A 55,933-nucleotide genomic window follows, 5' to 3' on the forward strand; every position below is an offset into this window, starting at 1 on the left:
CGAGTGTATTTACAGGCATAAGCCGGACACCTTTGAAGAGGCCAACCATGCGATTGCCGAGTTTATTCACTTTTATAACTATGAGCGTATCCAAATAAAAACGGGAGAGGCGCCGCTTGTGCGCCACCTCTCCTCATAATCTGCTTTGCCTACTCACGGGCCGCTTTTTTGTGCTGTCTGAATAACTTGGGGCTGTTCATTTGCCCAGGCGCTTTTCTCTAAGTCTGTTCTCCGGGGCGGCATCCGCCGCAGCCCCCGCAGCCCGGGTGGCTTTCGTCCCAGAGCTTCCCCGCCGTCACCGCCCATTTCTCCGCCTTTTCCGTGCACTTGGCAGACAGGTCGTGGACGTCCTCCGGGTGCTCCAAATCGGTGGAGCGGGCCCCGGACTCATCCACCACCCTGCTCAGCGCACCGGGATTGTCCAGCAGCGGGCAGGGCCGCAGGTGGTTGCCGTTGAAGGGCTGGCCCCTGTGGTAGCCCATGAACAGCGGACGCTGATAGGCCTCCAGCAGGGTGTAATCCCTGATATTGGAGTCGGAGTAGTGAATGAAGGCGCAGGGCTCAATGTCGCCGCCGGCGTTGATGTGCAGATAGTGGCGGCCGCCGGCGATGCAGCCCTCCACGTACTCGCCGTCGTTCCAGAAGTCCAGGGTGAAGAGGGGTTTGGTCCTGCGCAGCTCCCGGACCCGGCGATACATGAACTCGCGCTGCTCGGCGGTGGCCATGAGCTCGGGCACCGCGTCCACGCCCACGGGCATATAGGTGAAGAACCAGCAGAACTTGGCGCCCCACGCGATCATCTGATCGTAGTAGGCCTCGCTGCCGATGATGTCCACATTCTTGCTGGTGTAGCAGCAGGAGATGCCGAAGGGCAGCTTCTTCCGCTTGAGAATCTCCATCGCCCTGACCACGGCGGCGAAGGTGCCCCGGCCCCGCCGGAAGTCGGTAGCCTCCTCAAAGCCCTCCACGCTGATGGCGGGGATGAAGTTCTTCACCCGAAGCATCTCCTCGGCAAAGGCCTCGTCAATGAGGGTGGCGTTGGTGAAGGCCAGAAATTCGCAGTCCGGGTGCATCTCACAGAGCTTGATGATGTCCTTTTTGCGCACCAGCGGCTCACCGCCGGAGTAGATGTACATATAGGTGCCCAGCTCCTTGCCCTGGCGGATAATGGAGTCCAGGGTCTCCGGGCTCATGTTCAGCTTGTCGCCGTACTCGGCCGCCCAGCAGCCGGTGCAGTGGAGGTTGCAGGCGCTGGTGGGGTCCATCAGAATGGCCCAGGGTACGTTGCAGCCGTGCTCCTCGGCGGTCTTAACCTGCCGGGGATAACCGATAATGCTGGCGTTGATGATAAAGTTTTCAAAGAAGGTTCTGCGCACGCCGTCGTCGATGTCGGTCCACAGGCTGCGGATGAGCTGGTACCAGTTGTTTTTGCTCTCGATGGCCTCGCGGAAGGCCTTCCGCTGTCCCGCAAACTCATCCCCGGCCACCTTGTCCACCAGCTCCATCAGCTTCGGGATATTGGTGTCCGGGTCCTTGTCCAGGTAGTCATAGGCCTTGTCCAGCCCGTACTTCTTCGCGCGTTCCATCAGTGTCATAGCGGATTCACTCCTTTTGCCGTACTGTCCTGCCGCCGTGGGGGTTATTATCTCTCTGATACCATATTAGCCCCGTGCGGGTAAAATTCCATAGACAAAAGCCGCGGGCTGTCTGAATTTCAGACAGCCCGCGGCTTTTGTCTATTCGTCAGGAATTTTGCAGAAGCTGGAGGAATTCCGTCTCGCTGAGTACCGGAATCCCCAGCTCCTCCGCCTTGCGCAGCTTGGATCCGGCGGCCTCGCCGGCCACCACATAGCTGGTTTTTTTGGACACTGAGCCGGACACCTTGCCGCCCTGGGCCTCAATCATGGCCCCGGCCTCGTCCCGGGTGAACTGCTCCAGCGACCCGGTGAGGACAAAGGTCTTCCCCGCCAGGGCGTCGCCCGCAGGGGTCTCCCGGCTCTCCATATTGACGCCCGCGTCCCTAAGGGACTGGATGAGATGGGCGCTCTGGGGGCTGTGGAGCCACTCCAGAAGGCTTTTGGCGGTGATGCCGCCGATATCGGGGACGGCGGTAAAATCCTCCTCCCCGGCCGCCAGGAGGGCGTCCATGGAGCCGAACCGGGCGGCGAGAATCTTTCCCGCCTTCTGTCCCACCTGGCGGATGCCGAAGGCGAAGAGCAGCCGGGAGAGATCGTTCTCCTTGGATTTCTCAATGGCGGAGAGCAGATTCTCCGCCGACTTCTTCCCCATCCGTTCCAGCCCGGCCACCGCCTGAGCGTCCAGACGGTAGAGGTCCGCCGGAGTCCTGACCATCCCGGCGTTCACCAGGGCCTCCACCACCGCCGGTCCCAGGCCCTCGATATCCATCGCGTCGCGAGAGGCAAAGTGGGCCAGATGCCGCAGAAGCTGGGCCGGACACTCCGCGCCGGTACAGCGGATGTGGGCCCCGTCCTCATCCCGGGCTACCGGTGCGCCGCAGACCGGACACTGTCCGGGCAGATGGTAGGGGCGGGTCCCCCCGGGCCGCTTCTCCATGACCACCGCAACAATCTCCGGGATGATTTCCCCAGCCTTCTGGACCAGCACCGTGTCGCCGATGCGGATATCCTTTTCGGAGATAAAATCCTGATTGTGCAGGGTGGCGTTGGTGACGGTAGTGCCTGCAAGGCGCACTGCCTTTACAATCGCCTTGGGCGTCAGTACGCCGGTGCGGCCCACCTGGACCACAATGTCCTCCACCACGCTCTCCTTCTGCTCCGGCGGATACTTGTAGGCCGCCGCCCAACGGGGAAATTTTGCGGTGCTGCCCAGGGTTTCGCGATCTGACAGGTTATTGAGCTTTACAACCGCGCCGTCAATATCGTAGCTGAATTTCTCGCGGGTATCGCCGATTTCGGCGATATAGCGGGCGGCCTCCTCCATCGTGGAGCAGAGGCTTCGCGGAATAACCTTGAAGTGCTGGCGCTCCAGATACTCCAGGGCCTCCGTATGGGTGGCAAAGGTCTTACCCTCCGCAAGCTGGATATTGAAGACGACGATATCCAGCTTGCGCGCCGCCGCGATTTTGGGGTCCAGCTGGCGCATGGAGCCCGCCGCCGCATTGCGGGGGTTGGCGAACAGGGCCTCGCCATTCAGCTCCCGCTCCTCATTGAGCTTCCCGAAGACCGCCTTGGGCATAAAGACCTCGCCCCGGACAATGAGATGGGGCAGTGCTTCGGGAAGCCGCAGGGGGATGGAGCGGATGGTCTTGAGATTCTCCGTCACGTCCTCCCCCACCCGGCCGTCGCCCCGGGTGGCGCCCCGGACGAAGACGCCGTCCCGGTACTCCAGCGCCACCGAGAGGCCGTCCACCTTGGGCTCCACGTCGAACTCGGCGGGGCCCTCCAGCGCGCCCGTCACCCGGGCGCCGAACTCCTCCAGCTCCTCAATGGAAAACACGTCCTGAAGGCTCTCCAGCGGGACCTGGTGGACCACCTCCTGAAAGCCCTCAGCCACCTTGCCGCCCACCCGCTGGGTGGGGGAATCGGAGGTCACCTGGTCCGGGTGGGCCGCCTCCAGCTCCTCAAGGCGGCGGAGCTTGTGGTCGAAGTCGTAGTCGGACAGGGTGGGGTTATCGAGTACGTAATAGTCATAATTGGCCTGATTCAGCTCACGCCGGAGCTGCTGTATCTCCAGTATTTCGTCCATCAGGGACCTCCAATTGCCTGCATTTAAACTTGGCAGCCGCCCGGGGCGCGAGGCGGCGGAGCAGAAGGTAGATCCAAAAGCCGCACAGCGCGCCGAAGGTGTTTAGTATAATGTCGTTGATGTCGCTGCTCCTGGGCAGAAAAAGCTGGAACACCTCCACGAAGGCGGAGGCGCAGAAGCCAATCAGCGCCGACTTCCACCAGCGGGGAGCGCTCCACAAAAGAGCAGGAAAGAAGCCCAGGGGGGCAAACATACAGAGATTGCCCAGGAGCATAAAAAAGGACCACGAACCCATCTGAAGCAGATCCTGTATAATTGTGATTTGCCAGAAAAAGCCGTGATTCAACCCAAATTGAAACGTGATGGGGTAGCCGTATAGCAATTGATACCAGAAGCCCGGCGGCGAGAGTGTCAGTGCCGCCAAGCCCATGGTAAAGACCACGAAAAGCAGGAGCGCTCCCTCCCGCAGGCTCCCGCTGATCAGACCGCGCCTTGTCAGACGCCGCTTGCGCCACGGGATCAGGCAGAAAAAGACGAGAGCGGCGGCAAGGACGCAGGGCAGCATCTGAAAGCCGTAATCCAGCGCAATTTCGACATACCACAGCAGAGTATCCATGGGTGTGGGCTCCTTTATCTCTATGATGCCCATATTTTATCATATTGCGCCGCTGGCTTTCTAAAAAAGAAATAACGTTTTTCCGCCCATCATCCTGCGGGCGTGAGCTGCAGATATGTCTGCGGCACCTCGCCTACCAGGACGGTCTCCGCCACACATACCTGGGTATTCACGGAGGTGTTTACCGTTCCGCCCGGAATCAGAAGGGTGATGTCCACCGTCACGTCCAGCATAACCCGGTGGTAGGTCTGATTGATGCCGGCGTCTGTGAAGACGTTGGAGAAGGCCGCCTCCGGCGTCCCCAGGGTAAGCACCCGCACGGGCAGGAGCGGCCCCTTGCCCGACAGGGACGAAAAGCCGGTCAGGTTGCCCAGAGGCACGCCCAGCTCGGGCGTGCCAAGGCTATCAACCTGCGAGACGATATCGTTCATAATATCGGTGCGCAGGCGGTTCATCTCTGTGGAGTTGCTGGTCAATGCGGTGATGCGCCCGGCGCTGTCCGTCTGGAGTGTGACCATATCGCTGTAGGCGATGGCCTCCTCCGCCAGGGTGTCGGTCACAGCCGTGTCCACAATACGGGTCACGGCGTTGCTGACCTGAGTCCTTGCCATCTCGGTCACCGTGGGGCGCACGCTGCCGTCAAAGGCCCGGATGAGCGCCAGAGCCAGCCCAATCCCCAGAACCGCCGACAGCATAAGCTGCACCGCGCCGCCGCTTAAGCCGCGGCCGTTGCGGGCCCGCCGCCCGGGTCCCCGCAGCCAAACGCGCCGCATCGGTCTCCGCGTCATCAGACTCACCCCCATCGGTGCAGTCTATGCGCGCTACGGCTCGTTTCACAACCAGGCCGCCCCAAGGAGTTTTTACGCAGCAGGAAAATTATTTAGAGTCCGTGTTTAAAAGGCACTGGATACACCACTAGAAATTCAGGAGCTCCTCCACCGCCAGCATCACCCCCGCCTTGCCCGACTCGTAGGTCAGGCCGCCCTGGAGATAGGCGGTGTACGGTTCCCGCATAGGGGCGTCGCAGGAGAGCTCAATGGACGCACCCTGAATGAAAGCCCCCGCCGCCATAATGACCTGGCAGTCGTAACCGGGCATGTCCCAGGGCTCCGGGGTGACATAGGAGTCCACCGGCGCGCCGAACTGGATGCCCCGGCAGAACTTTTTCAGCGGCTCGGGGCTTCCGAAGTGGAGCATCTGGATGATGTCGTGCCGCACCGCATCTGAGGCGGGCTCGGTTCGGTATCCCAGCAGCTCCATCATCCTCGCCGCGAAGACGGCGGTCTTCACCGCCTGGGCGGTGGTGTGAGGCGCAAGGAAAAGACCCTGGTAGAGGCTGCGGTTGTTTCCCAGAGTGGAGCCGCATTCCCGGCCGATCCCCGGCGCGGTGAGCCGCATGGCGGCCGCCTCCACCAGATCCCGCCGTCCGGCGATATAGCCGCCGGTGGGGGCCAGTCCGCCGCCGGGATTTTTTATGAGAGAGCCCACCACCAGATCCGCCCCCGCCTCTGTAGGCTCTCGGGTCTCCACGAACTCGCCGTAGCAGTTGTCCACCAGGATGGAGGCGTCCGGGTTGGCCGCGCGAATCAGGGCGCACATCGCCCCGATCTCGTCCACGGAGAGTGAGGAACGGGTGGAGTAGCCCTTGGACCGCTGGATCAGAACCGCCTTGACGCCGGGCTCCTTAACGGCAGCGGAGAGCCCTGCCAGATCCGGCTGATTGTCCGCCGTCAGTTCCACCTGGCGGTAGCCCACGCCGTACTCCTTGAGGGAGCCGGGGCCCTTGTCCACCACGCCGATGACGCCCAGCAGGGTATCGTAGGGCGCGCCCACGGCGGAGACCAGCACGTCGCCGGGCCGGAGCGCGCCGAAGAGGGCCGCCGTGATGGCGTGGGTGCCGTTGACAAAGCCGATGCGCACCAGCGCGTCCTCTGTGCCGAAAATCTCGGCAAAAATCTCGTCCAGCTTGTCCCGACCGATATCGTCATAACCGTAGCCGGTGGTCCCGGCAAAGTAGCTCTCAGCCACCCGGTGCTTCTGGAACGCGGCGAGCACCTTTTGGGTGTTCTCCTCGGCGATGGCGTCGATGCGGTCAAACTGGCTGCGGAGGCCCGCCTGGGCCTCCGCAGCCAGAGCGCGGACGCGCTCACTAATCTGTAAAGCCATTTAATCTTACACTCGCTTTTCTCTATGTTTCCGCATGGGAGGTCCTCTGCGCGGCCCCGCCAAGGAAGCCGGCGGGCCGTTATCCATCCTTACTCCAGCTCCGCCTCAGCAAAGGCGGCCACCAGCCCGGCGCAGGCCTCCACGTCCCGGGCGTCCACCATCTCCACGGGGGAGTGCATATAGCGGCAGGGGATGGATACGCCGCCGGTATAGACTCCGGAGCGGGTCAGATGGATGGAACCGGCGTCCGTACCGCCCTGGCGAATAACGTCCATCTGGTAAGGGATTTCCCTTGCCAGAGCAAGCTCCTCCAGCCGCTTCACCATCTGGGGGTGGCAGATGACCGAGCCGTCCATCACCTTGATGGAGGCGCCGCCGCCCGCCGTGCTGCTGCCCCGGTGCCGGGGATTCAGCTCGTCGTCGGACCAGGTCACATCCACGGCCACGCCGTAGTCCGGGTCAATGCCGTAGGCCGCCGTCTTGGCGCCCCGCAGGCCAAGCTCCTCCTGGACGGTGAAAACGAAGTAGAGGTCGTTGTCGCTCTTCCCCAGCATCTCAAGGGCCTTGAGGAGCACCACGCAGGCGATGCGGTCGTCCATATAGGGCGAGACCAGCCGGTCCCCGGCGGAAAAGGCCGGACCGTCGAAGACGGCGGTATCGCCGATCCGGACCAGTCCCTGGGCCTCCTCCCGGCTCTTGGCGCCGACGTCGATATAGAGGTCCTCCAGAGTCATGTCCTTGGGCTCCACGCCGCAGTCCAGGGACACCACACCCCGGACCCCGTTCTTGAAACGGACCGGGGTGTGAACACAGCTGTTGGGCCGCAGGCCGCCCACCTTGCCGAAGCGGAGAAAGCCCTTCTCATCGATATGGGTGACGATGAAGCCGATAGAGTCCATATGGGCGGCGAACATCACCTTGGGCCCGCTCCCCTTTTTGCGGACAATCAGGTTGCCCATCACATCCCGCTTAATCTTATCGGCGTAGGGCGCCGCCAGCTTTTCAATGGCGTCGGCCACGCTGCTCTCGTCTCCGGCGGGGCCGTGGCAGGCGTTGATGGTCTGTAAAGTCTTGAGCGTATCCATTATGCTTCCTCCTCAGCGGCGATTGCCCCGATAAAGAGCCGGGCAAGCCGCAGAATATCGTCGAAATCCTTCTTGCAGGCCACGCTGGACGGCGCGTGGAGATACCGCACAGCGGCGCTCATGACCACCGTCCGCACGCCCTCCTTTGTCCGCTGGAAGACGGACGCGTCGTTGCCGCCGGCAATATAGTGCTTGGTCTGCCAGGGAATATCGTGCTTCTCCGCCAGCTCCCGGGTCAGCTCGAAGAGCTTTCGGTCCGCCACGGAGCCGCCGTCCATAAAGGGCACCACCGGCCCCTTGCCCAGGGCGCAGACCTGCTTGTGCTCCGCCACCCCCGCCAGGTCGGCGGCGGTGGTGGTCTCCAGCACCAGGGCGATCTCCGGCGTCACGGAGAAGGCCGTGCCGAAGGCCCCACGGCAGCCCACCTCCTCCTGAACGGTGAAAGCGAAGGTGCAGTCCATGGGCAGGTCCTCTTTTAAAAGCTCCAGCATCACCGCGCAGCCAACCCGGTCGTCCAGGGCCTTGGCCTTGATGAAGCCGTCGCCGAACTCCGCCACATCGCCTGAGAACGCGGCAAACTCACCCAGGGAGACCTGCTTTTCGGCCTCCTCCCTGTCTCTGGCACCGATATCGATATAGAGGTCCTCCACTTTGGGGACCTTCTTCTCCTCGTCCTCGCTGACCAGGTGGTAAGCCTTGAGGCCGATGACGCCGGGAATTGCTTTCTTGCCGACAAAGACATTCTTGCCAATCAGCACCCGGCGGTCGATACCGCCCACGCAGAAGAATTTCAGGTATCCGTCGTCGGTGACGTTCTTGACGATGAGGCCCACCTCGTCCATGTGGGCGGCCAGAAGGAGCTTGTTCCCGGTGGAGCGCCTGCCCTTCTTGAAGACGATGAGACTCCCCATGGCGTCCACCCGCAGCGCGTCGGCGTAGGGCGCGGCCTTTTCTTTTAGATAGGCCCGGACCTCGTCTTCGAAGCTGGATACGCCGCTGAGGGCGCACAGCTCCTTGATGGTATCTATCAGCATATGGTTTCCGCCTCCTTCCCCAGGTTCTCCGTGAAGGCGGCCAGCAGCTTCGCCACCGACTCGATGTCCTCCAGGGTCAGCACCTCGATGGGGGTATGCATATATTTGAGGGGCAGGCTGACCACCGAGGTGGCCACTCCCTCCCGGCTGACCTGCATATGCCAGCCGTTGGTGCCCGTGTGGCCGGCCATGACCTCGCCCTGCCAGGGAATATCGTTCGACTCGGCCTTGGCAATCATGCGCCGGGTCATCCAGGTGGTCATATTGGGACCGATGCCGACGGCGGGGCCGCCGCCCAGCTCCAGTACCCGCCCCCTGGGATTGGGCACGTCGGGAGTCTTGCCATGGGTCACATCCACCGCCACGCAGTAGTCCGGGGCGATGGCGAAGGTGCCCGTCGTGGCGCCCGCGCCGGAGACCTCCTCACGGGTGCTGCCCATGATATAGAGGTCCACGTCCAGCTCCTTATCCCTCAGAAGCTCCGCGCAGCGCAGGAGGGTCACAAAGCAGGCCCGGTCGTCCATGGCCTTTCCGCAGACCTGACTCTCCCCCAGGGCGAAGCAGCTCCCGCGGTAGACAATGGGTGTGCCGATAGGCACGGCCTTCTCCGCCTGTTCCTGGGTCATGCCGATGTCGATGAAGAGGTCGGCCAGGGGCACCGCCTTGTCGGCGTCCCCCTTCTTCTGGATGTGTGGCGCCAGGCAGGAGACCACGCCGAAGAGGGGGGGATTGGTGAGAATGGTCAGCTCCCGGTCGGGCAGCATCCGGGGGTCGACCCCGCCAATGCTGCGGAAACGTAGAAAGCCGTCTTCAATCCCGATAACGATAAGGCCGATCTCGTCCAGATGGGCGTCCAGCAGCAGCTTTTTCGCGCCCGGCCTGCCGCAGCGGCGCACACCCACAAGGTTTCCCAGCCGGTCGATGGAGACCTCGTCCACCATGGGGCGCAGCAGATCCATCGCCGCTTGGGCCGCCGGGGCCTCAAAGCCGGAGGGCGCCGTCTGGGAGCAGAGGCGCTCCAGTGCGTTTCGAATGTCCAACATCATTTCACTTCCTTACACAGTGTTAAAGCTCGCGGACAATCTGCTTAAAGGCGTTGCCCCGCTCCATAAAGTTTTTGAACCTATCAAAGGAGGCGCAGGCGGGCGACATCAGCACCACGTCCCCGCTCTGGGCCACGGTATGGGCGGCCAGCACCGCCTGGGTGAAGTCGTCGAACCGCTGGATGGGGGGATTGGCGCCGTCGTAGCCGGGGGAGTGCTCCACCGCCTCGCAGATTTTTCCGGCGGTGTCACCGGTCAGGATAAGAAGCTTTACATGCTCGATTATTTCAGGGCCAAGCACGTCAAACGGAATATGCTTGTCGTACCCGCCGGCAATCAGGATCACCTTTTCCTTAAAGGAGCGTAGGCCCGCGATGGTGCGGGAGGGGCTGGAGGCGATGGAGTCGTTGTAGTACCGCACGCCGTCCAGCGTGCGCACCAGCTCGATGCGGTGCTCCACCCCGCCGAAGGTCCGGGCGAAAGCCCGGATGGTCTCGTCGGAGACCAGGCCGTCCACCGCGCCGATAGCGGCCATATAGTTTTCAACGTTGTGCTCGCCGGGCAGGAGGATGCCGGAGAGGGGCAGCACCTCCCTGCTCCCGTCCTCACCGGAGATCCAGATGGCGTTGTTTTTCACATAGACGCCCCGGTCAAGGGTTTGCCGCCGGCTGAACATCGTCACCCGGCCCCGGGACTCCCCGCCGAAGCTCCGGGTGATTTCGTTATCGTAGTTAAAGACCGCCCGGTCCTCAGTACACTGGTGTGTAAAGATATTTTCCTTTGCGGCAATGTACTCCTCCATCGACTTGTGCACGTCCAGATGGTTGGGGGCCAGATTGGTCACCACCGCGACATCGGGGCTGACGTCCATGGTCATGAGCTGGAAGGAGGAGAGCTCCAGCACGACCATGTCGTCGGGCTCCATATTGGGCGTCTCGGCCAGGAGGGGCTTGCCGATGTTGCCGCCCACATAGACGTTGTAGCCCGCCTTTTTCAAGAGCTCTGCGATGATGGTGGTGGTGGTGGTCTTCCCGTCGCTGCCGGTGACGCCGATGATCTCGCAGGGGCAGACCTGGAAGAAGACCTCCATCTCCGAGGTGACGAGGCTCCCCCGCTCCCGGGCCGCCTGGAGCTGGGGCACGTCGGGCCGCAGGCCGGGCGTTCGGAAGATGACGTCGTGATCCAGTCCCTCCAGATAGCCGCTCCCCAGCCGGGTCTCCGCGCCCAGGCTCTCCAGCTCCTCTATGAGCCCGCCGAAGGCCTCCCGCGGGTTTCTGTCGCAGGCGGTGACCGGGATGTCCGCGCGCAGCAGCATTTTAATCAGGGGCGCGTTGGACACGCCGATGCCGATGACGGCCACCCGCTTGCCCCGCAGCGCGTCCAGATATTCCTGTATTGTGGAATCCATTTGAATTCCCCCTTTGACAAATGTAACTGACATGAACTAATCTATTATATAACCAAGTGGGATAAATTTCAATCGATTTGACAATCTCCTTCAAATCGGTTACAATCATCTCTGCAAGTAAGCTGGACAGCCGCGGGGCGAGGCCGAAAGGCCCGTTCTGAGGAAAGTCCGGGCTCCGCAGGGCAAGGATAACGGGTAACACCCGCCGGGGGCGACCCTAGGAAAAGTGCAACAGAGATAAACCGCCTTGAACCCGCAAAGCCTTTACGGCGTTGTGGGGAGAGGAGGCACAGCGAAATGAGTGAGCTCTGCCGCTTGCGGCGGGGCGAGCGGTATGGAGCTTGTGCCGACGAGGTAAGGGTGGAAAGGCGGAGGTAAGAGCCCGCCCGATGACGTGGAAGCGCTCATCGCTGTAAACTCTATCCGGAGCAACGCCGTGGGAGGACGCATGACCGGCCCGGTCGTCCTCAGGAGGCGGCTTGAGCGTATCGGCAACGGTGCGTCGAGATAGATGGCTGTCTTAAAAGACAGAACCCGGCTTACAGGCTTGCTTGCAACCTTTAACCAAAAACTCCCGTCGCAAAAGCGACGGGAGTTTTGAATGTCTATTCGGTTTTTGTCCCGGGGGTGGCTTCGCCCTCCTGCTCCCTGCGTTTTCCGCTGCCGTCTATCCCCCTGGCTTTCAGCTTGGCGTTGACCAGCTCCCCGACGAGGGAGTAGATGACCGCAAAGGTGGGTACGCCCAGGAGCATTCCCGGGAAGCCGAAGAGCCCGCCGCCCACCACGATGGCCACCAGGACCCAGATGGCGGAGAGTCCGGTGCTGTCCCCGAGAATTTTGGGGCCCAGGATATTGCCGTCGAACTGCTGCAGGGCCACCACCAGAATACCGAAGCGCAGCGCTGCCCAGGGGTCCACGATCAGCAGAATCATGATACAGGGCACCGCGCCGATGATGGGACCGAAGAAGGGGATGATATTGGTCACTCCGATGACCACCGCCACCAGCATGGGGAATGGAATGCGGAAAATCAGATTGAGCACGAAGCAGAGCACACCGATAATCGCGCTGTCAATCAGCTTGCCGTTGATGAAGCCCACGAAGACCCCGTTGGCGTGCCGGCAGATGTCCAGAAAACGGTCGGCCTTCCTTGTAGGGACGAAGGCATAGATGATTTTCTTGATTTGGGGGACCAGCCGCCCCTTCCCCGCCAGCATATAGATGGACGAGATAAGGGCGGTGATGGCGGAGATAACCCCGCTGCCCAGGGCCACGCCGAAGTTGAAAATCTCCGGCAGCGCCTTGGAGGCCATTTCGGTGGCCTTTTTCAGCAGGTCCTGGTAGGTCACCATGAGGTCGTTGAGGCCCTCCCCCTCCAGGTGAAATTGATCGATGAGGTTCTGCGCCAGGTCATTCAGGTTGTTCATATAGGTGTTCATATTCCCCATCAGCGCCACGATGCTCTGGGCCACCTGGGGGATAATCAGATTAAGCAGAATGACCAGCACCACAAGGGCCAGGAGGTAGACCGTCAGCACCGAAAGCGCCCTGCGGCGCTTCAGCTTGCAGTAGACCTTGCGCTCAAAAAAGCTCATAGGGGTGTTCAGCAGGTAGGCGATGGCAAAGCCTGTGATAAAGGGGGCCAGCACGTTGAGAAAGGACGCCAATTTGACCTGGATGACGCCGAAATTGTTCAGCGCCACATAGAACAGTATCCCGATGAGGACCACCAGCAGATTGGATATGGACCGCGCATCCAGGACAAACCATTTCCGCTTCACCTGCTCCGGTTCTTTCTCCGTCAAGGCGTTCCCCCCTCTCCTAAATTCATTGCATTCATTCTAACATGCTTCTCTTGGGGAAGCAATCAGAAAAAAGGCGGCAGGCTCGCGCAAGTCTCGGCCCCTCGGCATGGGACCGTCGGCGGAGCCAGCAGGAGAGCCGTCCCTTCATATGGTAACGATTATCCCTGCAGCACGGCCTTGTGGAAGACCTTCTTCCCCTTTTTAATCATCACGCCGTCCCCGGAGAGCTCCTCCGCGGTGAAGCTGCGGGCGATGTCGGCCACCTTGACGCCGCCGGCCTCCACGCCGCCCTGCTGGACCAGCCGGCGGGCCTCGGCCTTGGACGGCGTCAGGCCGCACTTGACCATCAGGTCCAGGATGCCGATGGCGCCCTCGGTCAGGTCGCCGCCGGTCAGGGTGGTGGCGGGCACGTTGGCCAGGTCGCCGCCCTGTGCAAAGAGGGCCTTGGCCGCATCCTGGGCCTTCTGAGCCTCCTCCTCGCCGTGGATCATCTTCGTCAGCTCAAAGGCCAGAATTTCCTTGGCGGTGTTGAGCTGGCTCCCCTCCCACCTGTCCATCTCGTCGATCTGCTCCAGGGGCAGGAAGGTGAGCATCCGCAGGCACTTGAGCACGTCCTGGTCGCCCACGTTGCGCCAGTACTGGTAGAAGTCGTAGGGAGAGGTCTTTTCAGGGTCCAGCCATACCGCGCCGGAGGCGGTCTTGCCCATCTTCTTGCCCTCGGAGTTCATCAGCAGGGTGATGGTCATGGCGTAGGCGTCCTTGCCCAGCTTTTTGCGGATGAGGTCGGTGCCGAAGAGCATGTTGCTCCACTGGTCGTCACCGCCGAACTGCATGTTGCAGCCCACGGTCTGAAACATGTGGTAAAAGTCGTAGCTCTGCATGATCATGTAGTTGAACTCCAGGAAAGAGAGCCCCTTCTCCATGCGCTGCTTGTAGCACTCGGCGCGGAGCATATTGTTCACGCTGAAGCAGGCGCCCACCTCACGCAGCAGCTCCACGTAGTTCAGCTGCAGGAGCCAGTCGGCGTTGTTGAGCATCATGGCCTTGTCCGGCCCGAACTCAATGAACTTTTCCATCTGCTTTTTGAAGCAGTCGCAGTTGTGCTGGATGGTCTCGGGGGTCATCATGTTGCGCATATCGCTGCGGCCGGAGGGGTCGCCGATGTAGCCGGTGCCGCCGCCGATGAGGGCGATGGGGCGGTTGCCCGCCATCTGCAGCCGCTTCATCAGGCACAGGGCCATAAAGTGGCCCACATGGAGGGAGTCCGCGGTGGGGTCAAAACCGATGTAGAAGGTGGCCCTGCCGTTGTTGATGAGCTCCTTGATCTCCTCCTCGTCGGTCACCTGGGCAATCAGCCCCCGGGCCTGCAGCTCTTCATAAAGTGTCATTTTTCTGTCTCCTTTGTTGTTCAATTTATGTTCCGTCCAATGGAATTCATCCTTAAAATCGCGAAAGCAAGCTGGGCAGACCCAGCCCGTTTGACGGCTGTTGTCCTTTGTCAGGATATATCCGGAATGCAATGCATCCCTGTAATTGCTGATTTCAGAATTGCAGAAGATACAGTGCTCATGGGAACAGCGGTGAGCGTCCTCCACGTCGCAATCGTCACAGTACGCGGCGGCGCATTTCTGACATGGCCGGGCAAATACAGGGTTGGCTGGAATATATTTTTCGACATAAGCGTACTCCCACCCTGCAAATACGCTCTCCTGTCCCTGTCTTCTCCAATCCTCTTCCAAGTCCACACCCCCATGCATAAAAACGCCCCCTGTCCTTGCGGACAGAGGGCGTGAATACGCGGTACCACCTCTGGTTCGCCCGCCTCCTCGCGGAGAGGGCCTCATCGGGTGCCAACACACCCTGACGCTGTAACGGGCGTACCCGACACGGCCCTACTGTGCCCCGTCTCACAAGACCGCAGGCCAGCGATGGCTGGCACGGCAATCCGTGGCTTTGGCAGTTCAGGCGGCTGCTCCGAGGCGTATTCACAGAGCGGCGGCGTCCCCCTTCCACCAAAACGGGGGCTCTCTGTACGACTGCCAATCCCTGCTACTCTTCCTCATCATTGCGATGACGCTGTGCGATTGTGTTGTACTATACCACGGGTTTTTTCGAATGTCAAGGGCGGCTTTTCCCCTTTTTGTAGGTCTGAGCGCCGTCCAGCAGCTCCCCTGCGCTCTCCAGGGCGGCGATGGTGACGTGCTCGCCGGAGGTGAGCCGGGCTAACTCCTCCTTGCGGCGGTCCCGGCTCAGCCGCTCCACCGCGGTAAAGGTCCTGCCCTTACTCTCCCCTTTTTCCACGGAAAAATGCACGTCGGCCATGGCCGCGATCTGCGGCAGGTGGGTCACACAGAGGACCTGCTTGTGTCCCGCCACGTCGGCCATCTTCTCGGCCACCTTCTGCGCCGCCCGGCCCGAGACGCCGGTGTCCACCTCGTCAAAGACCAGGGTGGTCACGTCGTCGTTCTCCGCCAGGACATTCTTGAGGGCCAGCATAATGCGGGCCAGCTCGCCGCCGGAGGCGATTTTCTGGATGGGCTTCAGCGCTTCGCCCACGTTGGCCGACATGAGAAACTGCACGGCGTCCATGCCGGTCTCATCCAGGCCGTTTTTCCCGCCCACAGCGGCAAATTCCACCTGAAAGCGCACCTTCGGCATGTCCAGCTGGGCCAATTCCGACTGGATTCTCGTCTGTAGGGCCTCGGCGGCCTGATGGCGGGCGTCGGAGAGGGCTTTTGCCCTGGCCCCCGCATTTTTCAGCGCCTGGGCGTAATTTTTCTCCAACCTTGCAATGGTATCGCTGGAAAATTGGATTTCATCCAGCTCCTTGCGGCAGTTCTCCAGATATTCCAGCATTTCTTCCACGGAATTGCCGTATTTTTTCCGCAGGCGGTAAATCACATCCAGCCGGCTCTCCACCTCGTCCAGCTCGCCGGGCTCGAAGTCGAAGCTGCCGCGCAGGTCCCGCAGGGTCTCCGCCACGTCGTCAGCGGCGCAGCGCAGCTCCGCTATCCGCTCCAGCAGGGCCGCTGCCTGACCGCTCATCTCCCCGGCGGGGGTCAGGGCGTATTCCGCTGTGGCGATGAGGGCCGCCGCGCCCTCGCTGTCCTCGTCGCCCGAGAGGGCGTAGTGGGCGTTTTCCACCGCCTCAATGAGCTTTCCGGCGTTGCGCAGCAGGCTGCGCCGCTCAGAGAGCGCCTCCTCCTCCCCCGCCTTGAGCCCGGCGCGCTCCAACTCGCCGATTTGGAAGTTCAGGCTGTCAATCCGGCGGGATTTCTCCGCCTCATCCATCTCAAGGGCGGCAATCTCCCTCTGTATGGCGGCAAGCGAATCATAGGCGGCGCGGTAGTCCTCCCGGAGAGCCTCGGTGGCGCCGAAGGAGTCCAGGTAGGACAGATGGCAGCGCTCATCCAGCAGCTGCTGGCCGTCGTGCTGGCCGTGGATGTTCACGAGCTGGCTCCCCAGCGCCCTGAGCTGGGAGACTGTGAGCAGCCGCCCGGCCAGTCGGCAGACATTTTTACCGTCCGGCTGGATCTCCCGCTGGAGAATCAGGTTGCCGTCCTCGTCGGGCCCCATGCCGTTCTCCTCAAACCAGGGCAGGCTGGGCAGATGGGTGAAGACCGCCTCCACCCGGGCCGACTTTGCCCCCGTGCGGATAAGATCCCGGCTGGTGCGCTCGCCGATGATGGCCCCGATGGCGTCGATGACGATGGATTTACCCGCGCCGGTCTCACCGGTCAGGGCGTTGAAACCGCCGTCGAACTGGATGTCCGCCGATTCAATGACCGCGATATTTTCAATATGGAGCAGGGAAAGCATGCTTCTTCACCCCTTGTGCTGTGCTGAAACAGCGGAGGACAAGCCCCCGCCGCACAGTTATTTCAGCATCTTATGGATCTCGCTGCAGAACTCGGCGGCGGCCTCGCTGGTGCGCATAATCAGCATGGCCGTATCGTCACCGGCCAGACTGCCCACCATATCCGGTATCTCCATGCCGTCCAGGGCCGCGCAGGCGGCGGAGGCAAGGCCGGGCATTGTCTTGATGACCACGATGTTCTGGGCCAGGTCGAAGGAGGTGACGCCCTCCTTGAAGATGGTCCGCAGGCGGCCCGCGAAATTCAGAGAGGTCTTCCGCTCCGAGACCACATACTTGTAGGTGCCGAAGCCGGTGAGCTCCTTGATGAGGTGGAGCTCTTTGATATCCCGGGAAATGGTGGCCTGGGTGGAGGACACGCCGCGCTCCTTCAGGTGCTCCAGAAGCTGGTCCTGGGTCTCCACGTCCACTTCCTCGATGATGCGGAGGATCTCCTCCTGGCGCTTGCTTTTCATACCTTCACCCTTTCCCCAATTTCTGATTGAGCACCTCGTAGAAGCTGCGGCTGCTCAGCCGCACCAGGCGGGTCTGCGCCTGGGACTTTCGGATCTCAACCGTGTCCCCGGCGCAGAGCTTGACAGCCTTCCCGCCGTCTACGGAGAGGTACGCGGTCTTGCGGGCCAGCCGCCCCATCTTTGCGGCTACCACCCGGTTGCAGTCCAGCACCAGCGCCCTCGCGTGGAGGGAGTGGGCGCAGATGGGCGTAACGATAATATTCTCCGCCGTGGGCTCCACGATGGGGCCGCCGGCCGACATGGAGTAGGCCGTGGAGCCGGTGGGGGTGCAGACGATAATCCCGTCGCCGGAGAAGTCGGAGATCAGCTTGCGATCCCCATAGACCGAGAGATCGATGATCCGGGCGATGGCGCCCTTGGTGATGACGGCGTCGTTAAGGGCGAGGTCCTCATAGATGACCTTGCCGTCGTGAATCACCTTCACGTCCAGCATCATGCGCCGCTCCACCGTAAATTTCCTGGCCGCCAGCTTGGAGAGGAGCTGCAGCTCCCCCTGCTCCAGCTCGGCCATGAAGCCCACGCTGCCCATGTTGACGCCCAGAATGGGTACGCCGTGCTGGTTGGCGTCCTTGGCGGCGTGGAGAATGGTGCCGTCCCCGCCGAAGCAGATGAGCATATCCGCGCTGGAGAGCTCAGCCTGCATTTCGCAGAAGGTGAGATGCTTGGGAAGCTCCATGCGGCTGCCCTTCTCCAGAGGGAAGGGGAGACACATGGCGGTGTCCACCTGATTCTCACGCAGAATGCGGTCCGCCGCCTGGGCCGCCTTGAGGCCCTTGTCGCGGTAGGGGTTGGGGCTAAGTACGACTTTCATATCCTCACTCCCCCTCCAGCGTCTGATGGGACGCTTCGACCAGCGCCCCCAAATCCCCCGTCCAGCCGTTCCCGGCCCCGGCCCCGGTCTCTAAAAAACCGAGGTACTCAATGTTTCCCTCAGGGCCGCGAACGGGTGAAAAGGTTATATCCTTTACGGCGAAATCGGCATCTCCGGCGTTGATCAGGAACTGCTCCAGCACCTGCTGATGAACCGCGGGGTCCCGGACGACGCCCTTCTTGCCCACCTTCTCCTTCCCCGCCTCGAACTGTGGCTTGACAAGGCACGCCACATGGCCGCCCTCCCGCAGCAGGCCGCGGACCGCAGGCAGGATAAGACGCAGGGAGATGAAGGATACGTCGATGCTGGCGAAATCCAGCTCGTCCGGGATCTGCTCATGGGTCAGGTAGCGGGCGTTGGTCCGCTCCATACAGACGACGCGCTCGTCGCTGCGCAGGCTCCAGGCCAGCTGGCCGTACCCCACGTCCACGGCGTAGACCTTCTTTGCGCCGTTTTGCAGCATGCAGTCGGTAAAGCCGCCGGTAGAGGCTCCGATATCGCCGCAGACGGCGCCCTTTAAATCGATGGGAAAGACCTGCATGGCCTTCTCCAGCTTGAGGCCGCCCCGGCTCACATAGGCCAGCGTCTTGCCCCGGACCTCAATTTCGGCGGTCTCCTCAACGGGGGCGCCCGCCTTGTCCACCTTCCGGCCCGCCACGTAGACCTGGCCCGCCATAATGACGGCCTGGGCCCGCTGACGGCTCTCAATGAGGCAGCGTTCGCACAGGAGGATATCCAGTCTTTTTTTAGCCATGGGCGCAGACCTCCAACGCCTTCTGATAGAGGCTCCTGCCGTCCAGCCCGCAGAGCTTGTGGAGCTGGGCGACGGAGCCGTGGGTCACAAAGAAGCGGCCTAAATTGCACAGCGCCGCCCGCCCGGGGGCCGCGCCCCGCAGGGCGAGGGCAGAGAGAAGCCGCTGGCCCACGCAGTTGGCCTCTGCCGCCTCCTCGGCCACCAAGAGTCGGCCGGTGCGGGAGACGGACTTTGAAACAGCGTCTACATCAATAGGTGTAATGGTATTTAACTTCACAACTTCAGCAGAGACCCCGTCGTCGGCCAACAGCTCGGCACACTCTAGAATCTGGTTGATGAGCAGGCCGTATCCCACCAGCGTGACGTCCCTGCCCTGCCGGAGGACCGCCGAGCGCCCCCTGCCGGAGTCGCCCCGGTAGTTTCCCTCGCCGCCCCGGGGATAGCGCAGGGCCACGGGCCCCTTCACCTGATGGACGGCGTACTCCAGCATGGAGCGCAGCTCCGCAAAGCTGGAGGGACAGAGTACCGTCATACCGGGAACGGTGTCCAGCAGGGCGGCGTCGAATACGCCGTGGTGGGTTTCGCCGTCCTCCCCAACCAGACCCGCCCGGTCCACAGCCAGGACCAAATGGAGCTGCTGGAGGGCCACGTCGTGGATCAGCATATCGCAGGCCCGCTGGAGGAAGGAGGAGTAGACCGCAAAGACGGGGGTCATGCCCTGCTTCGCCATTCCCGCCGACATGGTGACGGCGTGGCCCTCGGCGATGCCCACGTCAAACGCCCGCGCCGGGAACCGCTGAAAAAAGGTCCCCAGGCCGGTGCCGTCCTGCATAGCCGCAGTCACGGCGCAGATTTTATCGTCCTTCGCTGCCAGCGCGCAGAGGGCGTCACCGAAGGCTTTGGAAAAACTGGGCCCGCTTGACTGGAGAGGCTCCCCCGTCTGGATGCAAAAGCGGCCCACGCCGTGGAACCGGTCTGGATTGCGTTCCGCAGGCGGATAGCCTTTTCCCTTTACAGTCCTTACATGGAGCAGAACTGGGGTCTCCATTTCCTTCGCGTACCTGAGCAGCCGGGTCAGGCCCCGCACATCATGGCCGTCCACCGGGCCCAGGTAGGTGAAGCCCATATCCTCAAAGAGACTGCAGGGCAGAAGCGTGTCCTTGACGGCCTTCTTGATTTTGTGAGTCACGCGGTACACCGCTTTGCCGCCGGGCACCACGCTCATCACCTTGCGGTAGCCCTTTTTAAAGCGCAGATACTGGGGCTTGAGCCGCTGACGGGCCAGGTGGTCCGCCACGCCGCCCACATTTTTGGTAATGGACATACCGTTGTCGTTGAGAATGACAATCAGCCGTTCTCCGCTGTTGCCCGCGTCGGAGAGTCCCTCATAGGCCAGGCCGCCGGTGAGAGCGCCGTCGCCGATGAGGGCGACCACATCGTAGTCCGCCCCCGTCAGGGTCCGCGCCCGGGCCATGCCCACCGCGACAGAGACGGAGTTGGAGGCGTGTCCGGCGACAAAGGCGTCGCAGGGACTCTCCACCGGCTTGGGAAAGCCCGCAATACCGCCGAAAGAGCGCAAATCCCGCATCTGATCGGCGCGGCCCGTGAGAATCTTATGGGTATAGCACTGGTGCCCCACGTCGAAAACCAGCCGGTCGCGCTCAAAGTCGAAAACCCGGTGGAGGGCCACGGTGATCTCCACTGCGCCCAGATTGGATGCCAGATGTCCGCCCGTACGGGAGACTGTATCGATCAGACCGGCGCGGAGCCTGGTGCAGAGGGCCTCAGCCTCGCTGTCGGTCACTTTTTTCAAATCAGGGATATCAGATTGCTGAATCATAAACACCTCCCAGGGGACGGCGCGCGTCTCCGGTGATAGAAGCCCTGCAGATACAGGGACCGGACTGCCCGGCGCGCTCCGCCGTACTGCGCAGACGCATTAAATCATACTGGTCCCAATCAGGCCGATTGCCACGCCCAAAAGGGCGCCCATAATAACCTGTAAAGGAGAATGACCCAACAGCTCCTTCAGCTCCTTGCCGAAGATGGCGGGCTTCATCTCCATCCAATGGTCCATCATGTAGTTGAGAATTTTAGCCTGCTCCCCCGCAGCCTTGCGGACGTTGGCCGCGTCGTACATCACCACAATGGCCAGCACCGCGGCAATGGCAAAAAGGGGCGAGGAGAAACCGTAGAGCATCCCCGTGGAGGCTGCGCAGGCGCAGACGAACGCGGAGTGGGAGCTGGGCATGCCGCCGCTGGCCATAATCCGCCGCCAGTCCATCTTTTTGTACCGCACCAGCTGGACGATTACCTTAATGATCTGGGCGATTGCCCAGGCGACGGCAGATAAAATCAGAATGAGATTTCCAAGGTGATAGTTGGGCAGGTTGTCATACATCCGCGCTCACTTCTCCCGCTGTACTAATTCGTCCGCCAGCCAGCATAAAAAGCCGGGATCGGCAAAGGTCTCCCGCAGGGCGTTCTTCGCCTCCTCCGTCTTCTCGCGCACCAGCGCCTCGCAGGCCTCCATTCCCTTGAGGCTCACAAAGGTGGTCTTCTCGCTCCGGGCGTCGGAGCCGATGGGCTTGCCGAGGGTGGCCTCGTCGCCCTGGATGTCCAGCATATCGTCCCGGATCTGGAACGCCAGTCCCAGGCGGCGGGCGTATCTGCGCACCGCGGCGCGCTCCTTCACGCTGCCCCCGGCGGCGATGCAGCCCAGCTCGGCGGCGGCGGAGATGAGCGCCCCGGTTTTGAGGCTCTGCAGCTCCTCCACCTCGGCCAGGGAGAGGGCGTGGCCCTCACCGGCCATATCCAGCACCTGGCCGCCCACCATACCACGGGAACCCGCGGCGGCACCCAGACAGGCCACGGCGCTCAGAAGGCGGCCGGCGTCCAGACCTCCGGCCCCGGCGATGGTCTCAAAGGCGGCGGTGAGCAGGGCGTCTCCCGCCAGCACCGCCGTTGCCTCGCCGTAGACCTTATGATTGGTGGGCCTGCCGCGGCGCAGATCGTCGTCGTCCATGCAGGGAAGGTCGTCGTGAATGAGGGAATAAGTGTGAACCATTTCCACTGCACAGGCCAGCGGCAGAGCAGACTCCACGTCGCCGCCGCACATCCGGCAGGACTCCAGCGCCAGGACGGGGCGAATCCTCTTGCCTCCGGCCAGGAGGCTGTAGAGCATCGCGTCGTACAGGTCGGCCCGGGGTTCCCGGTCCGCAAAGCAGGTCTTTAAGTAGTTCTCTACCAGCGCGCAGTCGGCGCTGAGCTGCTGTTCATACGTCATCACTCAGCCCTCGCCGTCCAGCGCCGAGGCCTCGGGTGTGCCGTCGGGAGCGGCCGTCAGCTTGAGCACCTTCTGCTCCGCCTTGTCCAGCATGGCGGAGCATTTCTTCATCAGGCCGGTGCCCTCCTCAAAGAGGGCCAGCGCGTCCTCCAGCGGAGCCTCGCCGCGCTCCAGAAGGGAGACGATCTCCTCCAGACGGGCCATGGACTGCTCAAAGGTCAATTTTTTTTCTGCCATTACGGTCTGTGCTCCTTTCGGGCGCGTTCACGGTCACATCAATGCTGCCGTCGGACACGCGCAGTTCCAGACGGTCGCCGGGGCTCACGGATTTCACGGACCGCACCACCGCGCCCGTGGAGTCCCTAGGGATGGCGTAGCCCCGGGCCAGGACCTTGAGGGGGCTCATGGCATCCAGGGCGGCGGCCAGACGTGCGAACTGCTGCCGCTCCCTCCCCAGGGTGCGCTCCAGCCGGTCGGCCAGCCGGGCGCGCTGGTAATCCAGCAGGACGCGCCGGTCCTGAATGACGTTCATCGGGTCCTGTAAAGCGCGGCTGCCTGACAAGCGTTCCAGCTTCCCCCGGGCCTCGTTCAGCCGCCGGGAGGCGGCCTGGCCCATGCGGACGGAGAGCTGACTCAGCCTGCCGTACACATCGTTCCGGTCGGGTACCGCCAGCTCGGCGGCGTTGGACGGCGTGGCCGCCCGGAGGTCGGCCACAAAGTCGGCGATGGTCACGTCGGGCTCGTGGCCCACGGCGGAGATGACTGGAATCCGGGAGGCGTAGATGGCCCGGGCGACGATCTCCTCATTGAAGGCCCACAGGTCCTCCATAGAGCCGCCGCCCCGGCCGGTGATGATGAGGTCGGCCAGCCTGTTGCGGTTGACCCAGCCCAGGGCCGCCGCAATCTCCTCCGGCGCCTCCGCCCCCTGGACCCGGACGGGTACCACGGCCACCTCCGCCATCGGCCAGCGGGCGCTGAGAATACGCAGCATATCCCGCACCGCCGCGCCCGCAGGGGAGGTCACCAGAGCGATGCGGAGGGGAAAGCGGGGAATGGGCTTTTTATGGCCCTGATCAAAGAGTCCCTGGGCGAAGAGCTTGGCCTTCAGCTGCTCGAAGGCCACATGGAGGTCCCCCACCCCGTCGGGCGTGAGTTCATTGACATAGAGCTGGTACTGGCCGTCCCGGGGAAAAACGGTCACCCGGCCAAAGGCCACGACCTTCATGCCGTTTTCAGGCCGAAACCGCAGCGCCGAGGCCTCCCGCCGGAACATGACGCAGCGGATGGCGCCGCCCTCATCCTTCATGGAGAAGTAGTGGTGGCCGGAGGGGTACATCTTATAGTTGGAGAGCTCGCCCCGGACCAGCACGCCGGAGAGGGCGCCGTCCGAGTCCAGCAGATCCTTGATATGTTGGTTGACCTGGGTGACGCTGTAGACGGTGTCGTTTCTCACAGGCCCCCCTCCCCGCTGTGCAGGCTCCGCCAGGCCAGGATGGCCACGCCCAGGGCGTTGTCGGCGGAGCAGCGCGGCTCGGCGAAGACGGCCTCCCCCATCTGTTCCCGCAGGCGGGAGTTGGAGGCCACGCCGCCCGAGCAGAGAACGGGCAGGCCGGGGTACTCCTTCAATGCCGCAGCGGTGGTCCGGCGCACTGCGCCCGCCACGGTGTCCAGGGTGAAGCGGGCCACGTCGGCGGGCCGCTCCCCCTTCTCACACAGGGCCTTGACCTGGTTCTCCACCCCGGAGAGCGAGAATGTAAGGCCGTTAAGCTTTACATGAAAATGCTTCTGTGTATCCGCCTCGCGGGACAGGGCATCCAGGGCCCTGCCCGCCGGGAAGTCCAGGCCCAGGAGCACGCCGGTGCGGTCGATAAGCTGGCCGGCGGAGATGTCGCTGGTGCCGCCGATGCACCGGGCGCGAACATTGACCCCGTCCGGCTCCACCAGCAGAAGCTCGGTGGTGCCGCCGGAGAGGTGCCAGGCAAGCATGGGGGAATCCAGCAGCTCCATCCGCCCGGCGGACCAGGCGGCGGCGGCAATGTGCCCCTGCTGGTGGGAGACAGGGAAAAAGGGCGCGCCCAGCGTATCCGCAATGGCGCGGCCCTGGCCCTCCCCCGCCAGGAAGCATGGCATATAAGAGCCCTCCACCGCCCTGGGGCGGGTGCTGGCGCCTACCGCCTCAATCGTTTGCAGCAAGCCCCGGTCCCGCAGGGCGCCGAACAGCTCCGGCAGGCGCTTCACATGCTGAAAGAGGGCGTCGCTCTGGCGCAGGCCCAGCGCGCCCTGGGGCACGTCCAGAAGCCGCCCCAGGTTTTCGCCCGCCGCGCCGTCAAAAACCGCCACGGAGGTGGTGTAGTTGCTGGTATCCAGCCCGAGACAGCGCGGCATGGTCATGCCTCGGGGAACTGCGCGGACTCGGACGCCTCGGGCGCGGGCTCGGCGTCGAAGATGTCCTCGGGCACGGCGGCGGTCCGATCGGGGATGGACTCCTTACGCACAAAGGAGCCGAGGATGCCGTTGACGAAAGAGACCACGTCGGGGTCCTCGTAGTGCTTGGTCAGCTCCACCGCCTCATTGATGGCGGCGGCGTTGGGGATGTCCTGCATATAGAGAATCTCATACATGGCCACCCGCATAATGGCCACCGCCACCCGGGGCAGGCGGGAGAAGCTCCAGCCGATGGCGTACCGGGCGATATACTCGTCCAGCTCCGGGCAGTGCTCGTAGACCCCCTTCACCAGGCCGGCTATGTACTCCTTCTGCTTGACGTTGGGGTACTCGGCATAGAGGGGCTCCTCCTCCCCGATGAGGGCGAAGGTGGTGCGGGTCAGGGCCGAAGCCAGCAGCTCGTCGGCGGTCTGATTGGTAAAGCTCAGCTCAAAGGTGAGATGTACGGCAATTTCTCTGGCATTGGTCCTGGTCATGGTCGTTCCTCCGTTGCGGGGCGGGCGCACCCCCGCCGCTCTCTTTCTGAAATGGATAGTTGAATGAATATGCCACTATTATATACAATATGGATGCAAAGATAAACCCCCAACTTACCGATTTCCGACAGAAACTTCATGCCGGCCCCGAGGAGGCCGGTGACCGGAGCCCGGAAGCGCGGGGCTCCGCCGGAGGTGCGGAAGCGGAAACGGAGCGCAAAAAAGCATTGAGCGAAACGGATTACGCTCAATGCTTTTCAGCTTCATCATCCACCGGGCCGGAGGGTGCAGCGGTCAGGAATGCCTGGCGTCCTTCTCGAAGGTGACGCCGGAGACATTCACGTTGACGCACTCGGGAGTCAGCCCGCTCATATTTTCCACGCTGGTATAAACGGCCTCCTGCACGGCCTTGGCCACGTCGGGGATTACAAAGCCGTACTGTACCAGGATGGCGATATCCACGGTGAGGCTGCCGTCCTCGTTGGTGGACACCCGGACGCCCTTGGCGAGGTTCTTCTTGCCGCCAAGCATCTCCACGATGTCGTTGCCCAGGTTGGCGGCCAGACTGCCCACGCCCTCCACCTCCAGCGCGGCGGCGGCGGCCATGACGGCCAGCACGTCCTCAGCTATATGGATGTTTCCCATCTCGTCGGGACGGGAAATATACTCTCTGCCTTCGCCCATAAAGGTCACGCTCCTTCAAATGACGTACATAGTGAGTTTTCACTATGGTGTATTGTAACACAAAGGCTTAAAAATAACAATAAAGAATTGCAGCGGCACGGCCTGTCGAAAAGCCCTCCGCTGAGAAAGTCTCGCAGAGTTGGGCCGTCCGCAGACGGCGGCATCAAATAATGAACCGCCCTGCCACGAAAGCGGCAGGGCGGTATGTATTCACTCGGTGGCTTCGATAATTTTAATCTGGCTGGCGGCCATGCCGGTCTCGTCGGTGACAATCTCCGCAATTTTCGCCACGTCGGCGTCGGTGAGGGCCGCGCCGTTATTGGAGACCACCACGGAGACGCTGTTGTCCCCGATAAAGGCCACGCAGTCGGTATAGCCCTTGGCGGTGACCAGGTTTTCAATCTGGGCCTCGCTGACCGTCAGGCTGGCCATGGTCTGGATGGAGGCATTGGCCTCGTCCTTCATGGTCTGGTCGGCGTCCTCGGTGCCCGCCGCCTGCTGGAGGAGGGAGAGGGCGGAGTCCCGGGCCTGCTGCCGGTTGAGCCGGGCGGAGTCAAAGTAGGAGCTGCCCTTGGAGGGCGCGCCGCTCTGGCCGTCCTCCCCGGCGGGCTCGGTGCCGGTGGGCGCGGGACTCGCGGAGGGGGCGGAATTCTTGCCGGTAAGGAGCGGGTCGCTGGTCTGGCCGCCCACCAGAGCCGCCTGGCCCAGAGTCTTGCCCGCGTCCGCCGTGCCGGACTCCTTATTGTAGGACCAGTTGAGATAGACCGCCACGCACACAAAGAGGACGATGGCCGCTACCACCGCGTTTCGTTTCCAGAGCTTCATACTGACCAATCCTTTCACCTGTCAAATTTATTTTGATTTACAGACCGAAATTTTATCGGAGCCCAGTCCGGTGAGCGCGGAGACCGCATCGATAATCTTGAGCCGCACCGCCGCCTCTCCCCCGCCGGGACACACCACCAACGCCCCCTGATACTGGGGGTATATCTGCTGGAGGACCACCGCGTCCTCCGTTCCGGAGCCCTTGGAGACCACCACCGTGCTGGAGGTGCTCTCTTTATCCGACTGCTTGCCGTCCTGGGCCAGCACCTGGCGGGGCCCGGCCCGCACGGTGAGGACCACCGTGGCCTTCCCCGCCCCGTCCACCTGGGAGAGAGCCTCCTCCAGCTTGCGCTCCATGGCCTCCACACTGAATTCCTCTGAGGCGGCGGCTGAGGCGGCGGTGGGCGTCTTCTCCTTCTCTCCCCCGCCGCCGAAGGCCGGGAGAAGCAGCAGCACCACGCCCACAAGGATGACCAGAAACACAAATTTGTACTTATCGAAGAGCGCGCGGAGCTTCTTGCCCCAGACACTCCAATCCACTTTCATTCCACTTCCTCCCTTTCGTACGCCTGTCGCTCCGCCGGAATGGCGAGGTCGGCCTCGATCCTTCGTGTCAGCTCCCTGCGCTGGTCCTGAGTCAAGTCCCCAACGACGGTGACCTTATGGGGGATGGGGTAGTCACCCTCCTCCTCTCCCATCGCCGCCGTTACGTCCACACGGCAGTCGATACCCAGCGCTTCCGCCTTGTCCAGAATATATGCGGCTGTCTCCTCCTCTATGATACCTTTCATAAGACGGGCGTTCTCCACGCCCATATCCATGGCCGCCACCTCGGCGTCCACCCGGTAGGAGGTCAGGATGCCGGCGAAATCGTCCATATTGAGCTTCATTACGGGCTGCACAATGGCAAGAAGAAGCACCAGTCCGCCGGTAAGCCTGCCAATCTTCCGCACGGTACCCGCCGGGGCCAGGCTCTCGCACAGTGCCACAATGGCGGCGGCGCAGGTGATCCCCACCAGCCAGGACCTGATTAGTTCTATCATATCGTCACCACCGAAATTGCCGAAACCATGGAGATCAGTAAAAGCAGAGCGCTGGCCCCCGTCATGCCCAGCACCAGCCCAAAGGCCCCGCCGATACAGTCGATGAGGCCGGCCACACGCCCGCCCGAGACCGTGGCGGTGAGGGCGGCGGTGAGCTTATAGGCCAGATAGTGGATGCCAAGCTGGAGAAACGGAGCCACGCACATCCCCAGCACCGCCAGCATCCCGAAGACCCCCACCGCATTGCGCAGGATGGAGGCACCGGCCAGTACGGTCTCCGCCGCGTCGGACAGAATGCCGCCCACCACGGGCACCACGCTGGAGACGGTGAATTTGGCCGCCTTGACGGTCACCGCGTCGGTGGTCCCCGCGATGACGCCGGAGACCGTCAGGTAGCCCACGAAGATGAGCAGGACCGTGGTGAGAACCGAGGTCACCACCCATTTGAGAACCCCGCCCAGCCGCTTGAGGCCCTCGTTGCCCAGGGCGGCGTGTGCGGTGCAGGCGGCGATGTAGGCGTACACCAGAGGGATCAGCAGGCGGCTGATGAGGGTCATCAGGACGTCGGAAAAAAGCATGGTGGCCAGCTGCCGGGCCACCGCCCCGCCGGGGGAGCCGCTGGCGGCGGCGGCCGCCGTCACGGTGGGCAGGAGAACCTTGGAGAACATCTCCATATTGTCCAGCGCGTCCCGGCCCATGCCGATGAGGGAGTGCACATCGGACACCGCCACGGCGGTAATCGCCAGCGCCCCGGCTACCGCCACCACGTCCACACTGCTCTTCCCCAGGCCGTCGCAGAGCCCGTCGGCCAGGCCGCAGAGAAGGACGATGGTGAGGAGCAGAACCGCGCTGCGCACCGCCTTGCGGATGACGCCGTTTATCTGCCCGCTGCCGGTGTCCAGTATCTGCTGAATGCCCTGGTCGAGACTGAGGTCCGGGGTGAGGTCGATACCGCCGGCGTACTCCCCCGCGGCGTTCTGCAGGCCGCCCAGGTCCAGGGACTCGGACTGGGCCTCGACGACGCCCTGCGTCCCCGCCGCCCATGCCGGCGCGGCCAGGAGGAGACACAGAAGAAAAGCGCAGAGGATGCGCCGCGTTCGTTGTCGTTTCATAAGTACTCCTTTGGACGGGGCCAGAGATGATGGCCGAGCCGGCTAGAGCAGCCCCGTCACCGTGTTCAGCACGGCCTGCACAAGAGGCAGCGCCACGAAGAGGGCCGCGGCCGCTCCCGCCGTCTCCACGAAAGCGGCGATGCCGCTCTCCTTGGCGTCCCGGCAGACCTCGGCGGTCACCCGGGTTATAATGGCGATGCCCACCGTCTTAATGACCGGGGCCAGAACGGCCGGCTCCAGCCCCGCAGTTTCCGCCAGGGTGTCCAGTACGTCCCGCACGCTCCCGATGGCCCCCAGGGCGAAGGTGAGGATGAGCACGCCCGCAGCCAGGGCCAGGACCATCCCCAGCTCCTGCACGTTTTTCTTGACCACCACCGCGCAGATGGCGGCCACTATGGCCACCGCGGCGACTTTCAGGATGTCCTCCATGGCGTCACAGCCCGAAGAGGTTTTTTACCAGATCGAAGAGGTTGCTGATCTCCTGCACCACCATCATCAGCACCACCACAAGCCCGGCCAGCGTGGTCATGGTGGCCTGCTCATCCCGGCCCGAGCGGGTGAGCACCTGGTTGAGCACCGAGACCAGAATGCCGATGGCGGCAATTTTAAATATTAAATCTACGTTCATATTAACCTCCATACGCCGCTCCTATTTGCCTCCCCCTGCATTGGGAGGCGCCCGCCTGCCCGGCGGACGGAGGGGCTGCTTTCCCGGGTAAGCGCCCGCTACAGCAGAAGAATCACTAAAAAAGCGCCCGCCGTCAGCCCCAGCGCGCCGTATACCCGCCCCAGGCGGGTGCGGTCCTCCGCGGCGCGCTCCAGGCATTGGGAAAGCTGTACCCTGGTCAGCGCCAAAGCCTCCCGCTGGCCCTCACCGTCGTAGCGGCCCAGCACGCCGCCCAGTGCCCGGAATACCTCCCGCTCCTCGGCGCCCAGGTCCATGGGCACCTCGGCCAGAGCGTTTTCCCAGAGCGCGGAGAGGGGGAACTCCCCCAGCTCCTTCATTCCGTCCAGACAGCAGGCAAAAAAGCGGCTTACCGGCTCCCGGGTCCGTTCCGCCAGGGCCGAGAGCAGTTCAGGCATGGGCGTCAGCCGGAAGGTCAGCTCCCGCTCCATGACCTCCACCGCGCTTACCAGCTCCCGGAGCGCGCGCACCCGCCGCTCCAGCTGGGCGGCGGCAGAGAAGCCCAGGGCCGCCGCGCCGCCCGCCAGAAGGACGGCTCCAATCAGCTTCAGCATCTCCTGCCCTCCAATCGCGTCACGCAGTAGCTTCGCGCGCCGTTCTCCCGGCGGATGGTCACCACACGCCGGAAGATGTTCTGCTCCAGCAGGCGGCGGTAGAGGGGCCGGGACTCCAAATCGCCCAGGCTCTCGCCGTGGGCGGTGGTCAGCAGGGTGACGCCGCAGTTTGCCGCCATCTCCAGAGCGGCGCAGTCCCCCGGCGCGGTAATCTCATCCGCCGCCAGCACCTGGGGGTTCATCCCCCGCAGGAGCATCAGCAGCCCCGCCTCCTTGGGACAGCCGTCCATCACATCGGTGTGGCGGCCCACATCCAGCTGGGGGACGCCGTCGTACAGGGCGGCAAGCTCCCCCCGCTCATCGGCCACGCCCACCCGCATGGGGGGCGGGCCCGCTCCGTCGGAGACCGTACGGATGAGGTCCCGCAGGAGGGTGGTCTTGCCCCAGCCCGGCGGGGATAAGATTAAGGTACTCTTGAGCCGCCCATCCTCCAGAAGCTCGTCCAAAACCTGTCCGGCCGCACCGGGCACCGCCCGGGCCACGCGGATAGAGAGGGACGAGAGCTGGCGCAGGTTGCTCACCGCCCCGTCCTTCATCACGGCGCTGCCGCAGATGCCGATGCGGTGTCCGCCCCGGACGGTGACGAAACCGTTTCGCACCCGGTCCAGCACCGTATGGGCCGAGGCCTGGGTGGCAATCTCTATAATCTGATGAAGCTCGCTCCCGCGGACGTTCTCACCGCAGCCGGGGAGGGGCCTCTCCCCCTCCGGCCAGACTGCCGTGACGGGCTGGCCCGCCCGCAGGCGCAGCTCCTCGACGCGCCGCTGCTCTCCGTACGGCAGTGCCTCCGCCGCCCGGCGCAGCCGGGACGGCAGCAGCCCGGCGGCCTGGAGGAACCGGGGGTCCGGCTCCTGCTCCGCTCTTCCGTTCAACCCACTCAATCCATTCAACGCTCTCACGCTCCTCTTTGGTAGAAAGGTGCGGCCCGATATGTGTCTCGAACCCTACGTCCACATCCTATGAGCGCTTGTCCGGGAATATGAGTCCTTGTCCAAAAAAGAAATTGCCCCATCCGATTTCGGATGGGGCAATTTCATGAATCAGTAATTCTGTGTTCAGTCCTGTTCCCAGTTATGGTAGACTGCCTGGACGTCATCGTCCTCCTCCAGAAGGTCAATGAGCTTTTCCATGTTCTTGACGTCCTCTTCGCTCTCCAGCTTGACGTAGGTCTGGGGAACCATTTCCACCTCGGCGGAGGCGAAGACATAGCCCTTCTCTTCCAGTGCGGCCAGGACCGTGCCGAAAGCGTCCGGGGTGGTGGTAATCTCAAAGCACTCGTCGTCGGCGGTCATATCCTCCGCGCCCACATCCAGGGCGTCCATCATGACGGTGTCCTCGTCCAGGTCTTCCTTTTCAATGACGATGACGCCCTTCTGGTCGAAGGACCACGACACGCAGCCGGTGGCGCCCAGCCCTTTGCCGTACTTGTCCAGCAGATGGCGCACGGCGGGGGCGGTGCGGTTGCGGTTATCGGTGAGGGCCTCCACGATGACGGCCACGCCGGAGGGTCCGTAGCCCTCGTAGGTGACGTTCTCAAAGGCGTCGGCATTGCCGGAACCCAGGGCCTTGTCGATGGTGCGCTTGATATTGTCGTTGGGCATATTGGCCGCCTTGGCCTTGGCCACCACGGTGGCCAGACGGGAGTTGTTGGCGGGGTCGCCGCTGCCGCCCTGCTTGACCGCTACGATCATCTCGCGGGCAATTTTGGTAAAGATCTGAGAACGCTTGGCGTCCGCCGCGCCCTTGGTTTTCTGTATATTGTGCCACTTGGAATGTCCAGACATGAACCTCTTCCTCTCTTGAAAATTCGCGCTCAATAGTTTATCACAGGAAAATACATTTTTCAACCCCTACCGAGGCATCAGAGGTAGGAAAACACCTCGTGGTGGCGCCGTGAGATGTGAATTTCCACCTGGGGGAAGCCTTTTTTGAGCCAGTCGGCCAGGACGGGACACACCACGTTCTCCGTGGGGTAGTGTCCGGCGTCTATCAGGTTGAGGCCCAGGGCCAGGGCGTCCAGGAAGCCGTCGTACTTCACGTCGGAGGTGACAAAGGTATCGCAGCCCAGGGCCAGGGCGTCTCCCATCATATTGGCGCAGGCGCCGCCACCCACGGCCACCTTGTGGACCGGACGGCCCGCGTCCACAAGGCGCACGCCGCCCCCGCCCAGGCGCTCTTTTACAAAAGCGGCGAAGTCGGTGAGGCGCTTTTCCCCCTCCAGCACGCCCACGCGGCCGATGCCGTAGGCCGCGCCGCGGCCGTCCACGCCGTCCTGGTGGAGCTGGCCGACGGACCTGAGGCCCAGCCTGAGGGCGAGGGCGTCGTTGACGCCGCCGGCCACCGCGTCCAGATTGGTGTGGGCGCAGATGGCGGCAATATGGTTTTCAGCCAGGGCCAGCAGCTTCCTGCCCGTGGGGTCGCCGTCGGTGATGCTCCTGGCCGGGAAAAAGATGACCGGGTGGTGGGAGACAATGAGCTCCGCGCCCAGGTCCGCGGCCTCGGCGGCCACCTCCTCCGTGATATCCAGGGCCACCAGAATTCGCGACACAGGCGCGTCTCCCCTGCCCACGAGGAACCCCGCGTTGTCGAAGTCCATCTGGATGCTAAACGGTGCCAGCCCGTCCAGATATCGATAGATCTCTTTTACCTCTGCCATGCTTCCCACTCCTTTTTCATCGCGCTCAGGCCTGCCGCCACCCGCTCCAGATCGGCGGCGCGGGACATATCCTCCGGCTTGGTGGACCGGCGTATGCCGTCCAGGGCCCGGTCGGCCCGGTGAACAAGCCGCTCCAGATAGAGGCTTCGCAGAGGAGCGTCCATCCCCGGATACTGCCGTCCGGCCCAGCACTCTGCCGGGGACAGGGGGGGCATCTGCCCGGCTCTGACCAGAAAGGTGCAGTAGAGCGTACGCCCCTCCTGGGTGAGGACCTCGCGCTCAATGGTATAGCCGTGGCGGGAGAGCCAGCAGCGCAGAAACTCCTGGGCGGTCATGGGCTGGAGAATGAGGCGGCAGCTCCCCAGCCCCACCCAGGGCGACTCGGACAGGATATTGGCGATGGTCTCCCCTCCCATCCCGGCGATGGTGACGGTGTCCGCCTCGTGGGGCTGAACGCCTCTCAGGCCGTCGCACAGGCGAAAGGACAGCTTGTCCGATACCTCGTAGTGGGCCGCGTTCTGCCGGGCCCGGTCCAGCGGTCCCTGGCGCAGGTCGGACACCACCGCGCCGTCAATCATGCCCTGCAGAATCAGCCAGACGGGCAGATAGGCATGGTCGGTGCCCACATCGGCCAGGCGGGCGCCCTCGGGGACCAGATCCGCCACCGACTGCAGCCGGGGCGAGAGCTCATAGATGCGCAAATTGCTCACCTCGTTAAAAGTCAGTCAAGCGCGGTAGCCGCGCCCTTACGGAATACAAAAAGAGGACGGCCGGGGCCGCCCTCTTTTTAGTGGTGTGGCTGTTTACTTCGCGGCCCCGGCGGTGACCTTGTTGAGCTCGGTCAGCAGGGCGTCCACGTCCACGCCGTGCACCATGCAGGCCTGCTCCACGGTCTCGCCCCGGGAAGAGGGGCAGCCCAGGCAGTGCATGCCGATGGACAGGAACAGGGGCGCGGTCTCCGGCGCGATATCGAGAATATCGCCGATAATGGTATCCTTGGTAATCTGAGCCATGGTAGTACCTCCGTAAAACTCTAGGATATGAGTAGTATATCCCAACTTGTCCTATATTGCAAGATGAAGATGATTCCCAGGGGAAACTTTTGCACCGCGCCTCCCCTGCGCTGTCAGGGTGCTGGAAAAGGGCTTGCATATCTCTAGAACCACGATAAAAGATTTTATCAGTCCGCAGACTTTGCGCGCCTGACCGGTTTGTGGGCCGGCGGAAAAAGTAAAACGCCCGGAGCACCATCGATGCTCCGGGCGTTGACGCTCCAGAATTGGAACTTACTGCTGCTCCTCGCGCATACGGGCGAAGCACTCGCTGCAGTAGACGGGACGGTCGGACTTGGGCTCGAAGGGAACCTTCGCCTCGCCGCCGCAGGCAGCGCAGGTGGCGGTGAAGTACTCACGGGGGCCGCGGGCAGCGTTCTTGCGGGCGTCGCGGCAGGTCTTGCAGCGCTGGGGCTCGTTCTGGAAACCGCGCTCAGCGTAGAACTCCTGCTCACCGGCGGTGAACACGAACTCCTGGCCGCATTCCTTACATACGAGTGTCTTGTCTTCGAACATAATGATACCCTCTCTTTGACTCTTGCCCAGGTCCCGGAAGAATCCGACATTGCTGGGTCATGTAATATTTGCGCTCAGCTTTCGCTGATATCGCCAGATTGGAAGTGCTGTGCCAACTTGCGCCTGATGCGCTGGACAGCGTTGTCCACCGATTTCGGGGACCTCATTACCTCGGCTGCAATTTCAGAATAGGACGATCCGTTCAAATACAACCCAAGTACCTTCGCTTCGAAACCGGACAATTGGCCCTTGAGCACACCCAGTCGTTCCCGGAACTCCTCACGGCCAATCATAATGGCCTCGGGGTCCTCCTGGCGCTGCTGGGGCGTGCCGTAAGCATAGTGGTCGGCGCTCCCGTCAAAAAGGGGGGTTTCGAAAGAGACATAGTTGTTCAGCGGAGTGTGCTTATCTCTGGATGCCGCTTTGATAGCGGAAATGAGCCGGTTCTTGATACAGACCTCTGCGTAGGTCCGAAAGGACGCCTCCTTGGCCGGGTCATAGACCCTGATGGCGCTGAGCAGTCCTACCATGCCCTCCTGGATGAGATCCTCACTGTCCCCACCCGCTAAAAAATAGGGACGGGCACAAATACGCACCAGGCGGTTATATCGCATCACAAGAGCTTCTTCTGCGATGCGGTCGCCTGATGCGGCTTGCAAACACAGGGCTTCATCCGTGAGCTCACTTCTCGGTTGAGAGTTTGGTTTCATTCCAAATCTCCTTGTATATTAAAGCAGAAGAATGGAGAAATGTCAATAGTTTATGCAGATTATTTTAACCAGTCACATAAAATCACAGTAATTTTATCAATTCTGCCAATTCGTTGGCACAATTAGCCGCGGTATGCTCCTCCCTGGCCTCCACCATGACCCGGATAAGGGCCTCGGTGCCGGACGGGCGGACCAGAATACGCCCATCGCCGTTGAGCGCGGCCTCCCGCTCCGCCACGGCGGCCTTCAGCCGCTCAGAGGCCATGATGGCGGTCTTCTTCTCCTTGTCCGCCACCGGGACGTTCACCAGCACCTGGGGATAGCGCCTGCAGTCCCCGGTGAGCTGGGACGCCTTCTTTCCGGACTTGTGGAGCAGGTTCAGGAGCTGGAGCGCGGTGAGCTGGCCGTCGCCGGTGGTGGCGAAGCGGCGGAAAATCATATGCCCGGACTGCTCACCGCCCAGGACATAGCCCTGCTCCTCCATCTTCTCCAGCACGTTTCGGTCTCCAACGTCGGTGCAGAGGAGCTGCAGGCCGTTCTCCCTGCAGAACACATGGAGGCCCAGGTTGCTCATCACGGTGGCGACCACTGCATCGCCCGGCAGCTCGCCGCGGTTTTTGAGGTCCCGGCCGCAGACCGCCATGATCTGGTCGCCGTCAATATCCGCCCCCAGCTCGTCGCAGGCCAGGCAGCGGTCGGCGTCCCCGTCGAAGGCCAGCCCCAAGTCATATCCGCCCGCCTTCACCATGGTGCAGAGACTGTCCAGATGGGTGGAGCCGCAGCCGGCGTTGATGTTCACGCCGTCCGGGTCGGCGTTGATGATGTCGGTATGGAGCTTGGGAAAGCGGTCGAACAGCCGGGCGGCGGTGGCGGAGGAGGCGCCGTTGGCGCAGTCCACCAGAATCCGCAGGCCGGAGAGGTCGGCGTCCACCGTGGAGGCCAGATGGTCGATGTAGTCATCCCGCTCCCTCTCGTCGGCATAGATGACCTGGCCCAGGTCGCCGTGGGTCTTGAGAGGCACCTCAACATGGCCCAGGATAATCTCCTCAATCTCCTCCTCCAGCGCGTCGGAGAGCTTGAAGCCCCGACCGTCGAAGATTTTGATGCCGTTGTGCTCAAAGGGATTGTGGGATGCGGAGATAACGATGCCTGCGTCCGCCCCCCGGTCCACGGTAATCCACGCCACGCCGGGAGTGGGGATGACGCCCAGGTGGAGCACATCGGCCCCGGCGGAGCAGAGGCCGGCGATCAGCGCCCCCTCAAGGAGATCCGAGGAAATGCGGGTGTCCTTGCCGATGGTCACCAGAGGCTTGCCGTGTTTCTCCCGCGCCAGCACCTGGGCGGCGGCAAGCCCCACCTGATAGGCCAGGGCAGCGTCCAGCCCGGCGTTTACCACGCCGCGGATGCCGTCGGTACCAAATAATTTACCCATATCGTAAGCTCCTTACTGATGATAGAATTTTTCCAGATTCAGCCGAAAGGTCAGGCCGTCATACACCCCGCCGCGCACCGTACGGAATCCCGGCTTGCGCAGGTACTCTTCAAACCCCAGCTTTTCCGCCAGGCCGAGCATGCTCAAGTTACCGGACCAGGTCTGCGTGTAGATCTCGGAGAGCCCCGACTCCAGAAGGCATTGGAGATAAAGCGTCAGCGCGGCTGCGGCATAGCCCTTTCTTCGCATGCTTCGGGGCGGCACGCAGATGCCGACGGCATACCGGTCTCCACGGTCGGAAATACAGCATTCTTCATCTATGGTATACGCGCTGCACCAGCCGATATGTGTCTGGGCGGGATGGTTGATACAGATCTCCAGCCCCATCGGAAAGCCGTCCTCCGGCTCCTCCTCCGCCAGCCGCGCAAGCAGGCGCCGCTCCAGCGCCGCCGCTTTTTCCGCCCGTTCTCCGCCCGTCCTGCCCTCGTATTCCCAGGGGCCGTCCCACAACTGCCACTCGGTCTCCTCGGTCTCCCAGCGGAGCCGGTCGGCGATGTCGGCCCGCTCCAGGGGCCGCAGTATAATCTTATCATTGCTGTATTTCAACGGCGCGCTTCCTCTCCCCCGTCAAAGCTCCATCTGCTCCTGTCCGAAACAGGCGATGCCAAGGTGCTCATAGGCCCTCCTGGTGACGCAGCGGCCCCGGGGCGTCCGGGTGAGGAAGCCCATCTGCATGAGGTAGGGCTCATAGACGTCCTCCAGTGTTACGGACTCCTCGTTGATAGTGGCGGCCAGGGTCTCCAGTCCCACCGGGCCGCCGGCGTAGTTCTCGATGATGCTGGTCAGCATCCGGCGGTCCACGCTGTCCAGACCGAGATAATCCACCTCAAGGGCGGAGAGAGCCTCGTCGGCCACGCTGCGGGTGATGACGCCCCCCGCCCGCACCTGAGCGAAATCCCGGACCCGGCGGAGCATCCGGTTTGCGATTCGGGGCGTGCCCCGGGAGCGGCGGGCGATCTCAAAGGCCCCGTCTCCCTCTATCGGCACATTCAGAATGCCCGCGCTGCGGGTGACGATCAGAGAGAGCTCTTCCGGGGTATACAGCTCCAGCCGGAGCGTCACGCCGAAGCGGTCACGCAGGGGCGCGGAGAGCTGGCCCGCCCGGGTGGTGGCGCCGATCAAGGTGAATTTGGGCAGGTCCAGGCGGATGGAGTTGGCGGAGGGGCCTTTCCCGATAATGATATCGATGGCGTAGTCCTCCATGGCGGGGTACAATATCTCCTCCACCTGGCGGTTGAGCCGGTGGATCTCATCCACAAAGAGGATGTCGTTTTCCGCCAGGTTGGTCAGCAGGGCGGCCAGGTCTCCCGGCTTCTCGATGGCGGGGCCGGAGGTGATGCGGATATTGACCCCCATCTCATTGGCAATGATGCCGGAGAGGGTCGTCTTGCCCAGTCCCGGGGGGCCGTGAAGCAGGACGTGGTCCAGCGGTTCATTCCGCATTTTCGCCGCCTGGATAAAGACCTCCAGATTGCTCTTGGCCTTCTCCTGTCCGATATACTCGCCGAGGGTTTTAGGCCGCAGGGAGTACTCCCCCTCATCCTCCCGCAGCAGAGAGGTGGCGACCAGCGGCTCCTCGGTCTCAAAGCCGCCGTCGTTGGAAAAATCGATGCTCAAATGCTCACATCCTTACTCACTTCTGCCGCGGGAGGCAGCCTTCCACCACAGGGTCTCCCCCTGCCTGTACCGGGCGTATCCGCAGCGCTCCAGAATCCGCTGAGAGGCGAGGTTGTACCGCTCGGTCTCGGCGGTGACGGCGCGCACACCCGGCTGTTTCAGCGCCCAGGCCGTCATGGCGCGGACCGCCTCGGTCATATATCCGTTGTGCTCAAAGCCAGGGGCCAGGCCGTAGCCAATCTCCACCTCTCCCCCGCCGTCCGGCGGTCTCTTAAAGTCCGCCGAACCGACCACGCTGCGGTCGCTCTTGCGGATAAGCAGCCAAAAAGTGCCCCAGAGATAGTCTGCCGGATGGGCGGAGATGAGCGCGCACTGCCCGGCCACAACGCTCCGGAAGCCGTCCTTCAGGGGCTCCCCCCGATAGGAGCAGCTCAGCTCCCGCTCCAGCGCCGGGAGGTTCTCCAGCCAGAGCTTCAGCTGCTCCGCCGTCAGGGGAATCAGTTCCAGGCGTTCAGTCTCCACGCGACGCTTCCTCTCCGGCGCCGATGGGCGCTGTCAGTTCGATACGGTTGCTCTCGCTGTCCTCAAACTCGCTCACCCACTTGCCTCTGATCTTCGTAATGGGAAACACCACTTTCTTGCCCTCCAACTTACACTTAAGCATCCCAAGGCTCTCCACCTCCACACTGGGCAGGCAGTTCGATCCAAAGCCGTGCGTCTCGCCCTGCACCCGGTAGGCGAAAAGCCCCAGACGGAATCCGGCGATATCAAACACGCTGTAAACGGGGTCCCGCTCAGCGACGGGGTGTTCAAAAAACGCCTCGTAGAAGCGGATTGCCCGGTCCATATCCTCCACGCACAGATACAGCGAGCGTAAATGGCAGTTCATCATCTACTTCACCATTCTCTTGAGCGCATGGCGGATAATCTCCTCCAGCTCCAGGCTCTCCACGTCCACGCCCTTGAGAGCCACAGCCACCTCAGCTTGGCTGTAGCCCAGGACGGCCAGAGCCGCCGCGGCCTCGCTGGCCTTGTTCTGGGGGATGACGGTGACGCCGGTACCGCCGTAGCTCTCGCCGCCGGAGGCGGAAATCTGGCCTTTGGCCAGCTTGTCTTTCAGCTCCAGAATGATGCGCTGGGCAATCTTCTTGCCGATGCCCTGGGCCACGGTGAGGGATTTCTCATCCCCGGTGATGATGCTCATGGCCAGTCCCTCCGGCGTGGTGGCGGATAGGATGGACAGCGCCGCCTTGGGCCCCACGCCCGATACGCCGATGAGGAGCCGGAAGCAGTTGAGTTCGTTCTCGGTGGCGAAGCCGTAGAGCTCCATGACGTCCTCGCGGACATTGAGGTGGGTGAACAGCTTGGCGGTCTCACCCTTTTTCAGATAGGAGAGGGTGTTGTTGGTGGTGTGGCAGGCGTAGCCCACACCGCCGCAGTCGATGACCGCCAGATAGGGGGCCACATGGGCCACGGGGCCCTTCACGTAGTAAAACAAAAAATGCACTCCCTTATTACTATGAAAGAAACGTAAAAAGGAGAGGGGACAGATACCGGCCCTGCCAGGGTCAAAGTCTTGTAAGGCAAGTCCCTCTTCTTTTTTTATTAATCTTGTCTGACCTTGTATCGCCCGCTGCCGGGACGGGCGGCCTCCAGGCCGGGCAGTCGCGAGGTATAGGTCCGGGCGTGGCAGAGGGCGATGGCCACCGCGTCGGCCGCATCGTCGGGCTTGGGGACGGCCTTCAGGCTCAACAGCCGCTTGGTCATGTCCATGACCTGCCTTTTCTCCGCCTTGCCGTACCCCACCACCGCAAGCTTCACCTCGGAGGGCGAGTACTCATAGATGGGCACGCCAAAGCGCTCGGCGGCCACCAGAATAACGCCCCGGGCCTGGGCCACGCCGATGCCGGTGGTCACATTGTTATTGAAAAAAAGCTCCTCCACCGCCATGGCGTCCGGCTTGAACTGGAGCATCAGGGTCTCCATATCGTCGGCAATCTGCCGCAGGCGGGTGGGCAGCGGCAGCCCCGCCGGGGTGGTGACAGCCCCGCACTGGAGCAGCGCCTGCCGCCCGTTTTCGGAGCGGATTACCCCGAAGCCCACAATGGCAAAGCCGGGGTCGATTCCTAAAATGACCATAGCATCCTCCCGATGTACATACGTTAGTTATTTTACCACGGGCACGTGGGGGGCGCAAGGCGGAATTCGGCGGACGGACGGTAATTTGCGGCGGCGCTTCCGGGCTCGGCCGCAAAAGACGATTACGGCGTGTATGGCATGGTGCGCGAAAAAGGAAGCGGGCGGAGCGCATTTGCGCTCCGCCCGCTTCTTCTTATCAGAAGGAGGATATTAAAATCGTCTGCCGATTTCAATCCATCTTATGCCCTGGGGTGGGCTTTGTTGTATACGTCCTTCAGCTTTTGGTTCACCAGCTGGGCGTAAATCTGTGTGGAGGAGATGTCGGCATGGCCCAGCATCTCCTGAATGGAGCGCAGGTCTGCGCCGTTCTCCAGCAGATGGGCGGCGAAGGAGTGGCGCAGGGTATGGGGGGTGATATCCTTGTGAATGCCCGCCTTCTCCTGGTAGTGCTTGATAATCTTCCAAAACCCCTGGCGGCTCATGCGCTCCCCGCTCATATTGACGAAAAGGGCGTTCTCATCCGGACGCTCCAGCATCCTGGGCCGGACCTGGCTCACGTACTCGGCAAGCGCCCGCACGGCTGCGGGATACAGGGGGATAATGCGCTCCTTGTTCCGGCCCACACAGCGGATAAACCCGGCGGAGAGATTGAGATGCTCCATATTAAGGCCGATGAGCTCCGAGACCCGGATACCGGTGGCGTACAGCAGCTCCAGCATGGCCTTATCCCGGCAGCCCTTTGCATCGCTGGTGTCGGGCTGCTCCAGGAAGAGATCCACTTCCTTGCTGGTGAGAATCTGGGGCAGCTTGCGCTCCACCTTGGCGGGGGCGATGCCCCTGGCGGGGTTCTCCGCGACCACCCTTGCGCCCATGAGAAAACTGTAGAAGGATTTCATGGAGGCCAGGCTCCGGGTGACGGTGGCGACCGACTTGCCCTTGCCGGTGAGGTACTTCACGTAGCGCTCAATGTCCTCCTGCTCCGCCTGATCGGCCGTCAGGCCCTCCCCCTCCAGCCAGTACAGGTACTGGCCGATGTCCCGCAGATAGGAGCTGAGCGTGTTGGCGGACGCCTTTTTTTCAGTTGTCAGGTAGGTCTCATACGCTTTCAGATAGTCCATACCCCGCTGGTCTCCATCCTATGTACAGATTATGCCGGCAAAAGACCCGCCATCCCGGCGACCAGCGCCGGCACAGCCAGATATTCCAGCAATATACACACACAAAACGCCCCGGCGCACACACCGCAGCGCAGAAAGTAAGCCCTGCCGAAAGGGGAACTCCGCCTGCCCTCTCCCAACACCCGGCCTGCCAGGCTCCTGGCAGCCACCAGGCCCTGTACGCCCAACACAAAGAGCGCCGGAACAGCCGCCAGCCCGGACACGCCGAACACCAGAAACGCCAACAGCGCTCCCGCCCCGCTGAAGCTGCGGACGAAGGAGGAGATGGCGAAGGAGAGCAAAAATCCCCGAACGGAAAAGAGGATGGGGATACCGATAAGGCCCAGGGCGGTAAAGCCCAGCACCACGGTAAAGAGGGGCCAGCGCAGGACCTCCCACAGCAGCGGGAGCAGCGCCGGGGACGAGGTCTCCCCCGCCCTGGCTGCGTCCAGGAACCCCTGTACATAGGCGGTCAGGCTGTCGTTTCCGCCGCCGCCCACATTGGCGGCCAGCACACAGCCGGCCACGCCGCCCAGAAAAAAGCATACCGCCGTCACCGCCAGGGCGGGGGTTACCCCCTCCAGCGGTACGTCCCAAATACCCGCGACTGTTCTGCGCATCGGCCGTCACCTCCCGGACAAACGTGTCCAGAAGAGCATATGCGGACGGGCCTGAAAATAGAAGCGGCCCGGAGCGGATAAGCTGACTGGGATATTATCTGCCCAGCTCTTTGGAGCGCTTCACACAGCGCTCCTCCGCCTGGGAGATCATCTCTTCAAAGTGATAGTCGTCAAAGGCGGTCAGCCCCGCAAGGGTGGTGCCGCCGGGTGAACAGACCTGGCGCGTGAGCTCCGCAGCGGTCCTGCCGCTCTCCAGGAGCATACGGGCCGCCCCCTCCATGGTCAGGGCGGTCATGCGCAGGGCCGTCTCGCTGTCCAGCCCCTGCTCCCCCGCGGCCGTCACCATGGCGCCGGCCATGCGGAAAAAGAACGCGGGCGAGGAGCCCGCCACGCCGATGACGGCGTCCAGAAGGGACTCGGGCACCACAAAGACCTCTCCGGCGGCGGAAAAAACCTCCACCACCGCGTCAAAAAAGTCCCCGGGCACACCGGAGGCCTCGGCCACGGCGGTACAGCCCTTGCCCACCAGCAGCGGGGTATTGGGCATGGCGCGGACCACATGGGCTCCGGGCAGAATTCCGCTCAGGTAGGCCACGGAGTAGCCGGGCGAGATGGAGACCACGCACTTCCCCGCCAGCTCACCGGCGATCTGAGGCAGCACTTCGGCGAACATCTGGGGCTTCACGCCCAGAATCACGAGGTCGGCCTCCCGGGCCGCCGCAGCATTGTCGGTGGTGGTGCGGACGCCGCGCTCCTTGAGCCACGCCAGCTTCCCCTCATGGCGGTTGGAGACAATCATCTGCTCAGGGTCGCAGAGACCGGAGGCCAGGACGCCGCCCAGTATGGCGCCCGACATATTGCCGGCGCCGATTAGACCAAGCGTGTACTTCATTGCGTCCGCCCCCCTAGATGCCCGTGAAGATAGTAACATATAATATAGCCCCAGCGGCGAATGAACGCAAGGAATCCAGTGTAAAAAAATCATTTTTGTCTATTATGCCCAATACTTATGTAAACTTTATTATGTCAACCACGTCATTTAAAGGCAGGGCGCCGCAAAATGCGGCGCCCTGCACTCTTCAATATATAGTGTTTGGCCCTCTCACACGGCCCAAATGTACGTATTTATACTGCGCCAAGCGATTACGAATTGTATAATTACAATCCGTATACTCACTCGGCCATCCCCGCGGCGATAGCCCTCAGGGCGATGGCGCACTCCAGCCGTTTGCGCTCCAGCTCGCAGCCCACATGGTGCGGTTTTTTTATGTCACCGTTGACAAGCAGGTTGGACGCGCTGCAACCGCCGGAGCAGTAAAAACGCGCCCAGCAGTCCCTGCACGCCTCCCTGGTGTAGATGTTCAGGCCGGAGAATTTGGAGGAGATGCCCATATCAAAAGAGCCGTCATGGACGCTGCCGAGCCTGTAGTCCTCGTTGCCTACAAACTGGTGACAGGGATAGATATCCCCTTCCGGGGTGATGGCCACGTACTCGCAGCCCGCCCCGCAGCCCCGCAGCCGCTTGATGACGCAGGGACCCTGGGCCAGGTCCACGTTAAAGTGGAAGAAGTTCACCTCGGGGTGCTCCCGCAGCTCCTCGGCCAGCTTCTCGTACTCGGCCAGAATGGAGGGGATGTCCCCGTCCCTGAGGGCGTAGGGGTCCTCGGGACCGCCTACCACCGGCTCCACGGAGACGTTCTTGAAGCCCAGGGAGGCAATGTGCATCACGTCGGCGGCGAAGTCCAGGTTGTCGTGGGTGAAGGTGCCGCGGAGATAGTAGTCCTTGGTTCCCCGGCCCGCCACCAGCTTCTGAAACTTGGGGACAATGGTATCGTAGCTCCCCTTGCCCGCCACGTTGGGCCGCATCCTATCGTTGACCTCGGGCCGGCCGTCCATGGAGAGGACGGCGTTGGACATCTCGGCGTTGATGTACTCGATGTTCTCGTCGTTCAGGAGAACGCCGTTGGTTGTGATGGTAAAGCGAAAACACTTGCCATGCTCTTCCTCGATGGAGCGTGCGTAGGCCACGGTTTTCTTCACGGTCTCCATCGCCATCAGCGGCTCGCCGCCGAAGAAGTCCACCTCGATATTCCGCCGTCTGCCGGAGCGCGCGATGACGAAGTCGACGGCCTTTTTGGCGGTCTCGAAGTCCATGGTCATCCGGTGTCCGGTGCCGAAATCGCCGGTGGAGGCGAAGCAGTACTTGCAGCGCAGGTTGCAGTCGTGGGAGACGTGGAGGCACAGGGCCTTGATGGGGGCCTCCTTCTGCATGGCGACGGCGGCGGCGGGGTCGATGTAGTCGTCCTCCACGAAGAGGAGGCCCTGGTCGAAGAGCTCCTTAAGCTCCTCCCAGCCCTCGCCGACGCCGTCGGGCCTGCGGGAGAAGTCGGGCTTCTGACCTTCCAGGGCAAGGAGCCGGTTCAGTGTGTCAAAGGCGGTCTTGTCCAGCACGTGGACCGCGCCGCTGTTTACGTCCACGGCCACGTTCACGCCGAGGGCGGTAAAGGTATGTACCATAATTGAGATGTTCCTTTCTATTCGGACACGACGAGCCGTGTCCGTCCTGTCACGCTGCGGCGACTCCGCGCTTCGCAATAGAAAAGGGTGGGTTTTCACCCACCCTTCCCCTGTTTGCATCTTACTTGTTGTTCTCGCACTTCTGGTTGGCGACAGTGCAAGAGGTCTTACAAGCGGACTGGCAGGAGGTCTGGCACTCGCCGCAGCCGCCGTGGGCGGCGCTGTTCTTCAGAGTAGCGCCGTTGAGCGTCTTGATATGCTTCATCTGTATATCCCCTCCTATATGTAGGATTTGGAGGTATTATAGCACATTGCAGCGTCCATTTCAATCTCTTTTTCAGCGCCCGCGCCGTTTGCCGCCGGAGGCGCGTTTTTTCTTTCCCGGCTTTCCGCCCAGGATGCCCGCCGCCGCGCCGCCGCACAGGGCGCCGCAGAGCAGGCCCAGTCCGCCCTCCTCGGGCGCCGCCGTGTCGTAGAACAGAATTCCCACCGTCAGCAGGAACAGGAAGAGCACCGCCCCCGCCAGGAGCCCCACGATAAGCGCCCGGGAACCGCAGCGCTTCACCGCAGTCATACCGCCGATGAAGCCGCCCAGCACACAGCCCACGATGGTAAGCTGGTACATCAGCTCCTCCCCCAGCAGCCCCCGCGAGATGCCCACCGAGGCCGCCAGCAGGAACAGGAAGCAGGTAAAGAGGGCTACCGCGCCGCCCAGCAGGACGCCCAGTACATAGCGGACCAGCTTCGCCCCCTGGTCCTCCTCGTTCTTTCGCATGAAAACAACCTCCCTATGACGTCGTTTCGTCTCTCTGGTGTATCTTATGCCCAAGCGGCGGCGCTCATGTCAGGTTTTTGGACTTCCCTTGCATCGGCGGAGCCGGCGGTCGCGGGGCGGCCTCAGGGCAGCGACCCGCCCCCGGCTCCGGTAAAGCCGGGTCCTGCGCCTTTTATGGCGCAAAAAAGGCCAGCCCTTTAACAAGGCTGGCCTTTTTGAAAGAGACGATTTACTTCTTGTCTTCCTTCTCAGGAGCGGCGTCCTGGGTGGTCTGGGTGCCCTTGGTAGACACGGCCCACTTGGCAAACTCCACACGGACGCGGTCGGCGCTGGTCTCGATGACGATGGTGTCCTCCTTGACCGCACAGATGATGCCCACGATGCCGCCGATGGTCGTGATCTGATCGCCCACGCTCAGGCTTTCGCGCATCTGAGCCATGGCCTTCTTCTTCTTGTTCTCCGGCCGGATCAGCAGGAAATAGAAGATACCGATCATGACAGCGAACATTAAGACTGTGGAAATGATGTCCAAGTAAATTACCTCCGATACATTTTCAAACTGGTTTGACAGCGTGATAAATATTATACAGGCTTGTCCCCATTTTTACAAGTAGTTTTGGGAAATCTCTGAAAAATCAGAGTTTTCTGGCCAGTTTGGTGGAATACTCCGCCCGAAACACCTCAAACGTTCCGTTTTCCAGAGAAGCACGGATTCGCTCCATCAGCTCGTTGTAGAAATGCAGGTTGTGGAGGACGGCCAGGCGCATGGCCAGCATCTCCCCCGCCGCAAACAGATGCCGCAGATAGGCCCGGGAGAAGGAGCGGCAGGCGGGGCAGCCGCAGGTGGGATCGACGGGCGACTCGTCCAGCTTGTACTTTTCGTTTTTAATGTTGATGGCGCCCTCCCAGGTGTAGAGCTTCCCGTGGCGGGCGTTCCGGGCGGGCATCACGCAGTCGAAGAAGTCCACGCCTCTGGCGACGCCCTCGATGATGTTGGACGGCGTTCCCACGCCCATGAGGTAGCGGGGCTTGTCCGCCGGCATATGGGGCTCCACTGCGTCAATGATATCGTACATCGTCTGGGTGGGCTCCCCCACCGCCAGCCCGCCGATGGCGTAGCCGTCGCAGGGCAGCTTGGCGATCTCCTGCATATGCCAGACCCGCAGCTCGGGATAGACGCCGCCCTGATTGATGCCGAAGAGCTGCTGGCCGGGATTCACCGTGCCCGGCAGGCTGTTGAGGCGCTGGTGCTCAGTGATGCACCGCTCCAGCCAGCGGTAGGTCCGCTCGCAGGAGGGCTTGACGTACTCCCGGGTGGAGGGGTTCTCCACACACTCGTCAAAGGCCATCGCGATGTCGCTGCCCAGGTTGGACTGAATGCGCATACTCTCCTCCGGCCCCATGAAGACCCGGCGGCCGTCGATATGGGAGGCGAATGTGACGCCCTCCTCCGTGATCTTCCGCAGGCCGGACAGGGAAAAGACCTGAAATCCGCCCGAGTCGGTAAGGATGGGTCCGTCCCAGTCCATGAATTTGTGGAGGCCGCCCATGGCTCTCACCACATCGTCGCCGGGGCGCAGATGGAGATGATAGGTGTTGCTCAGCTCCACCTGGCAGCCAATCTCCTTCAGATCATGGGCGGAGACCGCCCCCTTGATGGCCCCCTGGGTGCCCACGTTCATGAAGACTGGGGTCTGGACCGTGCCGTGGGCGCAGGTAAAAACGCCGCGCCGGGCGCGGCCTTCGATTTTGACTACTTCAAACACAGAAAAACTCCTATCGTCTGATTTGGGATAACGCAGACGCCTATTGCTTTTGGAAAAACTCCCTCAGCTCCGCTTTCTTCTCAGGGGAGAGCAGCTTCTTGGGAATTCCCTCCACAGCGCCCTCCAGGGCCTCCAGCTGGTGCAGGCAGGCCCCCGCGTCCACCGACGCGCGGATGCGGAGCAGGGCCTCCCGCGCACCCATGGCGCGCAGCTGCTCCGGCGTCTCCACACCGATTCTGCGCAGGTTTTCCGCCAGGACGGGACCAATGTTGGGCAAGCGGGTCAGTTCGTTCATGCGGCGTCCCCTCTTTCGGCTTTATTGCATGGTTTAGGGTGTATCTGAAACGTCAGGGTGTTGTGGATTTCAAGGAAAAACGGCGCGGTAGGTCGCAGATTCCGCCGAAAGACGGGCCGCCTGGGCTTTTCAGATGCATCTTAGTATAGCACACTTAAAAAGACGCGGCAAGGGCCGCCCCGAGATTCCGGGACGGCCCTTGCCGCAGAGAGGACTCAGCCTTTCGGCTGCAGGAGTGGGTTATTTTACGCCTTGGGCGCGGTATAAGGGGAGATGTCCATGCCGGCAAGGTCCAGCTTAAAGGTCTGGGTGGTACTCACGTCATCCGGCGCCGCCTCGCGGAAGAGGTTCCAACGGCTCTGCTTCGCTTCCTTGGCGCCCTTCCATTCCAGCTTGATAACAGGCGCGTAGTCCTCGTAAGGCTTTGCCGCCGGGACATACATCAGCAGGATGTGCTCCCCATTTTCTTTGTCCAGTGTAATTTCTTTTATCTGGGGCGTATCCTTGCCGGTATAACCGTTGGTCACTGTCTGCGTCAGGGCGGTATACTTGACGCCGTCCGCAGCAGGGGCGGTGAACTTCAGCGCCACGATGTAGCCGGGACCATAGGTGTCGCCATAGTATTTCCGGATCGCCTCGGCGGTCTGAGCGGCGTCCAGCCGGGAGAGCTTGAGGGTGGTCACGCCGTCTTTACTCTGCGCAATGATATCTACGTCATTGATGACAATGTCCTTGAAGGGGCCGTCGCTCTTCGCAATATCGGCCTTTTCCTGCGCGTTGGTATTGAACTTTGCGCCGTCGGTATTCACGGTAGCGCGGGTCAGGTTTGCGATGTCATAGACGAAGGTTTCGGTCTTATTGTCGGCCCACTTAAACTCAAAGGTCAGCTTCTTACCATCAGCTCCTGCTTTCTGGGGATCTTTCAGCAGGAACAGGTAGGTGAAGCTGGGGTCGGCCATTACCTGGGACTTTGTCAGCGTAAGGGTCTTTTCTTTCGTTCCGCCCGTTATTTTAATGGTCACCAGATTGTAGTCGTCAGACAGGGTATTCGCGGCGGGCGGAATGAAATTGAAATGGATGGGCAGGATGCACCAGTCGCCGTTCAGCTCGGCGCTCTCTTTGCCGGACTCGCCGAAGCCGGGGACCGTCGTGCCCGCGGGCACGGGAGTATAGCTGCCGGCAAGGTCATAGGTATTCGTCTCACCCTGCCGCGTGGCTTTGAGGTCCGCGACGAAGGAGCCAATCCCCTCAAAGGCGGTGCCGTCGGTGGCTTTTTTCAGCGTGTCCGCGCTGGGGACGCCGGTGGCGGTCGCGCCGCCGATGCGCTTCAGGTCGCCCAGCTTCACGGTATAGGTCTCCGTGTAGCCGCCGAACCAGGTCAGAACAAACCTGCGGGAATAGTTATCGTTGGTCAGGCTGGCCGCGTCCACCTGGAGCAGGAGCAGGAAGGGATTTTCGTCCTGAATGCTGTCCTTGGTATAGTTCGTATCGCTGGCAGGCTCAGAGGACCCGTCCCGGTACAGCTTAATGTTCAGAAGCGTATCGCTTCCCTTCATCCCGTCCAAATTGATGCCGGTGGGGCGGTAGAACAGGATGGGGAGAATCAGGGAGTCCGCTTTGATGGCGCCTTCCGCGCCCACCACGCCGAAGCCGGGGATGCTCTGTCCCGTGGGCAGGGCCGCGTAGGTTCCGCTGGCAAGGAAAGTCTTGCTGCCGGAGGGGTTCTCGGTCAGGGTGACGTCCGCGCAGTAGGGGGCGACGCCCTTAAAGGGATTACCGTCCAGATTCGTCGCCGCCGTAATCTGCGCCTCGGTTCCGGCAGCAGGCAGCCTGGAGGTCGCAGCGGGCTTCATGTTGGCGGTATTCAGGGTGTACGTGTAGGTGACGGTGTTCGTGTCCTCGTAGAGTCCCCACGCCCGGACCGTGCGGGTCCAGGTAACCTTGATGGTCGGATTCCAGTTGGAGCCGGGATTCGCAGGGATGTACATCAGCAGGTCGAAAGAACCGTCCTTCAGGTTCACCTTGACATCCTTGGAGCCGATGCCGCCGGAAATCTCCAGACGCGCCTGCTCCGTTGCATAGTTGTCCGGCGCGGTGAACCGCAGCGGAATCACATAGCCGTTCTGGTAATCGCTGGTGTCGGGGAAGCCGGGGAAGTCCCTGCCCGCAACATAGCCGCCGGAGAGATGGATCGCATAATTCAGTCCGGTTTTATCCGTGGCGGCGACCAGCGCGTTGGGATATGTAAGCTGAATCCCGGCAGAACCCGTGGTATCAATCGTATCGTTTCCGGTAAGGCCCTGCACCTTGCTGGTGTCCTTATCCACATGGGCGGTCATGCCGCTCACGTCCATGGTATAGGACACGGAGGAGCCGTTCCAGCTCACGGTGACGGTGGGGTCCCAGCCGGTGGTATCCTTGGGCACAAACTTAAAGAGGTAGAAGTAGTACTCCCCATCCAGCTCATCCTGCTTGATGGTCTTGTTCACATCAGGGAGGTTGGTCTCGCCGGTGACGGTCAGCTTGACGTCGCCGCCGGAGTAGTCGCTGGGCGCGGTGAGCTTCAGAGGCACCACGTAGCCTGCTTTACCGCTGTAGCTGCTGCCGAACCACTTGCTGACATCCGCAGCCGTGTACACGCCGGAGAGCTTGATCTCGCTGCCGCTCACGCTCACGTCGGGATAGGTCAGAGGCATACCGTAGAAGGGGCTGCCGGTGGTGGCGACTTCGCCGCCAACCTCCGCCTCAGTGGCGGCGGCGGGGTCGGTGTAGGTCACGTAGTAGCCGCCGCCGCTGTAGCGGGACCACTTGGCATACAGCGTCAGATTGCCGGTGATCTTGGTGCTGAAGCTGAACCGCTGGGTCAGCTTCGCGTCGGTGTACCACCCGGAGAGGCTGTAGCCGCTGCGGGTGACTCCGGTGGGCTGCTTGGCGGTTTTGCCGCTCATCACGGTCTGGGACTCCACCGTTTTTCCGTTGTTGGGCTCAAAGGACACGGTATAGGCGATGGTGCCGTCCAGCTCCGCCAGACGGGAGACGAGGACCGCCACCTGGCTGCGGGTGGCCGTTCCCTGGGGATTGAAGCGGTTGCTGCCCACGCCCTGGAGGAGGCCCGCCCGCTGGCAGGCGAGCACCGCGTCCGCCGCGAAATCGGAGATCTCGTTGTTATCGTCAAAGCGGATTTCCCTCTCGGTTGTGGGGAGTTTGATTTTCAGATAGTCGGTGTAGCGCAGAATCATAGTGGCCATCTGCTCGCGGGTGATGACCTGCGTGGGCGCGAACATGGTATCGGACACGCCCTTCACGATCCCCTTCTCCGCCGCCCAGGCCACCGCGCCGGTGTACCACTGGCCGGTGGGCACGTCGCGGAAATCGCTCGACTCGGAGTCGTCGACCTCCGCGCCCGCCAGCCGGGCCAGCACGGTTACAAACATTGCGCGGGTCATTTCCATCTCGGGGGCGAAGGTGGTGGCGCTGGTGCCCAGGAAAATTTCCTTGTCCACCACGTCGATGATTTCATCGTACGCCCAATGGCTTGTCTTTACGTCGGTAAACCTGCTGGCTGCGGATGCGCCCACAGTCAGCGACAGAACCAGGCAGACGGTCAACACCGCCGCCAGGAACCGTTTCCCACTCTTTCCAGTCATCAAGTCCACTCCTTTACAATTCAATCAGTTGTTTCTTCAGCAGCAGGCATCGGGCCGTCCGCTCCCAATGGCCTTCTATTTGTATAGACGATTCAGAGATGAAAAAAGTGACACCGTTCATAAAAACTTCACAATTTTTTGTGGTTGTTACTGAAATAGGTATCTACATCTCGTGGCCCGCCGCCATGTAACCAGAAGGGCGCTGCGAACCAAGTTTGGTTCGCAGCGCCCTTTTTCCATGCTCAATTTACCGCCGCAAAGAGATCGTTGAGCGCCTCGCTCATGGTGGGATGGGTGTAGATTGCGTCCCGCAGAACGGTATACGGCAGGCCGGCGTCCATAGCCAGCTTGACCAGATTTATCATCTCCTGGGACTCGGCGCAGAAGAAATGCGCGCCCAGGATGTTCCCGGTGGCCCCGTCCACCACGGCCTTGAGAACACCGGCGGGCCGCCGCATGACCTGGGCCTTGGGAACGGCGGCGGCGCTCAGCCGGGCAATTTTGACGTCATATCCCCTCCTGCGGGCCTCCGCCTCGGTCATGCCCACACGGGAGAGGGGCGGGTCGATGAAGACGCTGTAGGGCACCTCTCCCCTGTTCTGCGTGGTGCGACCGCCGTCACCCAGGATCTGGGACTTCACGATGCGGCTGTCGTCCAGAGAGATGTAGGTGAACTGCAGGCCGCCGGCCACGTCGCCCATGGCCCAGATATGGGGCACGGAGGTGCGCAGATGCTCGTCCGTCTTGACCGCGCCCCGCTCCGTCAGCTCCACGCCGGCAGCAGCCAGGTTCAGCCCCGCCACGTTGGGCCGGCGGCCGGTGGCCACCAATACCGCCTGCGCCGGGAGAACCTCCTCCCCTTCCGCGGTCTTCACGGTCACCTCCGCGCCGACCTGGGCATCCTTCACCCCCAGCACCGCCGCGCTGCGCAGGACCCGCACACCGCGGTCCTCCAGGCTCTTGAGCACCACCGCGGCGACCTCCTCGTCCTCCCGGGGTATGAAGCCGGGGCCGTCCTGAACGACTGTCACCCGGGAGCCGAAATTCGTATAATAGGAGGCAAACTCCAGACCGATGTAACCACCGCCGATGATGACCAGCCGCTCGGGCAGCTCGTCGCGCTCCATCAGTGTCTCGCTGGTATATACCGCCCCGCAGTCCGCAAGTCCGGGTATGGGCGGGATGAAGGGGCGGGCTCCGGTGTTGATAAGGATACGCTCGCCCCTCAATTCCTCGCTTCCGCCGCCGGAGAGGGCCACCGATACCCGGTGGCCGTCCAGGAAGGACGCCTCCCCCACCAGAACCTCCACGCCCGCGCCCACGGCCTTGTCGTAGTTCTTCCGGCGGAGAGCGCCGGTCAGGCGGCGCTTCTCCTCCACGGCGGCGCGGTAGCGCTCCGCCTTCTCCGCAAAGCCGCCGCCCTGGACCGCCGACAGGCGGGCGCTGTGCTCCAGGGACTTGGTGGGGATGCAGGCCACGTTGATGCAGGTGCCGCCGAACATCCGGTCCGAACGCTCCACCAGGACCACGCTCTGTCCCGCCTTTGCCAGCGCCCCGGCCAGCGTTTTGCCGCCCTTGCCGAAACCGATGATGATGTTATCCACTGTTTTCATCTCTGCGCACTCCTTTTAATCTTCGCCTGCGACGGTGTCGTAGGGCCAGTCAATGATTCCGCCAAAATCGTACACGTTTTCGTATCCCAGCGCCACCAGTTTGTCCGACGCCGCCTTGCTCCGCCGCCCGCTGCGGCAGTACACCAGCAGTACCGCGTCCTTGTCGGGCAGGGCCTCGGGGTCGGCGTCGCCGATATCCTCGTTTGGCAGCAGGACCGCGCCGGGCACATGCCCCTGCCCATACTCCTCCGCCGTGCGCACGTCCACAATCGTCACGCCGCCCTCGTCCATCATCGCCTTGGCCTCCTCGGCGGTGATTTTATGGTAGGCGTCTTCCCCGCCCTTCTGCCCACCCGCCCCGCAGGCGGACATGACCAAAAGCCCCGCCAAAACCAGGGCCCCGACTGCTGTTCGTCTCATCCGGCCATCTCCTTCTGTAATTTTGTGTATTACAGTTTATGCGTTAACTGTAACATTTATAATATCAGTTGTCAACCCTATTTTACAAAAAAAATCGCGCGGAGACAATTTGCCTCCGCGCGCTCCCGGTTGATAACCTTATTTAATAAATAAACATCGCATCCCCGAAGGAGAAGAAGCGGTAGCGCTCCTCGACGGCCTCTTGGTAGGCGGCTAAAATATGCTCCCGCCCGGCCAGGGCGGAGACGAGCATGACCAGCGTGGACTCGGGCAGATGGAAGTTGGTGATAAGGCAGTCCAGCACCTTGAACCGGTAGCCGGGGTAGATGTAAATGCTGGTCCACCCGGCGGACTCCTTCATGGTGCCGTCCTCCGCCGCCCAGCTCTCGACGGTCCGGCAGGAGGTGGTGCCCACGCAGATGACCCGGCCGCCGCTGCGCTTGGTCTGGTTGATGACGTCCGCCGTCTCCTGGGAGATCATGCAGTACTCGGCGTGCATCTCATGGTCGGTGATCTCCTCCTCCTTCACGGGGCGGAAGGTCCCCAGGCCCACATGGAGGGTCACATAGGCCAGGCGCACCCCCATTGCCTCCACCTGGTCCAGCAGCTCCCTGGTGAAGTGGAGCCCCGCGGTAGGCGCGGCGGCGGAGCCCACCTCACGGGAGTAGACGGTCTGGTAGCGCTCGGGGTCGTTCAGCTCCTCCTTGATATAGGGCGGCAGAGGCATCTTGCCGAGCTGCTCGAGAATCTCAAGAAAAATTCCCTCGTAGTCAAAGCGGATCAGCCGGTTGCCCCCCTCCACCTCCTCCAGCACCTCGGCGGTGAGCAGGCCGCCGCCGAAGGAGAGGCGGGCGCCCGGCTTCATCTTCCGGCCGGGCCGGACCAGGCACTCCCACACCTTGTCCCCCCTGTCGATGAGCAGCAGCACCTCCGCGGCGCCGCCGCCCGGCTCACGGCGGCCCAGCAGCCGGGCGGGCAGCACCCGGGAGTCGTTGAGCACCAGGCAGTCGCCGGGCCGGAGGAGCTTGGGCAGATCAAAAAAGTGCATATGGGCGGTCTCCCCGGTCTCCTTGTTCAGGGTCAGGAGCCGGGAGCCGTCCCGCCGGTCCAGTGGGGTCTGGGCGATGAGCTCAGGGGGCAGGTCGTAGTAGAAATCGGATGTTTTCATTGGTTGGATGTTCCCAGCTTTCGTCATTCTTGATGTTACTGCTTTATCTCAATCCCGGTGTAGTAGAAGTTCAGAATTTCCCGATAGGTCTTTCCCGCCTTGGCCATGGCGTAGGCGCCCCATTGGCTCATGCCCACATTGTGCCCGTTGCCGGAGCCGGTGATGGTAAAGGTGTCCCCGGTGGTGCCGGCCGGCGCAAGCTCCTCAGTGCCGGCCGCGGTAATGACATAGGGCGTGCCGCTCACCTGCGCCTTGTTTCCGTCCCCGTCCACGGCGTAGGCACCGTTGACGCTGCCCAGGACGCCGCCGTCCTCGTTGACGTAATAGCTGCCCCCGCCGCCGGAGACCGTGTAGCGGACCGAGTTCAGCCCCAGGAAAAACTTGCAGTTCTCGCCGCCTGAAATGGTCCAGCTCTTCCCGGTGTTATCCGTAAAGGTAATTGCCCTCACATTTCCTGTGGGCGTAAACTCCGAAACCTGAAAATCAACCAGCTCCCGGCAGTTGCGGCCGGAGCTGCGCAGCTTCTCCTCCAGCTCGGCCTTGGTGTAGGTAACAGTCCAGTTGTACGCCGAAATCTTATCCGCCACCGCGGCCTCCCAGGGGTCCGCCACACCCACAGCATAGGGCGTGTCTCCGCCCCAGACGTTCTTGGCCGATTCGGTGGCCCCGCCGTCCGAGGAGAAGTAGTAGGTCTCCACCACATCGCCGTTGTACCAGATATACTCCCCCGCCGTCTCCGCCGCGGCCCGGGCGGTATCCGCCGCGACGCTTCCGCAGCCGTAGTAGACCTGGCAGTGGGTGGTGGCGCACAGGTCGAAGCCGTCCGCAGTGTGCCGCCCCGCTTTGTTCGCAGCGTAGCTCCGGGCGGACACCGCCTGGGCCTTGAGGGCCTCCAGGGGCCAGCCGGAGCTCATCTCCCGGGAGATGACGCAGTTGATGTAATCCTCCCGGTCCACAATGCTGACCACCGTCAGATTGCCGCCGCTCAAGCGCTGGTAGCGGAACGCGCCGTAGTATTTGTTGAGGGCATACCAGGTGACTGTCTTCACGCCGTCGTCCAGGCCGGGCTTCACGCCCAGGGAGAGGGCCGCGCCGCCGTCGAACTGGAAGAGGATGGTGCCGGTCCCCGTCTTGACCACCGAGACGGCGTAGCTGCTGGTGCCGGCCAGCGTCGCCCCCTCCATCCCCGCCATGGCGGCGTTGGCCTCTTCGGCGGAGAGGTAGGCCCCGGCGCGCACATAGTATACCCCGTCCACCCAGGCGGGGAAACCGCCCGGAACCGAGCCCGCGGCGGCCAGCGCTTCGTCGAAGGAGGCGTAGGCCGTGGGGAGCTGGATATGGTAGCAGCCCACGGCCACGTCGGAGGTGATGGCGTCGGAATAGCCCTTCAGAGTGCTGCCCGGCAGCGGCCCGTACCAGACGTTCTGCGTTTTTACGATGGAGACGCCCGTCTCCGCCGTCCAGCCCAGCTGCACAAAGTTGAGGTCGGCATCGAAATAGCCCAGTCGGTAGCCGCTGCCCACCTCGTTGAGCAGATTGGCCCCCGGCACGGCGCTGCTGCCGTATGTGAGTCCTATCCGCACATTGGCGTTCATCGGGGCTCCGGCGGCTCCCGCCCCCGCAGGCAGGAGGAGGGCGGCCGCAAGGAGCAGGAGAGCAAATTGCATAAACTTCTTTTTCATATTCAGCTCCAAATCTGTGTAAGA

General features: G+C 62.4%; 59 protein-coding genes and 1 other RNA gene. 2 read left to right on the plus strand and 58 right to left on the minus strand.

Translation table 11 applies throughout. From position 1 onward, the window contains the following. Positions 1–7 precede the first annotated feature (7 nt). Positions 8–139, plus strand: a complete 132-nt coding sequence (locus H8S62_RS18620) for an IS3 family transposase (protein WP_423788655.1) — start codon at positions 8–10, stop codon at positions 137–139. A gap of 79 nt (positions 140–218) precedes the next feature. Here H8S62_RS18620 and H8S62_RS02140 read toward each other — a convergent pair whose 3' ends face one another. The 9 genes from H8S62_RS02140 to murD form a co-directional block, all read right to left on the minus strand. After that, positions 219–1,595: a radical SAM/SPASM domain-containing protein gene (locus tag H8S62_RS02140; protein WP_186918341.1), complete on the minus strand. Its 1,377-nt coding sequence runs from the start codon at positions 1,593–1,595 to the stop codon at positions 219–221. Between the two features lie 148 nt (positions 1,596–1,743). Further along, the gene (ligA, locus tag H8S62_RS02145; protein ID WP_186918342.1) at positions 1,744–3,726 is read right to left on the minus strand and encodes an NAD-dependent DNA ligase LigA; all 1,983 of its coding nucleotides are present in this window, start codon (positions 3,724–3,726) and stop codon (positions 1,744–1,746) included. Further along, a complete protein-coding gene (locus H8S62_RS02150; RefSeq protein ID WP_186918343.1) occupies positions 3,689–4,342 on the minus strand; it encodes a VanZ family protein in 654 nt (217 codons plus the stop codon). The genes ligA and H8S62_RS02150 overlap by 38 nt, the downstream gene beginning before the upstream one ends. An 89-nt stretch (positions 4,343–4,431) precedes the next feature. Next, positions 4,432–5,130, minus strand: a complete 699-nt coding sequence (gene yunB, locus H8S62_RS02155; RefSeq protein WP_186918344.1) for a sporulation protein YunB — start codon at positions 5,128–5,130, stop codon at positions 4,432–4,434. A gap of 127 nt (positions 5,131–5,257) precedes the next feature. Next, complete coding sequence (locus H8S62_RS02160; RefSeq protein ID WP_186918345.1) at positions 5,258–6,508, minus strand: methionine gamma-lyase family protein; 1,251 nt, start codon at positions 6,506–6,508, stop codon at positions 5,258–5,260. 89 nt (positions 6,509–6,597) lie between these two features. After that, positions 6,598–7,593, minus strand: coding sequence for a M42 family metallopeptidase (locus tag H8S62_RS02165; RefSeq protein ID WP_186918346.1), 996 nt, complete (start codon positions 7,591–7,593; stop codon positions 6,598–6,600). Next, positions 7,593–8,627: a M42 family metallopeptidase gene (locus H8S62_RS02170; RefSeq protein WP_186918347.1), complete on the minus strand. Its 1,035-nt coding sequence runs from the start codon at positions 8,625–8,627 to the stop codon at positions 7,593–7,595. The genes H8S62_RS02165 and H8S62_RS02170 overlap by 1 nt, the downstream gene beginning before the upstream one ends. Continuing rightward, positions 8,621–9,670: a zinc-binding metallopeptidase family protein gene (locus H8S62_RS02175; RefSeq protein ID WP_207723443.1), complete on the minus strand. Its 1,050-nt coding sequence runs from the start codon at positions 9,668–9,670 to the stop codon at positions 8,621–8,623. Before H8S62_RS02175 ends, H8S62_RS02170 begins: the two co-directional genes overlap by 7 nt. Positions 9,671–9,692: 22 nt before the next feature. After that, a complete protein-coding gene (gene murD, locus H8S62_RS02180) occupies positions 9,693–11,078 on the minus strand; it encodes a UDP-N-acetylmuramoyl-L-alanine--D-glutamate ligase (protein ID WP_186918348.1) in 1,386 nt (461 codons plus the stop codon). A gap of 114 nt (positions 11,079–11,192) precedes the next feature. On the opposite strand from murD, the gene rnpB reads away from it, so the two are divergent. Further along, an RNA gene (gene rnpB / locus H8S62_RS02185) (RNase P RNA component class A) lies at positions 11,193–11,636 on the plus strand. 47 nt (positions 11,637–11,683) lie between these two features. Here the strand turns inward: rnpB and H8S62_RS02190 are convergent. The 49 genes from H8S62_RS02190 to H8S62_RS02430 form a co-directional block, all read right to left on the minus strand. Next, positions 11,684–12,883 carry an AI-2E family transporter gene (locus H8S62_RS02190; protein ID WP_155146529.1) on the minus strand — a complete coding sequence of 400 codons (1,200 nt, stop codon included), beginning with the start codon at positions 12,881–12,883 and terminating at the stop codon, positions 11,684–11,686. 158 nt (positions 12,884–13,041) lie between these two features. After that, complete coding sequence (gene tyrS / locus H8S62_RS02195) at positions 13,042–14,271, minus strand: tyrosine--tRNA ligase (protein ID WP_155146527.1); 1,230 nt, start codon at positions 14,269–14,271, stop codon at positions 13,042–13,044. A gap of 730 nt (positions 14,272–15,001) precedes the next feature. Next, the gene (gene recN / locus H8S62_RS02200; RefSeq protein WP_155146522.1) at positions 15,002–16,702 is read right to left on the minus strand and encodes a DNA repair protein RecN; all 1,701 of its coding nucleotides are present in this window, start codon (positions 16,700–16,702) and stop codon (positions 15,002–15,004) included. 57 nt (positions 16,703–16,759) lie between these two features. Further along, complete coding sequence (locus H8S62_RS02205) at positions 16,760–17,212, minus strand: arginine repressor (protein WP_155146520.1); 453 nt, start codon at positions 17,210–17,212, stop codon at positions 16,760–16,762. Between the two features lie 4 nt (positions 17,213–17,216). After that, positions 17,217–18,083 (minus strand): NAD(+)/NADH kinase, encoded by an 867-nt coding sequence (locus H8S62_RS02210; RefSeq protein WP_155146518.1) that lies wholly within the window; start codon positions 18,081–18,083, stop codon positions 17,217–17,219. 4 nt (positions 18,084–18,087) lie between these two features. Next, on the minus strand, positions 18,088–18,897 hold the full coding sequence (locus tag H8S62_RS02215) for a TlyA family RNA methyltransferase (protein ID WP_155146516.1): 810 nt from the start codon (positions 18,895–18,897) through the stop codon (positions 18,088–18,090). Further along, positions 18,890–20,737, minus strand: a complete 1,848-nt coding sequence (gene dxs / locus H8S62_RS02220; protein WP_186918349.1) for a 1-deoxy-D-xylulose-5-phosphate synthase — start codon at positions 20,735–20,737, stop codon at positions 18,890–18,892. Before dxs ends, H8S62_RS02215 begins: the two co-directional genes overlap by 8 nt. A 99-nt stretch (positions 20,738–20,836) precedes the next feature. After that, positions 20,837–21,298: a divergent PAP2 family protein gene (locus H8S62_RS02225; protein WP_155146512.1), complete on the minus strand. Its 462-nt coding sequence runs from the start codon at positions 21,296–21,298 to the stop codon at positions 20,837–20,839. Positions 21,299–21,304: 6 nt separating this feature from the next. Further along, positions 21,305–22,183 (minus strand): polyprenyl synthetase family protein, encoded by an 879-nt coding sequence (locus H8S62_RS02230; protein WP_155146510.1) that lies wholly within the window; start codon positions 22,181–22,183, stop codon positions 21,305–21,307. Positions 22,184–22,186: 3 nt separating this feature from the next. Next, on the minus strand, positions 22,187–22,420 hold the full coding sequence (gene xseB / locus H8S62_RS02235) for an exodeoxyribonuclease VII small subunit (RefSeq protein WP_155146508.1): 234 nt from the start codon (positions 22,418–22,420) through the stop codon (positions 22,187–22,189). Next, positions 22,395–23,636, minus strand: coding sequence for an exodeoxyribonuclease VII large subunit (xseA, locus tag H8S62_RS02240; protein ID WP_186918350.1), 1,242 nt, complete (start codon positions 23,634–23,636; stop codon positions 22,395–22,397). Before xseA ends, xseB begins: the two co-directional genes overlap by 26 nt. Then, positions 23,633–24,568: a tRNA (adenosine(37)-N6)-threonylcarbamoyltransferase complex transferase subunit TsaD gene (locus H8S62_RS02245; RefSeq protein ID WP_243255273.1), complete on the minus strand. Its 936-nt coding sequence runs from the start codon at positions 24,566–24,568 to the stop codon at positions 23,633–23,635. The genes xseA and H8S62_RS02245 overlap by 4 nt, the downstream gene beginning before the upstream one ends. 2 nt (positions 24,569–24,570) lie before the next feature. Continuing rightward, positions 24,571–25,104 (minus strand): transcription antitermination factor NusB, encoded by a 534-nt coding sequence (nusB, locus tag H8S62_RS02250; RefSeq protein ID WP_186918352.1) that lies wholly within the window; start codon positions 25,102–25,104, stop codon positions 24,571–24,573. Between the two features lie 294 nt (positions 25,105–25,398). Beyond that, positions 25,399–25,788, minus strand: coding sequence for an Asp23/Gls24 family envelope stress response protein (locus tag H8S62_RS02255; protein ID WP_155146482.1), 390 nt, complete (start codon positions 25,786–25,788; stop codon positions 25,399–25,401). Positions 25,789–25,998: 210 nt separating this feature from the next. Then, positions 25,999–26,613 (minus strand): SpoIIIAH-like family protein, encoded by a 615-nt coding sequence (locus H8S62_RS02260; RefSeq protein WP_155146480.1) that lies wholly within the window; start codon positions 26,611–26,613, stop codon positions 25,999–26,001. A 27-nt stretch (positions 26,614–26,640) separates the two neighbouring features. Beyond that, positions 26,641–27,159, minus strand: coding sequence for a stage III sporulation protein AG (locus H8S62_RS02265; protein WP_155146478.1), 519 nt, complete (start codon positions 27,157–27,159; stop codon positions 26,641–26,643). Beyond that, entirely contained in the window at positions 27,156–27,656 is a 501-nt protein-coding gene (locus tag H8S62_RS02270) for a stage III sporulation protein AF (protein WP_155146477.1), read from the minus strand. Before H8S62_RS02270 ends, H8S62_RS02265 begins: the two co-directional genes overlap by 4 nt. Beyond that, positions 27,653–28,768, minus strand: a complete 1,116-nt coding sequence (locus tag H8S62_RS02275) for a stage III sporulation protein AE (RefSeq protein WP_186918353.1) — start codon at positions 28,766–28,768, stop codon at positions 27,653–27,655. Before H8S62_RS02275 ends, H8S62_RS02270 begins: the two co-directional genes overlap by 4 nt. Positions 28,769–28,810: 42 nt before the next feature. Continuing rightward, a complete protein-coding gene (locus H8S62_RS02280; RefSeq protein ID WP_155146473.1) occupies positions 28,811–29,197 on the minus strand; it encodes a SpoIIIAC/SpoIIIAD family protein in 387 nt (128 codons plus the stop codon). Positions 29,198–29,201: 4 nt separating this feature from the next. Beyond that, a complete protein-coding gene (gene spoIIIAC, locus H8S62_RS02285; RefSeq protein WP_155146472.1) occupies positions 29,202–29,396 on the minus strand; it encodes a stage III sporulation protein AC in 195 nt (64 codons plus the stop codon). 98 nt (positions 29,397–29,494) lie between these two features. Next, the gene (locus H8S62_RS02290) at positions 29,495–30,007 is read right to left on the minus strand and encodes a stage III sporulation protein AB (protein WP_155146471.1); all 513 of its coding nucleotides are present in this window, start codon (positions 30,005–30,007) and stop codon (positions 29,495–29,497) included. Continuing rightward, entirely contained in the window at positions 30,001–30,939 is a 939-nt protein-coding gene (locus tag H8S62_RS02295) for a stage III sporulation protein AB (protein ID WP_155146468.1), read from the minus strand. Before H8S62_RS02295 ends, H8S62_RS02290 begins: the two co-directional genes overlap by 7 nt. A 183-nt stretch (positions 30,940–31,122) precedes the next feature. Further along, positions 31,123–31,851: a YebC/PmpR family DNA-binding transcriptional regulator gene (locus H8S62_RS02300; protein ID WP_155146466.1), complete on the minus strand. Its 729-nt coding sequence runs from the start codon at positions 31,849–31,851 to the stop codon at positions 31,123–31,125. Positions 31,852–31,928: 77 nt separating this feature from the next. Continuing rightward, on the minus strand, positions 31,929–32,723 hold the full coding sequence (locus tag H8S62_RS02305) for a Nif3-like dinuclear metal center hexameric protein (protein WP_155146463.1): 795 nt from the start codon (positions 32,721–32,723) through the stop codon (positions 31,929–31,931). Further along, positions 32,711–33,433: a tRNA (adenine(22)-N(1))-methyltransferase gene (locus H8S62_RS02310; protein WP_341481003.1), complete on the minus strand. Its 723-nt coding sequence runs from the start codon at positions 33,431–33,433 to the stop codon at positions 32,711–32,713. Before H8S62_RS02310 ends, H8S62_RS02305 begins: the two co-directional genes overlap by 13 nt. A gap of 93 nt (positions 33,434–33,526) precedes the next feature. Then, positions 33,527–33,736, minus strand: a complete 210-nt coding sequence (locus H8S62_RS02315; RefSeq protein ID WP_155146459.1) for a DUF1858 domain-containing protein — start codon at positions 33,734–33,736, stop codon at positions 33,527–33,529. Between the two features lie 273 nt (positions 33,737–34,009). After that, positions 34,010–34,291: a zinc-ribbon domain containing protein gene (locus tag H8S62_RS02320; RefSeq protein WP_155146457.1), complete on the minus strand. Its 282-nt coding sequence runs from the start codon at positions 34,289–34,291 to the stop codon at positions 34,010–34,012. 74 nt (positions 34,292–34,365) lie between these two features. Continuing rightward, positions 34,366–35,001, minus strand: coding sequence for a sigma-70 family RNA polymerase sigma factor (locus H8S62_RS02325; RefSeq protein ID WP_155146455.1), 636 nt, complete (start codon positions 34,999–35,001; stop codon positions 34,366–34,368). A gap of 82 nt (positions 35,002–35,083) precedes the next feature. After that, complete coding sequence (gene glmM / locus H8S62_RS02330) at positions 35,084–36,433, minus strand: phosphoglucosamine mutase (RefSeq protein WP_155146453.1); 1,350 nt, start codon at positions 36,431–36,433, stop codon at positions 35,084–35,086. Positions 36,434–36,445: 12 nt separating this feature from the next. Next, a complete protein-coding gene (locus H8S62_RS02335) occupies positions 36,446–37,039 on the minus strand; it encodes a GNAT family N-acetyltransferase (RefSeq protein WP_186918354.1) in 594 nt (197 codons plus the stop codon). 21 nt (positions 37,040–37,060) lie between these two features. Continuing rightward, positions 37,061–38,110, minus strand: a complete 1,050-nt coding sequence (ruvB, locus tag H8S62_RS02340) for a Holliday junction branch migration DNA helicase RuvB (RefSeq protein WP_155146449.1) — start codon at positions 38,108–38,110, stop codon at positions 37,061–37,063. A gap of 12 nt (positions 38,111–38,122) precedes the next feature. Beyond that, positions 38,123–38,632, minus strand: coding sequence for a GNAT family N-acetyltransferase (locus H8S62_RS02345; protein ID WP_173023814.1), 510 nt, complete (start codon positions 38,630–38,632; stop codon positions 38,123–38,125). Then, entirely contained in the window at positions 38,622–38,999 is a 378-nt protein-coding gene (locus H8S62_RS02350) for a VOC family protein (protein ID WP_186918355.1), read from the minus strand. Before H8S62_RS02350 ends, H8S62_RS02345 begins: the two co-directional genes overlap by 11 nt. A gap of 3 nt (positions 39,000–39,002) precedes the next feature. Beyond that, complete coding sequence (gene ruvA / locus H8S62_RS02355) at positions 39,003–39,608, minus strand: Holliday junction branch migration protein RuvA (RefSeq protein ID WP_155146445.1); 606 nt, start codon at positions 39,606–39,608, stop codon at positions 39,003–39,005. Positions 39,609–39,715: 107 nt separating this feature from the next. Further along, entirely contained in the window at positions 39,716–40,249 is a 534-nt protein-coding gene (ruvC, locus tag H8S62_RS02360; RefSeq protein ID WP_186918356.1) for a crossover junction endodeoxyribonuclease RuvC, read from the minus strand. Between the two features lie 239 nt (positions 40,250–40,488). Next, positions 40,489–41,367: a site-specific tyrosine recombinase XerD gene (xerD, locus tag H8S62_RS02365; RefSeq protein ID WP_186918357.1), complete on the minus strand. Its 879-nt coding sequence runs from the start codon at positions 41,365–41,367 to the stop codon at positions 40,489–40,491. Positions 41,368–41,396: 29 nt separating this feature from the next. Next, entirely contained in the window at positions 41,397–42,026 is a 630-nt protein-coding gene (locus tag H8S62_RS02370; RefSeq protein ID WP_155146439.1) for a stage II sporulation protein M, read from the minus strand. 94 nt (positions 42,027–42,120) lie between these two features. Continuing rightward, a complete protein-coding gene (gene proC, locus H8S62_RS02375; RefSeq protein WP_186918358.1) occupies positions 42,121–42,918 on the minus strand; it encodes a pyrroline-5-carboxylate reductase in 798 nt (265 codons plus the stop codon). Positions 42,919–43,199: 281 nt separating this feature from the next. After that, complete coding sequence (scfB, locus tag H8S62_RS02380; protein WP_186918359.1) at positions 43,200–44,543, minus strand: thioether cross-link-forming SCIFF peptide maturase; 1,344 nt, start codon at positions 44,541–44,543, stop codon at positions 43,200–43,202. Between the two features lie 121 nt (positions 44,544–44,664). Beyond that, positions 44,665–44,808, minus strand: coding sequence for a six-cysteine ranthipeptide SCIFF (gene scfA / locus H8S62_RS02385; protein WP_101693063.1), 144 nt, complete (start codon positions 44,806–44,808; stop codon positions 44,665–44,667). A 72-nt stretch (positions 44,809–44,880) separates the two neighbouring features. Then, positions 44,881–45,318 carry a TIGR04086 family membrane protein gene (locus H8S62_RS02390; protein WP_155146434.1) on the minus strand — a complete coding sequence of 146 codons (438 nt, stop codon included), beginning with the start codon at positions 45,316–45,318 and terminating at the stop codon, positions 44,881–44,883. Positions 45,319–45,547: 229 nt separating this feature from the next. After that, the gene (gene yajC, locus H8S62_RS02395; protein WP_256286280.1) at positions 45,548–45,850 is read right to left on the minus strand and encodes a preprotein translocase subunit YajC; all 303 of its coding nucleotides are present in this window, start codon (positions 45,848–45,850) and stop codon (positions 45,548–45,550) included. A gap of 103 nt (positions 45,851–45,953) precedes the next feature. Then, positions 45,954–47,084, minus strand: coding sequence for a tRNA guanosine(34) transglycosylase Tgt (gene tgt, locus H8S62_RS02400; protein ID WP_186918360.1), 1,131 nt, complete (start codon positions 47,082–47,084; stop codon positions 45,954–45,956). A 40-nt stretch (positions 47,085–47,124) separates the two neighbouring features. Then, entirely contained in the window at positions 47,125–47,379 is a 255-nt protein-coding gene (locus H8S62_RS02405) for a TfoX/Sxy family DNA transformation protein (RefSeq protein ID WP_186918361.1), read from the minus strand. Positions 47,380–47,624: 245 nt separating this feature from the next. Further along, positions 47,625–51,026 (minus strand): S-layer homology domain-containing protein, encoded by a 3,402-nt coding sequence (locus H8S62_RS02410; protein WP_186918362.1) that lies wholly within the window; start codon positions 51,024–51,026, stop codon positions 47,625–47,627. Between the two features lie 242 nt (positions 51,027–51,268). Beyond that, complete coding sequence (locus H8S62_RS02415) at positions 51,269–52,639, minus strand: FAD-dependent oxidoreductase (RefSeq protein ID WP_186918363.1); 1,371 nt, start codon at positions 52,637–52,639, stop codon at positions 51,269–51,271. Positions 52,640–52,654: 15 nt separating this feature from the next. Further along, the gene (locus H8S62_RS02420) at positions 52,655–53,011 is read right to left on the minus strand and encodes a rhodanese-like domain-containing protein (protein WP_243141740.1); all 357 of its coding nucleotides are present in this window, start codon (positions 53,009–53,011) and stop codon (positions 52,655–52,657) included. A gap of 190 nt (positions 53,012–53,201) precedes the next feature. Continuing rightward, positions 53,202–54,227: a tRNA preQ1(34) S-adenosylmethionine ribosyltransferase-isomerase QueA gene (gene queA / locus H8S62_RS02425; RefSeq protein ID WP_186918364.1), complete on the minus strand. Its 1,026-nt coding sequence runs from the start codon at positions 54,225–54,227 to the stop codon at positions 53,202–53,204. A gap of 35 nt (positions 54,228–54,262) precedes the next feature. After that, positions 54,263–55,909, minus strand: coding sequence for a SpoIID/LytB domain-containing protein (locus H8S62_RS02430; RefSeq protein ID WP_186918365.1), 1,647 nt, complete (start codon positions 55,907–55,909; stop codon positions 54,263–54,265). Positions 55,910–55,933: the final 24 nt, after the last annotated feature.

It is taken from the genome of Lawsonibacter faecis (assembly GCF_014287675.1).
GTDB lineage: Bacteria > Bacillota > Clostridia > Oscillospirales > Oscillospiraceae > Pseudoflavonifractor > Pseudoflavonifractor faecis.

Bases quoted from the DNA above. Each gene is read 5' to 3' on its own strand.
- H8S62_RS02140 (WP_186918341.1), bottom strand. From the start codon at position 1,595: ATGACACTGATGGAACGCGCGAAGAAGTACGGGCTGGACAAGGCCTAT.
- ligA (WP_186918342.1), bottom strand. From the start codon at position 3,726: ATGGACGAAATACTGGAGATACAGCAGCTCCGGCGTGAGCTGAATCAG.
- H8S62_RS02150 (WP_186918343.1), bottom strand. From the start codon at position 4,342: ATGGATACTCTGCTGTGGTATGTCGAAATTGCGCTGGATTACGGCTTT.
- yunB (WP_186918344.1), bottom strand. From the start codon at position 5,130: ATGACGCGGAGACCGATGCGGCGCGTTTGGCTGCGGGGACCCGGGCGG.
- H8S62_RS02160 (WP_186918345.1), bottom strand. From the start codon at position 6,508: ATGGCTTTACAGATTAGTGAGCGCGTCCGCGCTCTGGCTGCGGAGGCC.
- H8S62_RS02165 (WP_186918346.1), bottom strand. From the start codon at position 7,593: ATGGATACGCTCAAGACTTTACAGACCATCAACGCCTGCCACGGCCCC.
- H8S62_RS02170 (WP_186918347.1), bottom strand. From the start codon at position 8,627: ATGCTGATAGATACCATCAAGGAGCTGTGCGCCCTCAGCGGCGTATCC.
- H8S62_RS02175 (WP_207723443.1), bottom strand. From the start codon at position 9,670: ATGTTGGACATTCGAAACGCACTGGAGCGCCTCTGCTCCCAGACGGCG.
- murD (WP_186918348.1), bottom strand. From the start codon at position 11,078: ATGGATTCCACAATACAGGAATATCTGGACGCGCTGCGGGGCAAGCGG.
- tyrS (WP_155146527.1), bottom strand. From the start codon at position 14,271: ATGACACTTTATGAAGAGCTGCAGGCCCGGGGGCTGATTGCCCAGGTG.
- recN (WP_155146522.1), bottom strand. From the start codon at position 16,702: ATGCTTTCCCTGCTCCATATTGAAAATATCGCGGTCATTGAATCGGCG.
- H8S62_RS02205 (WP_155146520.1), bottom strand. From the start codon at position 17,212: ATGAAAAGCAAGCGCCAGGAGGAGATCCTCCGCATCATCGAGGAAGTG.
- H8S62_RS02210 (WP_155146518.1), bottom strand. From the start codon at position 18,083: ATGAAAGTCGTACTTAGCCCCAACCCCTACCGCGACAAGGGCCTCAAG.
- H8S62_RS02215 (WP_155146516.1), bottom strand. From the start codon at position 18,897: ATGGCTAAAAAAAGACTGGATATCCTCCTGTGCGAACGCTGCCTCATT.
- dxs (WP_186918349.1), bottom strand. From the start codon at position 20,737: ATGATTCAGCAATCTGATATCCCTGATTTGAAAAAAGTGACCGACAGC.
- H8S62_RS02225 (WP_155146512.1), bottom strand. From the start codon at position 21,298: ATGTATGACAACCTGCCCAACTATCACCTTGGAAATCTCATTCTGATT.
- H8S62_RS02230 (WP_155146510.1), bottom strand. From the start codon at position 22,183: ATGACGTATGAACAGCAGCTCAGCGCCGACTGCGCGCTGGTAGAGAAC.
- xseB (WP_155146508.1), bottom strand. From the start codon at position 22,420: ATGGCAGAAAAAAAATTGACCTTTGAGCAGTCCATGGCCCGTCTGGAG.
- H8S62_RS02245 (WP_243255273.1), bottom strand. From the start codon at position 24,568: ATGCCGCGCTGTCTCGGGCTGGATACCAGCAACTACACCACCTCCGTG.
- nusB (WP_186918352.1), bottom strand. From the start codon at position 25,104: ATGACCAGGACCAATGCCAGAGAAATTGCCGTACATCTCACCTTTGAG.
- H8S62_RS02255 (WP_155146482.1), bottom strand. From the start codon at position 25,788: ATGGGCGAAGGCAGAGAGTATATTTCCCGTCCCGACGAGATGGGAAAC.
- H8S62_RS02260 (WP_155146480.1), bottom strand. From the start codon at position 26,613: ATGAAGCTCTGGAAACGAAACGCGGTGGTAGCGGCCATCGTCCTCTTT.
- H8S62_RS02265 (WP_155146478.1), bottom strand. From the start codon at position 27,159: ATGAAAGTGGATTGGAGTGTCTGGGGCAAGAAGCTCCGCGCGCTCTTC.
- H8S62_RS02270 (WP_155146477.1), bottom strand. From the start codon at position 27,656: ATGATAGAACTAATCAGGTCCTGGCTGGTGGGGATCACCTGCGCCGCC.
- H8S62_RS02275 (WP_186918353.1), bottom strand. From the start codon at position 28,768: ATGAAACGACAACGAACGCGGCGCATCCTCTGCGCTTTTCTTCTGTGT.
- H8S62_RS02280 (WP_155146473.1), bottom strand. From the start codon at position 29,197: ATGGAGGACATCCTGAAAGTCGCCGCGGTGGCCATAGTGGCCGCCATC.
- spoIIIAC (WP_155146472.1), bottom strand. From the start codon at position 29,396: ATGAACGTAGATTTAATATTTAAAATTGCCGCCATCGGCATTCTGGTC.
- H8S62_RS02290 (WP_155146471.1), bottom strand. From the start codon at position 30,007: ATGCTGAAGCTGATTGGAGCCGTCCTTCTGGCGGGCGGCGCGGCGGCC.
- H8S62_RS02300 (WP_155146466.1), bottom strand. From the start codon at position 31,851: ATGTCTGGACATTCCAAGTGGCACAATATACAGAAAACCAAGGGCGCG.
- H8S62_RS02305 (WP_155146463.1), bottom strand. From the start codon at position 32,723: ATGGCAGAGGTAAAAGAGATCTATCGATATCTGGACGGGCTGGCACCG.
- H8S62_RS02315 (WP_155146459.1), bottom strand. From the start codon at position 33,736: ATGGCTCAGATTACCAAGGATACCATTATCGGCGATATTCTCGATATC.
- H8S62_RS02320 (WP_155146457.1), bottom strand. From the start codon at position 34,291: ATGTTCGAAGACAAGACACTCGTATGTAAGGAATGCGGCCAGGAGTTC.
- H8S62_RS02325 (WP_155146455.1), bottom strand. From the start codon at position 35,001: ATGAAACCAAACTCTCAACCGAGAAGTGAGCTCACGGATGAAGCCCTG.
- glmM (WP_155146453.1), bottom strand. From the start codon at position 36,433: ATGGGTAAATTATTTGGTACCGACGGCATCCGCGGCGTGGTAAACGCC.
- H8S62_RS02350 (WP_186918355.1), bottom strand. From the start codon at position 38,999: ATGAACTGCCATTTACGCTCGCTGTATCTGTGCGTGGAGGATATGGAC.
- ruvC (WP_186918356.1), bottom strand. From the start codon at position 40,249: ATGGTCATTTTAGGAATCGACCCCGGCTTTGCCATTGTGGGCTTCGGG.
- xerD (WP_186918357.1), bottom strand. From the start codon at position 41,367: ATGGACTATCTGAAAGCGTATGAGACCTACCTGACAACTGAAAAAAAG.
- H8S62_RS02370 (WP_155146439.1), bottom strand. From the start codon at position 42,026: ATGCGCAGAACAGTCGCGGGTATTTGGGACGTACCGCTGGAGGGGGTA.
- proC (WP_186918358.1), bottom strand. From the start codon at position 42,918: ATGAAGTACACGCTTGGTCTAATCGGCGCCGGCAATATGTCGGGCGCC.
- scfB (WP_186918359.1), bottom strand. From the start codon at position 44,543: ATGGTACATACCTTTACCGCCCTCGGCGTGAACGTGGCCGTGGACGTA.
- scfA (WP_101693063.1), bottom strand. From the start codon at position 44,808: ATGAAGCATATCAAGACGCTCAACGGCGCTACTCTGAAGAACAGCGCC.
- H8S62_RS02390 (WP_155146434.1), bottom strand. From the start codon at position 45,318: ATGCGAAAGAACGAGGAGGACCAGGGGGCGAAGCTGGTCCGCTATGTA.
- H8S62_RS02405 (WP_186918361.1), bottom strand. From the start codon at position 47,379: ATGAACGAACTGACCCGCTTGCCCAACATTGGTCCCGTCCTGGCGGAA.
- H8S62_RS02410 (WP_186918362.1), bottom strand. From the start codon at position 51,026: ATGACTGGAAAGAGTGGGAAACGGTTCCTGGCGGCGGTGTTGACCGTC.
- H8S62_RS02415 (WP_186918363.1), bottom strand. From the start codon at position 52,639: ATGAAAACAGTGGATAACATCATCATCGGTTTCGGCAAGGGCGGCAAA.
- H8S62_RS02420 (WP_243141740.1), bottom strand. From the start codon at position 53,011: ATGTCCGCCTGCGGGGCGGGTGGGCAGAAGGGCGGGGAAGACGCCTAC.
- queA (WP_186918364.1), bottom strand. From the start codon at position 54,227: ATGAAAACATCCGATTTCTACTACGACCTGCCCCCTGAGCTCATCGCC.
- H8S62_RS02430 (WP_186918365.1), bottom strand. From the start codon at position 55,909: ATGAAAAAGAAGTTTATGCAATTTGCTCTCCTGCTCCTTGCGGCCGCC.